Below are 41,828 nucleotides of genomic sequence, written 5' to 3' on the forward strand. Positions count from 1 at the left end.
TACTGGGCAGCCTCCGAACTGCATCTACCCACCCTGGCCGACTCCGGCTACGAAGGCGCCGGCCAGGGCATCCACACCCCGTACAAGCAACCCGCCGACGGCCGTCGCCTCGCGGTCGACAACCGCGCCTACAACGCCGTCCTTCGATCGATGCGGTGCCTCGGAGAACGCGGCTTCGCCATCCTGACCGGCCGCTGGCGCACGCTACGCCACAGCACCGCCAGCCCACGCAGCCTCGGCGACATCGTCCGTGCCGCCCTCCACCTCACCCACTACGAACACCGATACCTACCGAATTCTTGTTGAGATCACGTCAATCTTCCCGGTGTCGTCCTCGTCCGTGACACGAAAGACCGCGACGGCGGCACGCTCGCCTTCAGCCCCGCCCAGTGGCAGGGCTTCGTCGGCCTGGCGAAGGCCGTCGGCCCCGTCGCCTGACCCGTCCCGCGCAAGCGCCCCGGCCCCGGCCCCGGCCGACGCTCGCGAGTTCAGAGATCTTGGTACGAAATGGCCCCTCTGGGGGCCGTTTCGCACCAAGATCTGCCCCGGTCTCCGCTCTGCGGCGTTGTGTGCGGGCTCGTGGCCGCCCGGGGACACGCGCTGTGCTTGTCCCCGCTCACACTGACACCGGCTCGAGGCGGCGGAGGCGGACTTCCGCGCACTACTCGTCGAGGATCTGCTCCCGGAGGATGTCGGCGTGCCCGCAGTGCTGGGCGAGTTCGCGCAGCACGTGCAGATAGACCCACCGCAGCGGCAGCGGGCCCCGCCGGTTGCCACGCAGGACGTCGTCCAGGTCCAGGGACGACGTCGCCCGGCGGGCCGCGTCGCAGGCTTCGCGGTGCGCCTGCTGGACGCTGGCGATCGTGTCACCGTCGTCGAGGAGGAACGAGTCCTCCGAGGCCGCGGGGAGGCCGAGCTCGACGCGCGGCCGGCACGTGATGGCCTCGTCGAACCAGACCCTCTCGACGAAGGTCGCGTGCTTCACCAGGCCCAGCAGCGTGGTCCGGGAGGGCACCAGCGATCGGCGCGCCTGTTCCTCCGTCAGCCCGTCCAGGCAGTGGTTGAGTGCTCTGCGGTGCTCGTCGATGAACGCCTCGAACTGGGCACGGGCCGGCTGTGCGATGACCTGGTCGGCGAAGGTGGGCGGCAGGGAAGGCATGGCCGAAGCATTCCAGATCGTCGCGGCCCCGGGCACGGTGCTGTGCCGCCGCGTACCGGCGCCTGGCCGAACGCGCCCGTCCTGGCAGCCGCCGTCAGGGGTGCCCTGCCTGCCGGCGACTTCGGTCGGGTAGCCGCGTGTCAACCACGGGACGGCGCTGATCCGCGAAGTAGGCGGCGCTTTCCGCATCCGCCGGATAGTAGGACTCGATCGCGATCTCGTCGATCGTGACGTCCATCGGCGGTGATGGTCGAGAACAGCCGCAGCTCCCGCCCGCCGACGCGCAGGATCATCGGAATCACGACGTCGGTGTCGATCCGTTGGCTCGACGCGTCCTCGGGTGCGGTTGCCAGCAGCTCGTCGTAGAGTGCGGTGAGCTCGGGGTCGGGGGCGACGGCGAGCTGGCGGGAGATCCGGGCACGGAACACCGCGCGCACGTCGGCCAGGTTGACGACCATGCGGGCGAACCCGCGCGGGTCCAGCCCCAGCCGCACCAGGTTGACCGGCGGTCGCAGCAGATCGGGAGCCACCTGCGCGAAGAACGGGTCGACGGCGCGGTTGGCCAGCACGATGTTCCACCACGTGGAGCTGGTCCGCGAGGCGGAGGATCATGCCGGCGCTCGGCTTGGACCTGCCCGTCTCGACGAGGCTGACGTGGCGAGCCGAGACGTCGGCGGCGATCGCGAGATCCAGTTGGCTCAGTCCCCGGCGTCGCCGCCACTGCCGCAGGAGATCCCCGACCGTGTGCACGATCGCCAAGCGTACGCGTCGTCGCGTCGGACGCCATGAAATCCGATTTCATCGACAACCGGAGCGACCACGGAAACACTGCGTCCATGACCACACGGAACAACAGTGCGCAGAACAAGAGCATCGTCCAGCGGGCGCTCGCCGGGCTGGTCGAGACGGGCGATGTCGACGCGCTCGCCCAGTTCCTGAGCGACGACTTCGTCCACCACAGACCGGGCTCCGTGAAGTCGACCAGGAGGGAATGGCTCGCCGCCGTCCGCGCCGCGCTGGTGCCGCTCGTCGGCATGCAGGTCGAGATTCATCAGGTGCTCGCCGACGGTGATCACGTCGTGGTGTACTCGCGGCGGTGGCTTCCCGATGCGGGGCCGGAGATCGCGGTCGTCGACATCTGGCGGATCGACGCCGGGCTGATCGCCGAGGGGTGGGAGATCATCGAGCCGACGGCCCAGGCCGCCGCCAATCTGGCGTGGTGGGAGCCCGCCCGGCGGTAGACGACGCACGGCGCGCCGCCGGACGGCGATCCGTCCGGCGGCCTCCGGGGTCAGCCGGCGGCGGCGAGCAGGGCAGCCTCCCGCTGCGGGTCCAGGCCCACCGGCGGGCGCGCCGGGCGGCCGGCGCGCGGCGGCACGCCACCGACCGCGCGCAGCCAGGCCCAGGTGTCGGCGACGGTCTCGGCCACCGGCCGGCAGGTCAGCCCCGTCGCGTGCGCCCGCTGCACGCCGCGCTCCTGCAACCAGCGGTACTCGTGCCCGAGGGGGACCCAGATCGGCAGGTCGTTCCACGGTTCCACCCCGGCGGCGAGGATCGTGTCCGGGTCGGTCCAGCGCAGCCGGGCGGCCGAGCCGGTGGCGGCGACGCAGGCGTCGAGCAGCTCACCCATCGTCGCGTGCCCGGTCCGCGACAGCACGTTGTACGCCCCGCCGTCGCCCGCCACGCCCCGGTCCAGCAGCCACGCCGCCAGGTCGCGGACGTCGACGTACTGCAGGGGCAGGTCGACGGGGCCGGGGGCGAGCACGTCGCCGCCCCGGGCGACCCGGTGCAGCCACCAGGGCAGCCGGCCGATGTCCTCCCCGGGGCCGAGGATCAGCCCGGCGCGAGCCAGCAGCGCCCGGTCGCCGAACACCGCCGCGGCGGCCCGTTCCCCGCCGGCCTTGAACTGCGCGTAGGAGCCGTCGACGGCGTCGGGCTCGGCGGCGACGGTGGGGGCGTCCTCGCCGACGCCGGGCGGAACCGGCCGGGCGTAGACGGAGCCGCTGGAGACGTACCCGAACCAGCCGGCCCGCTCGCGCAGGGCGCGGGCGGCGTCGCGGACCGCGCGGGGCGCGCCGTCCCAGGTGTCGACGACGAGGTCCCACTCGCCGTCGGCCAGCGCGGCGAGGCCGCCGGGCGCGTCCCGGTCCCCCCGCAACCGGTGTACGCCCGCCGGCAGCGCGCCGCTCACCCCCCGGTTGAACACCGTCACCGACCAGCCGCGGCGCACCGCCTCGGCTACCGTCGCCCCGCCCACGAAGCCCGTCCCGCCCAGCACCAGGAGTCTCATCGTCCCACCCTGCCCCGGGCGGCGGCCCGGCCGCGACGGGTGTTCACCCCCAGCGGATCTGCCGACAGCAGAACCCGGGCCGCCCTCCCCTACTCGCTCAGGGCGGCGAGGAGCTGCTCGCCGTAGCGGGCGAGCTTGGCCTCGCCGACGCCGTTGACCCGGGCCAGCTCGTCCAGCGTCGACGGCGGGTCGGCGGCGATCTGGCGCAGCGTGGCGTCGTGGAACACCACGTACGCGGGGACGCCCTGCTCCTTGGCGGTGGCCGCCCGCCAGGCGCGCAGCCGCTCGAACACGGGCTCGGCCCCGGCCGGCAGCTCGACGACGGCCGCCGCCCCGGGGCGGGTCTTCGCCGCCGACCGCGCCTTCGGCGGCCGGACGGTCTCGCGGCGCATCGGCACCTGCCGGCGGCGGCCCAGCACCTCGGCGCTGGCGTCGGTGAGCACGAGGGTGCCGTAGTCGCCCTCGACGGCGAGCAGGCCCTGGGCGAGCAGCTGCCGCACGACGCCCCGCCACTCGGCCTCGCTCAGCTCCTCGCCGATGCCGAACACCGACAGCGTGTCGTGGCGGTGCTGGACGACCTTCTCGGTGCGCCGGCCGAGCAGGATGTCGATGCACTGGCCGGCGCCGAACTTCTGGTTGCGTTCGCGGTGCAGCCGCAGCACGGTCGACAGCAGCTTCTGGGCGGCGATCGTGCCGTCCCACGACTCCGGCGGCTCCAGGCAGGTGTCGCAGTTGCCGCACGGCCCGCTGGCCTGCCCGAAGTAGCTGAGCAGCCGCACCCGCCGGCACTCGACGGTCTCGCAGAGGGCGAGCATGGCGTCGAGGTGGGCGGCGAGCACCCGCCGGTGCGCCGCGTCGCCCTCCGAGGAGTCGATCATCTTACGCTGCTGCACGACGTCCTGCAGCCCGTACGCCAGCCAGGCCGTCGACGGGAGGCCGTCGCGGCCGGCGCGGCCGGTCTCCTGGTAGTAGCCCTCCACGGAGCGGGGCAGGTCGAGGTGGGCGACGAACCGCACGTCGGGCTTGTCGATGCCCATGCCGAACGCGATGGTGGCGACCATGACCAGGCCGTCCTCGCGCAGGAATCGCTTCTGGTGGGCGGCGCGGGTGGCCGCGTCCAGCCCCGCGTGGTAGGGCAGCGCGGCGACGCCGTTGGCGACGAGAAACTCGGCGGTCTTGTCGACGGAGGCGCGGGACAGGCAGTAGACGATGCCGGCGTCGCCGGGGTGCTCGGCGCGGATCAGGTCGAGCAGTTGCTTGCGGGGCTCCCGCTTGGCCACGATCCGGTACTGGATGTTGGGCCGGTCGAAGCTGGCCACGAAGTGCCGGGCCGCCGTGAGGTCCAGCCGGGTGGCGATCTCCCTGGCGGTCTCGGCGGTGGCCGTGGCGGTCAGCGCGATGCGCGGCACGTCGGGCCAGCGCTCGTGCAGCATCGACAGCGCGAGATAGTCGGGGCGGAAGTCGTGACCCCACTGCGCCACGCAGTGCGCCTCGTCGATGGCGAACAGCGCGATGCGGCCCCGGTCGAGCAGCCGCAGCGTGCCCCCGCTGCCCAGGGCCTCGGGGGCGAGATAGAGCAGGTCCAGCTCACCGGCGACGAACTGAGCCTCGACGAGGCGGCGGGCGTCGGGGTCGAGGGTGGAGTTGAGGAAGCCGGCCCGCGCCCCGACGGCGGTGAGCGCGTCCACCTGGTCCTGCATGAGGGCGATCAGCGGGGAGACGACCACCGCGACGCCGTCGCGCACCAGCGCGGGGATCTGGTAGCACAGCGACTTGCCACCGCCGGTGGGCATGAGGACCAGGGCGTCGCCGCCGCCGACCACGTGGTCGATGATCTCCTGCTGCGCGCCCCGGAAGGCGTCGTAGCCGAAGACCCGCCGGAGCACGCCCAGCGGGGTCTCGACCACGGTGTCGGTGGGGGAGGTCATCGCCGGAGTCTACGAGACGTGGCCGACACTCCTCTCCCGACCCGGCGCCCCGCATTTCACCAGGAATGCCGACATCCAAATCTGTCCGCTCCCCGAAAGCCTATCCATTTCGCGCACAAAAATGCTCGCCAAATGACTTCGAATCACCCTTTCAGATAGACATGAAGCCATCGCCCGATGTTATGCATAAACGGTCGAGAAATGGCGATTCCCGAATTCTTGTCGCATTTTTCGGCACCTCTGGAAGAAACGCCCGGCGAGGATCGGCCGGCGGCCACAGCGCCGTGACCGCTGGCCCCGCCACGCTGCGCCCGCACCCAGTCCACCCAGGTCAGACGTCGGGCGCCGGCCGTCCCAGCAGGGCAGCCGGTCGCCCAGGTAGGAGCCTCCATGTCCCTGTCGCACCGCATCCGTCGGCTGGCCGCGCCCGCGGTCGCCCTGACGCTCGCGCTGACGGCCGCCTCCGGCGCGCCGGCCGCCGCCCGCGACCCGGTCCAGCAGGTACGGGCCGCGCCGGCCGCCGCAGCCCCGGCCGCGCAGCCCGTTGCCGGGCCGAAGCCGATCGTCGCCGCGCCGAAGCCGGTCAAGCCGGCCGCCCCGGCGCAACCCAAGGCCGCCAAGAAGGGCACCACCGCCGTGGTGACCTGGAAGGCCCCCAAGGACAACGGCAGCAGGATCACCGGGTACGTCGTCACGCCGTACCGCAACGGCGAGAAGGCGGAGCCGAGGACCTTCGACGCCGGCAAGACCAGCCGGAAGCTGACCCTGCCGAGCGCGAAGGGCACCTGGACGTTCACCGTCGCCGCGCGCAACGCCGCCGGCACCGGCCCGGCCAGCAGGCGCTCCGCCCCGCCCGGGTGCTCGCCCTGCCCAGCGCGCCGACCGTCCGCGCGGTCACCGCCGACGTGACCAACGCCGTGATCAGTTGGAGCCCACCGGCCTCCGACGGCGGCTCGCCGATCATCAACTACATCGTCTTCCCGTACGTCGGTGGGGTGAAGCAGCCGTCGCAGACCGTGGCGGCCACCCCGCTGACCGCCACCGTGGGCGGCCTCCTCGCCGGGGTCACCTACACCTTCACCGTCGCGGCGCTGACCGCGCAGGGGCTCGGGCCGGAGTCGACGCCGTCGCACCCGGTCATCCCCAACGAGTCGCCGTGGGTGTTCTGGACCGGCAACAACGCCGAGGTCGGCGTGGCCTACAGCCAGAACGTCGGCGTGTCCCGTGCGGTGGCCCCGTGGACGTTCTCCATCACCTTCGGCGCCCTGCCACCCGGGCTGACGATCAACCCGAACACCGGCACCATCGCCGGCATCCCCACCACGGCCGGCAGCTTCGCGTTCGTCGTGCGGGCGGTCGGCAGCACCGGCGAGATCGGCAGCCGGCTGATCATCATCACGGTCACCCCGGCCCCGAACATCGTCATCCCGGCCGTCCCGCTGGGCGAGGTCAACGCGCCGTACGCGCTGCGGCCGACGGTGGTCGGCGGGGTCGCCCCGTACAGTTGGGCGATCTCCGCCGGAGTCCTGCCGCCGGGCCTCACGCTGGACCCCACCACCGGCGCGATCACCGGCCGGCCCACCACGGCCATCATCTCCGCGGTCGACCTGCGGGTGACCGACGCGGCCGGGCTCACCGACACCCAACAGATCCGCATCACGATCCAGCCGCAGACCGTGGTCACGCTGACCGCGAGCGCCGCCGCGGTCAACTTCGACAGCCCGGTCACCTTCACCGCCACCCTCGGCCCCGGTGAGATCGAGGGCACGGTGACCATCTTCGACAAGCAGCGCACCGGCGTCACCGTCAACCTGGGCACCGAGCCCGTCTCGTTCAACCGGGCGAGCTTCACCCTGAAGCTGCCCGCGTTCGGCCTGAACCAGGTCTTCATGCAGTACGACTCCACCATCACCAACGGGGAGTCCCTCTCCAACACGGTGCCGGTGCAGGTCAACGGCGTGCCCGGGCAGTTGCTCATCGACCAGTTCCGGCAGTCCGGCCTGGCCAACACGCCCACCCAGTACGACCAGTACGTGGTGCTCTACAACAACACCTCGATCCCGATGCAGCTGCCCGGGATCACGGTGGAGGCCCCCGGCGTGTCCATCGTGATCCCCACCACCGCGACGACCATCGGCCCCCGGGTCGGCTACCTGATCGGGACGGCGAGATACAACGTCAGCTTCCCGACCATCCCGGCCGACCTGCTGGTGCCCACCCTCGGGCCGGTGCCGAACACCGGCGCGACGGGCCTGCGGCTGCGGGTGCCCGACGCCGCCAACACCATCACCGACGCGGCCGGCCGTATCCCCGGCTACTCCACCGGCACCCCGCTGCCCGCGTTCAGCAGCCCGCCGACGGTCCGCAACGCCTGGGTGCGGCTGCGGGTCAGCGGCACGCCGCAGGACACCTTCGACAACCGGGCCGACTTCCGGCTGGTCGCCACCAACCTCGGCCCGATCAACGGGGTCCAGTCGACCCTCGGGTCGCCGTCGCCGCTGCGCCAGTTCGGGCCGTTCGAGCAGAGCAACATCCTGCAGACCACCCTGGCCGACCCGACCAAGGCGTCCAACGAGGCCCCCAACCAGCAGGTCATCGACGCCACCCCGGCCAACCCGAAACGGCTGATCATCCGGCGGGCGGTCACCAACCGGGGCGTCACCCCGGCCACCCTGGTCCGGCTGCGCATCTCCACGCTCAGCCAGGTCAACGGCGCGCCCATCCCGGGCACTCCCACCCCGCCCAACCCGGCCGAGCTGCGGCTGGTCAACCCGACCGTGACGAGCGAGACGATCACCGTCGGCGGGCGCACGGTGACGGTCAACAACCTGAGCATGGACGCCCCGGCGGAGGACCCGCCCGGCGGCGGGCTCTCCACCACGCTCACCGCGCCGCTGCCGCTCGGCGGCCTGGCCCCCGGGCAGACCATCTACGTCTCCCTCTCCTTCGAGGTCGACAAGGGCGGCACGTTCTGGGTCGGCTGGGACGTCGAGGCCATCGGCGGCGGCCCCGTCACTCGGCCCGGCCTCGCGGCCACGGCGGCGGTCACCACCGCCAAGGAGAAGGCAGCCAAGAAGGCCGGCCAGCAGGCGGCGAAGAGCCGCAAGCTGACCAACGTGCGCGGCAGCATCCGCTGACCCGCTGACCGCCGGATCCGACGGGCGTCGGGTGGGGTCCCCTCCCACCCGACGCCCGTCCCCCACCGCCCACCGCCACCTGCGCCCCGCGACGAGGAAGACATGCCGGCACGAACCGCCTACGGGCTGCACATCCGGGGCCTCGACGGCGTCGCCGAACTGCCCGCCGCCGACGATCCGCCCCCGCCGGGCGGCACGCCGGTGACCGTGCGGCAACGGCACGCCCCGCCGCCCGACCCCGCGCCGCTGTGCGCCGACCGGCTCGTGCGGCCCCTCACCGACGGCCGTACCCTGGAACTCGACCGGCACGCCGGCACCGCCACCTTCTACGGCCCGCCGCTCGCGCCCGACGTGCTCGCCCACCCCTACCTCGCCCCGGTGGCCGTCGTGCTCAACCGCTGGGCCGGGCGGGAGACGTTCCACGCCGGGGCGGTTCGTGCACGCCGGCCGCGCCTGGGTCGTCCACGGCGGACGTACCGCCGGCAAGAGCACCCTGCTCGCGGCCCTCGCCACCCGGGGGGGTGCCGGTGCTGGCCGACGACATCGTGGTCGTCGACGGCGGCGACGTGCTCGCCGGCCCGCGCTGCGTCGACCTGCGCGAGCCGGTCCCCGGCCTCGACCTGCCCACCCGGGCGGTCCGCGACGCCACCCGGCTGCGCGTCACCCTCCCCGGCATCGCGCCCCGGCTGCCGCTGGGCGGCTGGCTCTTCCTGCGCTGGGGCGACGGTCCGGCGCTCACCCCCGTCGGCCCCGCCGACCTGCTGGCCCGGCTCGCCGCCCGGCGCTCCCTGCCCGAGCTGCCCTCCGACCCGGCGGCGCTGCTCGCGCTGGCCGGGTTGCCCGGCTACGACCTGACCCGGCCCCGCGACTGGGCCGCCCTCGACGCCACCCACCGGCTGCTCGACGCCGCCCTGTCCACGCCCGCCACGACCACTCCCGCCCCGCCCGCGCCCGCCACGACCACTCCCGCCCCGCCCGTCCCTGCCTCGACCACCGTTGCCCCGATCGCCTCCGCCTCGACCACCGCTGCGCTGATCGACACCGCCGCCACCACCCCCGCCGGAGCCGGGCGATGACCGCGCCCGCCCTGGCGCTGCGCTGCCTCGCCCTCGACGCCGCCGCCGTGGCCGCCGCCGACCTGCTGCGCCGCGCCGGCACCGACAGCGTGCTGATCAAGGGTGCCGGCCTGGCCCGCCGGCTCCGAGCCGACCGGGTCTACGGCGACGTGGACCTGCTGGTCGCGCCCGCCGCGTTCGACGCCGCCCAGGCCGCCCTCGCCGCCGCCGGCTACCGGCCGAGGATCGCCGAGGAGCGGGCCGCCGAGTGGGGGCACTGGCACGAGCGGACGTGGGCCGTCCCCGGCCCGCTGGCGCTCACCGTCGACCTGCACCGGGGCTTCGCCGGGGTCGGCGACGCCCACGAGCTGTGGCGGGCCGTCCGGGCCGGCGCGGAACCGATGCCGCTGGCCGGCGGCACCGTGCTCGTCCCCGACGTGGCGGGCTGCGCCCTGCTGGCCGCCCTGCACGCCGCCAGCCCCGGCGGCTTCACCAAGCCCGCCGACGACCTCGCCCGCGCCCTCGCCGTGCTGCCCGCCGACGCGTGGGCCGACGCCGCCGGCCTCGCCGCCCGGTGCACGGCCGTGCCCGCCTTCGCCGTGGGCCTGCGTCAGGTGCCGGCCGGCCGGGGCCTCGCCGCCCGCCTCGGCCTGCCCGAGCAGTGCCCGCCCGCCCGCTGGCTCACCGCGCACCGGGCCACCCCGGCCGCGGTCGCCGTGGCCCGCCTCGCCGAGCTGTCCGACCCGCACCAGCGACTACGTGGCCTCGCGCGCCTGCTGCTGCCCTGCCCCACCTACCTGCGCCAGACCGACCCGCGCGCCGGCGGTGGGCCGGGCGCGCTGGCGCTGGCGTTCGTGCGGCGCTACCTCCGCAACGCCCGCGCCCTGCCCCGGGCGCTGCGCGACCTGCACGCCGCACGGAGGCAGCACCGTGCCTGACCCCGTACGCGCGCTGCCGGCCCTGGCCCGGGTGGCCCGCCGGCACGGGCCGGCCGGCGTCGCCCTGGTGGCCTGGACGGTGCTCGCCTACCGGCGGGTGCGTCGTCAGCTCGCCCGGGGAGGCTTGGACGCGGTGTGCCTGCCCGCTCCCCCGCCCGGCGGCACCGACGCCCTCGTCCGGCGCGCGCTGCGCCGGGCCGACGGCAACTGCCTCGAGAGCGCCCTGGTGCTGCAACGCTGGTACGCCCGCGGGCGGGTCTGCCGGACCGTGGTGATCGGGGTGAGCGCCCCCGGCGACGACTTCCACGCCCACGCCTGGCTGGACGGCGACGACGACCCGCACCGGCACGAGCTGGCAGAGCTCCTGCGCCGCCCCGCCCCCGCCGCCTGGCTGCCCTGAGTCGCCGTCCCGGCCCCTGCGCCGCGAGGGGTCCGGCGGAACGGTGCGCCGGTCCCGGCGGGATGATCAGAGGCGGTCGAGCAGGTCGGCGGCCTCCAGGTCGGCCAGGAACGCCCGCACGTCGGCGGCGACCCGCCCCGGCTCCACGGGGACGTGCTCGGCCAGGACGGCGGCCAGCTCAGCGGCGGTCGCCCCCGCGACCAGATACGGCCAGAGCAGCGCGGCCGACGAGTCCAGGCCGAAGTAGACGGACTGCCGCACGTCCAGCAGCACCGCCTCGTCCCCGGCCGCCCGCCAGGCCACCCGCTCGGGCCGGACCCGGTACACGGTCGCTGCGTCGGTGTTCATCTGGGTGCCTCCACGGTCGGCTGCTGCGGGACGACGAACGGGGGATGCGGGGGCGGGCGGGTGGCCAGCCAGGCCTGCTGCACCAGCGCGGCGGTGCGCGAGCTGACCGGCCAGCCCGACCATTCCCGGCGCAACGCGTCGACGTCCACCAGCGACCCGTCGACGCCCGAGCCGTCCCATTCGCGGACGAACTCGCGGGTCGCCGCCCGGAAGAACACCTCGTCGAAGGTGGCCTTGTCGCGTCGGGCGAGGATCAGCGGCGGCAGGCCCGTGTCGGGTATCGACGCGAGCAGTTCCCGGCGCGACGGGCAGCGCAGCCGGCCCCGGTGCGCGGCCAGGGCGGCGGCGAACCCGTCATCCAGCAGCGGCGGTACCGCCAGCACATCGTGGTCGGCGGCGACGGCGGCCAGGCTCGCCCGGGTCAGGGTCAGATCGCGGCGGCGCAGGTCCAGGCCACCCGCCCGGCCAGCCGGCGCGGTTCGGCGCGCTGCTCGGCGCGGAACGCGCGGCGCACCTGCCGGGCCACCTCCGGACGCAGCCACGGGAACGGGTCCGGCTCCCGGCGCGGCCACGGCAGCAGGCCCCCCTCGGTGCCGCGCAGGCGGGCCCACAGCCGACCGAGCCGCACCCGCAGCGTACGGGGGCGGCGACGCCAACCGGCCAGGACCTGATCGCCGCCGACCCCGGTGAGCAGCGCGCCACCCCGGGCCAGCTCGACGATCGGCAGGTGCAGGTGCCGGTTCGGCGGGTGCACCTGCCCGTACCGGGCCAGCAGCCGGCCGGCGACCGGCCCCACCAGGTCGAGGTCGTCGCCCGCCTGCAGGATCTGCCAGCCGTCGCCGAGGCCCAGCTCGGCGATCACCCGGTCCTGCCAGTCCGACTCCTCGGCCCGCGGCGCACCGGTGAAGCGCCAGGTCACCGGCACCGGGTCGGGCAGCCCCTCGCGCCGGGCGACCCGGGCGGCGACGGCCAGCACCAGCGAGGAGTCCACCCCGCCGGAGAAGCTCACCAGGCACGGCGGCCGGCACACCGCCGGCAGCACCGCCCGCTCCAGCGCAACCAGCGGGGCCGGCTCCGGGCCCGGCCGGTCGGCCGGTCGGCCGGTGGCGGCGCGGCCGGGTCCAAACCCAGCACGATGCCGCAGGCCACGTCGCGGGCGGTGGGCCGGGGCAGGACGACGTCAGTCACGGGTGAGCACCCCCCTGCGCCGGGCGAGCCACAGCGCGCGGTCGAAGACCCAGGCGGACAACGGCAGCAGTACGGCGGCGACGCCGGCCAGCACCAGCGCCGGGGCGGCCCAGTCGCCGCCGGTCGACGCGTGCCGCAGCCCGTCCAGCGCGACGCGGGTGGGCAGGGCCGCGCTCACCGGACGGAGCACCTCGGGCAGCGCCGAGGCGGGAAAGTACGTGCCGGACAGGAACGACAGGGCCACCACCAGCAGCCGGGCCACCGGGTCGCCGTGCCCGACCGCCACCGTGAGGCCCATCAGCGCGACCCCGAACGGCAGCGTGCACAGCGCGCCCAGCACCAGCAGCACGACCACCCCCGGCCAGTGCCCGCCATCGACCCGCAGGCCGAGGAACGCGGCGAGCAGCACCAGATAGATCCCGGCGCGCACCAGGGCGAAAACGAACGGGTAACCGGCCAGCCCGAGCGCGAGCGCCCAGCCCGGCACCGGCTGGGCGACCAGCGCCTCCAGCGTGCCGCCCCGCTGCTCACCGGCGAGCCGGGAGACGACCTGGACGGTGGCGGCCTGGAGCACCAGCAGGAAGACGATGCCCACCGCGACGAAGTCGAAGTAGCTCGCCGAGCGGGCGAAGTCGACGTGCGCGGCCGGCGTGAGCACCCGGGAGACGAAGAGGAAGACCAGCAGGTTCAGCATCCCGAACGCCAGGTCCAGCAGGAACGGCGGGCCGAGGCCGCGCCGCTCCCCGAGGTCCCGGCGCAGCAGCGCGAGGACCGCCCGCCCGCCGGCCAGCCACGGCGACGGCGGCCGGCCGGCACCGATCCCGGGTACGGCCTCGGTCCCCGCCGGCGCGGGGCGCAGGTCGCTGCTCATCGCGCACCGGCAGGCCCAGCACCCGGTCGCAGCGCCCCCGGTCCTCGCTCAGGTGGGAGGCGAGCACGCAGGTCAGGCCCGGGCGGCGGTCCAGCGCGGCCCAGAGCAGCTCCCGCGCCCCGGTGTCCAGCGAGCGGCCCGGCTCGTCGAGCAGCACCACGGGGGGCTCGCCGAGCAGCGCGCGGGCGACGCTGACCCGGGCACGCATCCCCGCCGAGCAGCGGTGCGCGGGCACATGGGCGTACGCGGTGATGCCGAACCCCTCCTCCAGGCGGGCGACCGCGCCGGCGGCCTGCCGCGCCGGCAGCCGCATCCGGGCGGCCAGCATCAGGTTGTCGTGCCCGGAGAGACTGCCGTAGAGGCACTGCTCCGGGGCGAGGGCGACGCCGACCAGCCGACGGGCCGCCGGTGAACCGACCGGCTCGCCGAAGACCAGCGCGCGACCGCTGCTGAGCGTGAGCGTGCCGGCGAGGCACCGCAGGAGCGTGGTCTTGCCGGACCCGTTGCCTCCGGTCAGCAGCAGCCGCGCCCCGGGCCGGATCTCAAGGTCGACGCCCGAGAAGACGGTGCGTCGCCCGAAGGCACGACCGGCACCGACAAGTCGCAGCACGGCGAGCCGGGCCGGTCGACGGACGTCAGATCGAGCCCAGGACGCCGGACTGGCCGTCGGCGTCGGTGACGCCGGGGAACCCGCCCTGGGTCAGCTCGGCGAGGGTGCCCAGGCGGCGCAGCCGAGGCGGCTGGTAGCCGCGCGGAGCCCGGCCAGCGGCGGGCGAAACGGATGGCTTCTTCATGGATAGCCCCTTACAGTGCGGAATCGGACTATCCGCACAGTAAACACAAAACCGCGCCACGATGGCTAATTGCAGACAAGCCGCCGCGTTTCGCGACGGGAGAAGTGCTCGGAGATGGTGGGCGATACTGGGTTTGAACCAGTGACCTCTTCCGTGTCAAGGAAGCGCGCTCCCACTGCGCCAATCGCCCGCGCTCGCCGGCCCGGCGTGAGAAGCCGACCCCGGCTGCGGTCGGCCCCACGGGGCGGATCGCGAGCGGACGACGGGATTCGAACCCGCGACCCTCACCTTGGCAAGGTGATGCGCTACCAGCTGCGCTACGTCCGCGTGCCCCCGGCGGTGGCCGGCGACGGGGTGAACTGTACCCGATAGCAAGATCGCGGAACAAACTCCCCTCGGGTGCCCCGGCGCGCGCCGCCGATTACCCAGGTCACCGACGGGGTACTTGTCCACCTCGACAGCACACTGCATCCCCCGAAGGAGGCTGTCGTGGGTATCGGTACGAGCATCTTCCTGATCGCGGTCGGCGCGATCCTCACGTTCGCGATGGACGCCACCGTCGGCGGCGTCGACCTCGACGTCGTCGGCTGGATCCTGATGGCCGCCGGCGCGCTCGGCCTCGTCATGACCACCCTGGTCTGGGGCCGCCGCCGCGAGGTGGTCACCACCACCGAGCCGGTCGAGTACCGCCGCGTCGAGGAACGCCGGGACGTCGCCCCGCCCCTGTAGGCGCCCCGTCGTCGAGATCCTGACCCTCGGCGCGGCCCCCTGGACGGCGAAACGGCCCGGCACCTGTGTGGTGCCGGGCCGTTACCCGTGGTGGGCGATACTGGGTTTGAACCAGTGACCTCTTCCGTGTCAAGGAAGCGCGCTCCCACTGCGCCAATCGCCCTCGTCAACTGCCGAGGTGGAGACGGGATTTGAACCCGTGTACACGGCTTTGCAGGCCGTTGCCTCGCCTCTCGGCCACTCCACCGAGGTTGCCCCCGACATGCGTGGCGGCAGATCCGAGCGGACGACGGGATTCGAACCCGCGACCCTCACCTTGGCAAGGTGATGCGCTACCAGCTGCGCTACGTCCGCACGCCCCCGGCGTTTCCCGGTGACGGATGAGAACTTTAGCCGAGCCCGCGAGCGGTTGCCAAATCGGGGTGCCGCCGGGCGCGTCCGCCCAGGCCGCCGCCCCGCCCGACCCGCCCGGTTGCCCGATCCCCTCGCCCGACCCGGCGAGGGGTGAACGCGCCGCCATGTCGGCGACATGGGGCCTTCCCGGCACGGGGTTACCGCCATGTCGGCGACATGGCGACGCGCTCGCGGCATGACGGCGCGCGCGTGGCATGACGGCGGGCTGCGCCACACCCCGCAGGCTTCCTAGGAGACTGGACAGGACGCCCCACGACAGGAGCGGACATGGCCGACAAGGGCGAGGAAAGTGTCCTACTTCCGACTCGGGGGATCGAATCCGCCGGGGCGGTCACTGTTTGTGCACGAACGGATAGGTTACGGTAGCGACGTGACGAGACGTGCCGCCGAGATCCGCCTGGATGCCCTCTTGCGCACGGCCTGTGACGTGATCGCGGAACGGGGCTTGGCCAACACCCGCACGGCCGACGTGGCCCAGGCGGCAGGGGTCAGCCAGGCGCTGGTCTTCTACCACTTCGCCACCAAGGAGCGACTCCTCTCCCAGGCCTTCGCCTATGCGGCGGAGCAGGATCTCGCCCGGCTCGACGCCGTGGTCCGGTCCGCCGCCTCGCCCCTGGTCAAGCTCCGGCGGATGCTCAAGCTCTACGCCCCGACCGGCCGACCGACCTCGTGGTCCATGTGGATCGACGGGTGGTCGGAGTCGCTGCGCGTCCCGGAGCTGGAGAAGGTGTCCCGCCGGCTCGACCTGCGCTGGCGGGAGGATCTCGCCGCGGTGATCGCCGACGGGGTGCGCGAGGGCGTGTTCGAGTGCGCCGACCCGGCGGGCGCGGCGTGGCGGATCAACGCCATGATGGACGGGCTCGCCGTGCAGTTCGCCGTGCACGACCGGGTGATCTCGCGCCGCCAGTTCGCCGAGTGGATCCGCCTGGCCGCCGCCCGCGAGCTCGGCCTGGAGCCGGCCCAGCTCGACTGGTCCGCCCCCGCGCAGGACCGCTCCCGCCGGGCCGCGCAGCCCCAACCCCAGCCCGACGCCGTGAGCTGACCGGCCCGGCGCAGGCCGACACCACGACCCGGATCAGCCGGCCAGCCGGCGCAGGCGGGCCCGCGCCGGCGGGTGGACGTTGGCCAGCTCCAGGTCCCCGCCGTAGTGGGCGAGCACCCGGTGGTCCATCACCCGCCGCCACACGGGCGGCACGAGGGCGGCCACGACCATCGTGGCGTACCCGGCGGGCAGTTGTGGCGAGCAGTCGAAGCTGCGCAGCGTCTGGTAGCGGCGCAGCGGGTTGGCGTGGTGGTCGCTGTGCCGCTGGAGCTGGAACAGGAAGACGTTGGTGACGGTCCGGTCGCTGTTCCAGCTGTGCCGCGCGTCCACCTTCTCGTAGCGGCCGGCGGGGTTGCGCCGCCGGGCCAGCCCGTAGTGCTCCAGGTAGTTGACCACCTCCAGCAGGGAGAAGCCGAACACGGCCTGGAGCAGCAGGAACGGGAGCACCTGCGGCCCGTACGCGGCGGTCAGGGCGGCGAACAGCACCAGCGTCATGGCCCACGCGGTGAGGATCTCGTTGCGGTACGTCCACGGGCTGCGCCCCCGGACGCGGAACCGGCCCGCCTCCAGCCGCCACGCCGAGCGCAGGCTGCCGGCGACGGTGCGCGGCCAGAAGGCGTAGAAGCTCTCGCCGAGCCGGGAGCTGGCCGGGTCGGCCGGGGTGGCGACCCGGACGTGGTGGCCCCGGTTGTGCTCGACGTGGAAGTGCCCGTAGCCGGTCGGCGCGAGGGCCACCTTCGACAGCCAGCGTTCCAGCTTCTCCCGCTTGTGCCCCAGCTCGTGGGCCGTGTTGATGGCGATGCCGTCGACCACGGCGAGGGTGGCGACCAGCCCGGCCGCGCCGAGCGGGCGCAGCCCGCCCGAGGCCCACACGGCGCAGCCGAGCACCAGGCCGGCGTACTGGGCGGGCAGGTAGAGGTAGGTCAGCCAGCGGTAGTAGCCGTCGCGGGCCAGGCGCGGCACCGCCTCCTCCGGCGGGTTGCGCCGGTCGTCGCCGACGAGCAGGTCGACGACCGGGATCACCCCGAAGACCACCACCGGCGCGAGCCACCACGCCCACGAGCCGGCGCCGCCCCGCCAGGCCAGCCACGAGGCGAAGGGCAGCGCCGGCACCAGCAGGGCGAGCGGCCAGAGCGGCCGGCGCGGGTCGCGCCAGGCGGCGGGCGGTGCGGTCGCGGGCGCGCCAGCGGTCATCGCCGGTCTCCGATCTCTCGGGTACGCCCTGACTGTGGCACGCGTCACGGCGTTATACAAGAGTCGAAGTTTTGTAAAGCGAAGCGGCGAAGCCGCGTCAGCGGCGGAGCAGCCCCCACCCCCGTTGCGGCGGGGCGGCCCGCTCGAAGTCCAGCCCGACGGCCGGCTCGGCGGCCTCGGCCGTCTTCGTCAGCTGCCGCAGGCGCAGCAGCAGCCCCACCCCGAGCGACAGCAGCAGCGCGCCGAGCAGGAACGCCGCCTGCACCACCCCGAAGCCGCCCGACGACGACACGGGACGCCCGCCCGACGCGGCCGGCGGCACCTCGGCCACCACCTCCTCGCTCGGCTCGACCTCGTCGTCCACCCCGGCCGGCTCCAGCGGCTCGTCCGTCGGGTCCGCCGACGGCTCGTCCGTCGGCGCCGCGGTCGGGGTCGCCTCGACCTCCGTCCCGATCACCTCCCGGGTCGCCGCCTGCCGCGCCAGCAGCCGCGACTGCGCGTCGTACGCCTCGGCGGCCAGCGTCACCCGGCCCCGGCTGACGTCCTCGGCGAAGGCCACCCGGTAGCGGGCGGTCACCGTGCGGCCCGGGCAGAGCGTGCCCGGGTCGAGCTGCCGGTCGGTCAGCCGGGCCGTGCTGCCCTGCGTCCGGATCTCCAGGGGGAACAGCCCGGTCTCCTCGATCCGGTCCATCTTCACCTGGTCCAGCCGCAGCCCCTGCACGGTGAGCACCATCGACCAGCGGACCTTCACGCAACCGCCGTCGCGGCGCGACACCACCGCCGAGACCGTCTGCACCCCGTCGCCCGCCGTGAACTCCGTCGGCAGGCCGCTCAGCTCGGTGGCGAACCCGGCCGCCGCCGCCCGAGCCGGCGCGGCGACGCCGACCCCCGCTCCGGACAGGCAGGCCAGCACCACCCCGACCCTTAGCGCGTACCGCACCACCGTCACCACCGCCCTCGCCTCCCGTCGGATCCATCCATCCGGCAACGCTATGGGCGAACCGGACAACCGGGTAGACGGGCGTGTTCGCACGTACCGCGAAGCCCGGGGGGTCATCTCACCGACAGTGGTGAACCGGTGACCGTCCACCCGCGACACGCCCGGGATCGCCGGGCAGGGACAATCGGTGGCGTGTCCGATCTCTCCGCGGCCTTCGTGAGGCTGCACGCGCGGCTCGCCCCGGTGGCCTTCGTCCCCGAGGTCCGCCTGCACCAGGCTGACGAGCCGATCGGGTTGTGGGAACTCACCGAGGGCGAGTTCCGCAGCTCGCAGCCGCCGCCGTTCTGGGCGTTCGCCTGGGCCGGCGGGCAGGCGCTCGCCCGGTACGTCACCGACCACCCCGAGGTCGTCGCCGGCCGCCGGGTGCTCGACCTGGCCTCCGGATCCGGCCTGGTCGCCATCGCCGCCGCCCGCGCGGGCGCGGCGGCCGTGCGCGCCGCCGAGGTCGACGAACGCGCGGTGGCGGCGGTCGCGCTCAACGCCGAGGCCAACGGGGTACGCGTCGACGCCGCCCTCGGCGACGTCCTCGACGGCGACGCCGGCGACGCCGAGGTGGTGCTCGCCGGGGACGTCTTCTACAGCGAGGCGATGGCCCGGCGGATGCTGCGCTTCCTGCTGCGGGCCGCCCGCTCCGGCGCGCGGGTGCTGGTCGGCGACCCGGGCCGGGCGTTCCTGCCCCGCGAGCGGTTCCGCGAGCTGGCCGGCTACGACGTGCCGGTGCCCGAGGCCCTGGAGAGCGTCCGGGTGAAGCACACCACCGTGTGGGAACTGGACCCCGCGCCGCCGGGGGCCGCCCGCTAGGTTGACCCGGTGCTGTTCCGGGGCTGGGGCGACGCCGTCGACGGGCCGTGGCCCGACATCGCGACCGTGACCGACCACGTGGGCGCGGCGCACCTGGTGGTGACCCGGCACGCGCTGGTGCGGCGGGTGCTCGCCGACCCGGTGACCTTCCGGCCCGACAACGCCCTCGACGCGGTCACCCCGATCCCGGTGGCCGCCCTGCGGGTGCTCGCCGGGCACCGGTTCCGGCTGCCGCCGACCCTGGCCAACAACGGCGGGGTCAGCCACCCGCAGATCCGGGGCATCGTCGCCGACGCCCTGCACCCGGCCCGGGTCGCCGCCCAGCGGCCCTGGCTCACCGACCTCGTCCGCGACCGGGTCGCCCGGCTGCGGGCGGAGCTGGACGCGGGCGTACCCGTCGATCTGTATGCCGGCCTGGCCGCGGACCTGCCGCTGCTCGTGCTGGCCCGGCTCGTCGAGCTGCCCGACGCGCCGGTCGGCGCGGTGAAGGAGTTCGCCCGCGCGGCCCTGGAGCTGTTCTGGGCCCCGCTCGACGCCGACCGGCAGGCCGCCCTCGCCGCCGAGGTGGGCCGGTTCCACCGGGTGCTGCGGGCGTTCGCCGCCACCGGCGGCGGGCTCGCGGCCCGGCTGCGCGCCGCCGGCCACTCCCCCGACGTGGTCGTCGGCGCGCTGTTCTTCCTGCTCGTCGCCGGCCAGGAGACCACCTCGCAGTTCCTCACCCTGCTGCTGCACCGGCTCACCGCCGAGCCGGCGGTACGCGCCGGGCTGCGCGCCGGCACGATCGACGTCGCCGACGTGGTCGAGGAGGGGCTGCGGCTGGAACCGCCGATCGTCACCTGGCGGCGGGTCGCCGCCGTCGACACCACGCTCGGCGGCACGCCCGTCGCGGCGGGCACCAGCGTCGTGCTGTGGCTGGCCCGCGCCGGCCGCGACCCGCAGGTGGTGGCCGCCCCCGACGCGTTCCGCCCCGGGCAGCCCGGCTCGCGCCGGCACCTCGCGTTCGGGGCGGGCGCGCACCGCTGCGTCGGCGCGCAGCTCGCCCGGCTGGAGGCCGCCGTGGTCGTCGCCGAGGCCGCGCCGCTGCTCGACGGCGTACGCGTGCTCCGGCCGCCGTGGTGCCCGGACAACCTCACCTTCCGGATGCCCGACGCGTTCGTGGTCGCCCGGTAAGGAAGGGCCCCTCGTTAACGCATACGGTATAGAAGGGTCCCCTTCTCTACCCCAGGCGTTAACAAGGGGCCCTTCCTTGCTCGCGGGCGGTCAGCCGGCGTCCTCGGCCCAGGCCCGCCAGTCGTCGAGCACCCCGTACAGGGCGGGGGTGAGCCAGCCCGACGCGGACCGGCGGAAGACCCCCGGGTCCATCGCCCCGGCGCCCGCCGGCAACGCGCCGATCAGGTGCGGCACCAGCTCGGTCAGGTTCGCCCAGTGCACCAGCTCCGGCTCCGCCGGCCACGCGCCGATCACCACGCCGGCCGGCACCGCGCGCCGGTCGAGGGCCTCCAGGGTGAGCGCGGTGTGGTTGAGGGTGCCGAGGCCGGCACGGGCCACCACCACGGCGGGAGCGCCGAGCGACACCGCCAGGTCGGCCAGCGTCCACGCCTCGCCGGAGGGGCGCAGCCCCATCGGCACGAGCAGCCCGCCGGCCCCCTCGACCAGCACGAGGTCGTGCTTGTCGGCCTCCTCGCGGATCGCGTCGACGGCGGCATACAGCTCCAGCGGCTCCAGCTGGGCCACCCGGGCCGCCGCCAGCGGGGCGAGCGGGTCGGGATAGCTGGCCAGGGTGCGGCCGGTGAGCGGGGCGGCCAGCCGGGTCACCGTGTCGACGTCGCCCGGGTCGCCGGTGGCCGTGCCGGTCTGTCCGGGTTTGACCACGGCGACCCGCAGTCCGGCCGCCTGGGCCGCGGCCGTCACCGCCGCGGTCACCACCGTCTTGCCGACCCCCGTGTCGGTGCCGGTGATCAGCACCGGCCCGGTCCACGCCGCGCTCACGGCGTCACCTCCGCCCGTCCGCCCGCGCCCGCGCCGGTCACGGGGCGCATTCCACGATCACGTCGAGGGCCCGCCCGAAGTCCGCCCGGGCAACCCCGGCGTTGACGGTCAGTCGCAGCCGGGACCGGCTGTCCGGCGTCGACGGCGGGCGGAAGCAGCCCACGGCCACCCCCCGGTCGGCGCAGTCGGCGGCCCAGGTGGTGGCCGCCTCGGGGCCCGGCGCGGTCACCGAGACCACGGCGGCGTCCGGCGCGGAGACCGCCAGCCCGGCGGCGCGCAGCCGGCGTACGGCCAGTCCCGTCCGCTCGGCCAGCTCGGCGCGCAGGTCGTCGCCGGCGCGGGCCAGGTCGAGCGCGGCGCGCACCCCGGCGGCGACGGCGGGCGGCAGGGCGGTGTCGAAGATGAAGGTCCGGCCGGTCTCGACCAGGTGCCGGACGAACTCGGCCGGGCCGGCGACCACGCCCCCCGCGCCGCCGAGCGCCTTGGAGAGGGTGGCGGTGACCAGCACGTCCGGCTCGCCGGCCAGCCCGGCGGCGGCCACCCCGCCCGCCCCGGCGGGGCCCAGCACGCCGAGCGCGTGCGCGTCGTCGACGAGCAGCAGCGCGCCGTGCCGGCGGGCCACGGCGTGCAGCTCGGCCAGCGGCGCGAGGTCGCCGTCGACGGAGAAGACCGACTCGGTGACCACCACCGCGGGCCGGCCCGGCGCGGCGGCCAGCGCGGCGGCGACCGCCGCCGGGTCGGCGTGCGGGGTCACCACGGTCTCCGCGCCGGAGATGCGGCAGCCGTCGATCAGCGAGGCGTGGTTGTGCGCGTCGGAGACGAGCAGGGTACGCGGCTGCGTCAGCGCCCGGATCGCGCCGAGGTTGGCCAGGTAGCCGGAGGAGAAGACGAGGCTGCCGTCGACGCCGAGCCAGTCGGCGAGGGCCGCCTCCAGCCCGTGGTGGGCGTCGGTGGAGCCGCGCACCAGCCGGGAACCGGTCGCGCCCAGCCCGTACGCCGAAAGGGCCCGCCCGGCCGCGGCCGTGACCTCGGGGTGGGCGGCCAGGCCGAGGTAGTCGTTGCCGGCCAGGTCGACCACGGCGTCGCCGGCGGCGCGGGGCCGCAGCCGGCGGGTCAGCCCCGCCTTCGCCCGCAGCTCGGCACGGCGGTGCAGCGCCGCCAGCCAGTCCGCCACCGCCACGTTCCCCTCCCCGCCGTCTCCGCCGGGCGAAGTTACCACCAGTCGGCCGCGCCGCGGCGTGGCGCGGGCCGGCGCGCGGTGCCGCCACCGGTCGGGCGCGGGGGGCCGGCCCGCGCTCGGGTGCGAGGGCTCGGGCCGCGCTCGGGCGCGGGGCTCGGGCCGCGCGCTCGGGCGTTTCGTCGCCGCCGGGCGCCTTGTAGGGTACGAGCCATGCCAGAGATCCTCGACCAGGCCCGCAACCAGGTGCTGGAGAACGGCGTCGGCCTCGACCAGGCCGGCGTCCTCGCGGTGCTGAACCTGCCCGACGAGCACCTCCCGGCCGCCCTCCAGCTGGCCCACGAGGTGCGGATGCGCTGGTGCGGGCCGGAGGTCGAGGTCGAGGGCATCGTGTCGCTGAAGACCGGCGGCTGCCCGGAGGACTGCCACTTCTGCTCGCAGTCCGGGCTGTTCGCCTCGCCGGTCCGCTCGGTCTGGCTGGACATCCCCTCCCTGGTGGAGGCGGCGAAGCAGACGGCGGCGACCGGGGCCACCGAGTTCTGCATCGTCGCCGCCGTGCGCGGCCCCGACGCCCGGCTGATGAAGCAGATGCGCGAGGGCGTCGCCGCGATCCGGGCCGAGGTCGACATCCAGGTCGCCGCGTCGCTCGGCATGCTCAGCCAGGAGCAGGTCGACGAGCTGGTCGACATGGGCGTGCACCGCTACAACCACAACCTGGAGACCTGCCGCTCCTACTTCCCCAACGTGGTCACCACGCACTCGTGGGAGGAGCGCTGGGAGACGCTGCGGATGGTCCGCGAGTCCGGCATGGAGGTCTGCTGCGGCGGCATCCTCGGCCTCGGCGAGACCGTGGAGCAGCGGGCCGAGTTCGCGGCGCAGCTGGCCGAGCTGGACCCGCACGAGGTGCCGCTGAACTTCCTCAACCCCCGGCCGGGCACCCCACTGGGCGACCGCCCGGTGGTCGAGGGCAAGGACGCGCTGCGGGCCATCGCCGCGTTCCGGCTGGCCATGCCGCGCACCATCCTCCGGTACGCCGGCGGCCGGGAGATCACCCTCGGCGACCTGGGCACCCGCGACGGCCTGCTCGGCGGCATCAACGCGGTCATCGTCGGCAACTACCTGACCACGCTGGGCCGGCCGGCGACCGACGACCTGGCGCTGCTGACCGAGTTGAAGATGCCGGTCAAGGCGCTCTCCGCGACGCTGTGACGGGGGCCTCGACGATGGCCGTGTGGTGCGACCGGTGCGGGGAGCCGGCCGACGGTGGCGGCCACGCGGCGTGCCGGGCGGCGCGCGAGCTGGAGCCGCCCCGGTTCTGCGCGCGCTGCCGCCGCCGGATGAAGGTGCAGGTGCTGCCGGTGGGCTGGGCGGCGGTCTGCGTCGAGCACGGCGAGCTGCGGGGTTGACGCCGGTGCGGGTGCTGCGGGGCAGGGCGGTCACGCTGCGACCGGTGACGGCCGCCGACGTGCCGGCCCTCGCGGCGATCCGGGCCACCCCGGAGGTGCGCCGCTGGTGGCGCGGCGGCGACGACCTGACCGCCGCCGTCCGCGCCGACCTCGGCGACGACGACCTCACGGTGTACGCCGTCGAGCACGACGGCCGGGTCGTCGGGGCCATCCAGTGGTATGCCGACGACGACCCCGACTACCGGCACGCCAGCCTGGACGTCTTCCTCGACCCCGCGGTACGCGGCGCGGGGCTGGGCGGCGACGCGATCCGCACCCTGGCCCGGCACCTGATCGACGTCCACGGCCACCACCGGCTCACCATCGACCCGGCGGCGGCGAACACCGCGGCGATCCGGGCGTACGCGAAGGTCGGCTTCCGCCCGGTCGGGGTGCTGCGCCGCTACGAGCGCGGCGAGGACGGCCGCTGGCACGACGGTCTGCTGATGGACCTGCTCGCCGAGGACCTGGCGGACTGACCGCACCCCCCGCGCCGGACGAGATCCTGGACCGTTGTCGTTCCGCGCTGACGGCAACTGTCCAAGGTCTGGTCCGAGAGGCACCCCCCACGCAGAGATCTTGGACGGTTACCGTCCACAGGAGACGGTAACCGTCCAAGATTCAGCAGGACGGCGTCAGCCCAGCGTGCAGGCGGAGCCGTTCAGGGTGAAGGCGGTGGGCTTCGGGTTGGCGCCGGTGTGGGTGCCGTTGAAGCCCAGCGTCGTCGACGCGCCCGGCGCGAGCGCCGCGTTGTAGGCGGCGTTCGACGCGGTCACGGCGGTGCCGGTCTGGGTGAAGGTGGCCGACCAGCCCTGGGTGACCTTCTGCCCGGCGTTTCCGAACGTGAACGCGAGGCTCCAGCCGTTGAGCGCCGTCGCGCCGGTGTTGGTGATGGTGATGTTCGCGCTGAAGCCGGTGCTCCAGTCGCTGGTGGTGTACGCGACCTTGCAGGCCCCGGCCGGGGTCGGCGGGGTCGGCGTGGGCGTCGGCGTCGGGGTCGGGTTGGTCCCGGGGAGCGTGCGCACCGAGACGCTGGGCGACACCACCGACGGGTTCCCGGCGGCGTCCACCGCGACGATGTAGAACGGGTACGACGTGTCCGGGGTCAGGCCCGTCACCGTGTGACTGGTGCCGGTGACCGTGGCGACGACGGAGTGCAGCGGCCAGGTGACCTTCCAGACCTGGTAGCCGGCGACGCCGACGTTGTCGGTCGACGGCGACCAGGACAGGGTGACCCCGGTCGAGGTGATGTTGGACGCGGTCGGGGTGCCGGGCGCGGTCGGCCCGGTGGTGTCCGACCCGGTCCCGGCGGGCGTGGCCACCGGCAGCACCGGCGAGGACAACGAGCTGTTGCCGGCGCCGTCGCGGGCGCGTACCCAGAACCGGTAGTTGCGGGCGGCCGTGAGGTTGGCCACGGTCACGCTGTTGGTGGTGGTGCGGTGCAGCATGAGCGCGTCGCTACCGATCATCTCCTGGGTGACCTCGTAGCCGGCCAGGCCGCTGCCCCCGGTGTCGGTGGACGCCGGCCAGGTCAGCGTGACCGAGGTGGGGCTGATCGCGGAGACCGTCGGGGAGCCGGGGACGGTGGGCGGGGTGGTGTCGGTGGGCGTCGAGGTGGGCTCCGCGCCCCAGACGAGGGTGCTGCCGGCGTAGAGCGGCACCTTCTTGTTCGGCCCGGCCGTGGCCTGGTAGGACGGGTCGTTGGTCGGGTCCCAGGTGCCGCCCTCCGGCACGCCGATCTTGAACTGCACCTCCATCCGGTGCTGCGACTGCCCGGCGGGGGCGATGGTGTACCCGGTGCAGTCGACCTCGACGTACCAGATGTCGCCGCTGAGCTGCTTGGCCGCCGACGGCGACGGGCAGCCCTGGGTGTAGCCGGGGGTGACCTGGACGGCGGTGCTGCCCTCGGGGCGGAAGTAGTAGCGGAACTTCCCGTTGGTCAACGCGCGGGCCGGGAACGCGGACTTGCTGTAGACGATCGCCTTGAGGCCGGTGGCGCGGGGCTCGGCCTGCATCACCGTGGTCTCCACGGTCAGCTCGTCGATGTCCGGCGTCTCGGCGGTGGGGAAGCCGGCGAGCGGGGTGCCGCCGTACTCGGAGGAGAGCCGGGCCAGGGCGGAGGTGAAGCCGGCGTTGTAGTCGGTGGCGACCTCGTTCATCACGTAGTCGGACCGGCTGTCGGTGTAGGCGTCGTTGGCCGACGACGGGCCGCCGACGAGCGCGCCGTAGAGCACGTGCCGGGTCTCGGTGGGCACGGTCTGGCTGTCCCACCAGGAGCCGTGCGCCGTGCGGTGGTGCGGATTCTTCGGCGCGTTGGCCCCGAAGCCGATCTGGTAGCTGGACTTGCGCGGGTTGTCGCCGAGCGCGTAGTTGATCTGCCGGACGGCGAAGTCGTGGTAGCGCGTCTTGCGGGTGGCGTCGGTGGTCTTGTCGCTGTAGACCAGCGCGGCGAACGCGGTGTTGGACGCGTAGCGCAGCGCGCCCCACGAGTCGAGCACCGCCATCCCGCCGGGCGAGTAGTTCACCTTCGCGCCGTTGACGCCCACGGTCCAGAAGTCGAGCCACCGGTTGGCGTCGTCGACGTACTTCTGCTTGCCGGTCAGGTTGGCCAGCAGCACGTACGCGCCGAACTGCTTGTTGTCCCAGGCGATCGTCCACTTGTAGGACCGGGTGGTGGACTGCGGCTCGGTGCCGAGCTTGTCGTACTCGCTCTCCGCCTTGGTGAGGTAGGCGGCGTCGCCGGTGGCCCGGTAGAGCCAGATCGCGCCCCAGACCAGCTCGTCCTGCCACCCGCTCCACGACTTGTAGAAGCTCGTCGCGTCGGTGATGCACTCGTGGTAGCTCTTACGCACCGTGTCGGCGAACGTGTAGAGCTGCTTGGCGTGGGTCAGCAGCTTGTCGGCGTAGGCGGCGTCGGTGGGCCGGAACACCATCGACGACGCGGCCATCGCCGCCGCCGTCTCCCCCGCCAGGTCCGCGCCGCCACAGCTCGCATCGATCTTGTACGCGGGACGCGCCATCGGCATCACCTCGGCCGGGCCCCACCACTTGTGGTCGTCGTCGCCCTTGCCGACCTGTCCGTAGAGGACGTTCGGGGCGGGGTGCGCCTTGACGAAGTAGTCGTTGACGAAGCGCAGGTTGTTGAGCAGGTGGGTGAGCTGCCCGGAGGCGACGTACCCGTCGCGGTACTCGACCGCGCCCCAGGCGAGCATGGTGGCGCTGAACGCCATCGGGAAGCCGAACTTGACGTGGTCGCCGGCGTCGTACCAGCCGCCGGTGAGGTCCACTCCGACGTCGGAGCCGTCGGTGAGCGCCGAGTCGCCGCGCCAGGAGACCCGGTTCCAGGCCGGCTTCTTGCCGGACTGCTGCGCCTCGTAGAAGAACAGCGACTTCTGCAACGCCTCGGCGTAGTTGAAGGCGGGCGCGGCGGCGACGGGCGCGGCCTGCGGCGCGACGACGCCCATCGCGAGGCCGCTGGCCAGGGCGGCGCCGGCGGCGAGCAGGCGGCGCAGCCAGGGTCGGCCGCGCGACGGCCGGGACGGCCGGTTCGGGTGACGCATCTGCGAGCTCCTGACGGATGGCGCCCGACGGCCCCGACCGGACGCGGGACGGCGTCTGAGGGGTCGGGGCCGGCGGAGGCGGGTGGTGGGGGTCTCCGGGGAGGCGCGGGAGCGCTCCCATGGATGCTCGACAATGTATCCAGCGGATTGCACACTTGGGAAGACCTTCGCCGCCACGAGCCTGCGCCGCCGCGCCACCCGCCCCGGCGCCGCTCCACCGAGGAACGGGGCGTCGCGCACCCGGAACGGGGCGTCGCGCCGTCCGAAAGCGTTACGCCGACACGCCGCCCCGCGCCGGTAATCCCCTCCGGGAAGGGGGCTTTGGGTCCGCCGTCCGCCCAGCTCAGGCTATTCATCCGATGCCCCCTCCGGTACGCGCCGAGGCGATCATGTGGCGTCCCCTCGACTCCCCTTTCGGAGGAATACCTCATGTCACAGCGTCGGCGCGTGGCGCGCGCGGCCTTCTCCGCGACCGCCGCCACGGCCTGCCTCGCCCTCGCCACCCCGGCGTGGGCATCGGCCACCATCGGCCTCAAGTCGGCCCACCAGGGCAAGAAAGCTGGCTACTTCACCCAGCAGTGCGACGACGAGCGCTTCGCGAACCTGCCGGACGACCACGACGGCTGGCACTTCGTCCTGCCCGGCAAGAACAGCGGCAGCTTCGAGAGCCTGACGCTGACCTTCTCCGACGGCACGAACGACGTCACGGTGAACATCCCGGACGGCGCGGACGCGTACCCGGACTTCTTCTACTCCACCGGCGGCAAGGCCCCCCGGCAGATCCACGCCTACCTGTTCACCCCGGCCGGGTGGAAGCTGGTCGACGGGTCCGCCACGATCAGCGGGACCGGCGACGACTTCAACGTGAGCCACACCTGCAAGGGCACGGTCCCCAAGCCCACGCCCACGCCCACCCCGACCCCCACGCCGTCGGTCTCGGAGTCGCCGGAGCCGTCGGAGTCCCCGTCGGCGTCGGAGTCCCCCGAGCCCTCCGAGTCCCCGTCGGCGTCGGAGTCCCCGTCGGCCTCCGAGTCGCCCACCCCGTCGGACTCGGCGTCGCCGACGACCTCCCCGTCGGGCGGGACCGGCGGCGGCAGTGACCTGCCGCTGACCGGCGTGGCCGTCACCGGCATGGCGCTCACCGGCGTCGCGCTGGTCGGCGGCGGCGTCGCCCTGATGACGCTGCGCCGTCGCCGGGACCGCATCGCCTTCACAGGCTGACCCCGAGTGCGCCCGCCCGCCCCCCTCGGGCAGGCGCCCCGCGACCGGCCGCCGGACCTCCGTCCGGCGGCCGGTCCGCGGCTGCGCGGTAAGGAAGGGCCCCCCGTTAACGCATTCGGTAGAGCAGGGGCCCCCTGTTAACACCCCGGCACGGCGGTACGGTCACCGGATGGCAGTGATCACGCAGGTCTCGCTGGGGGTCTCCGACTGCGGACGGGCCGCCCGGTTCTGGGCCGCCGCCCTGGGCTACGTGCGCCGGCCGCCGCGCTATCCGGGCGACGAATGGATCGTGCTCGCACCGCCGCCCGGGGTGCCCGGCACGGCGCTCGCGATGGACCTCAGCGAGAGCCCGGCCGAGGCGTTCCCCCGGGTGCACCTGGACCTGACCGCCGGGGCGCGGGACCTCGACGACGAGGTGGACCGCCTCGTCGGGCTCGGCGCGCGGCGGGTGGACTGGCCGCACTACCCGGCGCAGCTCGAACCGGGCGCCTCCCCGTACATCGTGCTCGCCGACACCGAGGACAACCGGTTCTGCGTCGCCGGCCGACCGCGCGCCCGCTGATCAACAACGGCCGCCCGGCCGAGCCCCACGCGACCGAACGCCACGCAGCCGAGCCCCGCCCGACCGGGCGCGGGGTCAGCTGCGGCGCACCTGGGCCGGCACCACCGCGGCCGGGGCGGCGGTCACCGGCACGCTGACGGTGACCAGGCAGCCGTCCCGCTCCGTCACCATCGGCCGGGCGAGCCGACGCAGGGTACGCAGCATCGGCGTGTTCTCCGCCTGGACGTGCAGCACCAGACCCGCGAGACCGGCCCGCTCGGCGTGCCGGACCAGCCGGCGCAGCAGGGCGGTGCCGACCCCCCGCCGCTGCCAGCCGTCGCGCACCAGCAGCGCCACCTCGGCCTCGTCGCCCTCGACGAGCAGGTTCGCCATCGCGACGACCGGCTCCGCCGCCCCGCCCGCGTCGATCGCCGCCCCGCCGGAGCCGGTGGCCGTCGCGACGAGGGTGAGGCCCTGGGCCGGCTCCAGCAGCCGCCCCAACCGGGCCGGCGCCGGCAGCGCCGCCCCGCCGAGGTAGCGGCGGTGCAGGGTGCCCGCCGAGCAGGCCCGGTGCAGCTCCAGCACACCGGTCAGGTCGCCGGCCGTCGCCGGGCGGACGACCGCCTCCGCGCCGTCGGGCAGGACGAGGGTCACCTGGTCGGCGTCCCGCCGGCCCACGGCCGCCGCCAGCTCGGCGAGCGCCTGGGCGCGGGCGTACTCGGCCGGGGTGAAGCTCGGCGCGGCCCGGCGCAGCTCGTACGACCCGCCGGTGGGGTCGGGCAGGACCATCGTCGTGCCGGCGATGCCCCCCGCGACGACCGCGGGCCGCCAGGTGACCTCGTCGGCGCCGAGCAGCGTCCGCAGCGCCTCGCCCGCCGCGTCGGGGTCGCGGACCAGCCGGGTGGCCAGGCCGAGCACCCGGGTGGGCTGGTCGGCGAGGCCGCGCGCCTCGCTGCGCGCCACCCAGCAGTCCCGGCCCCGGCCCCGCTCCACGGCGGCGATCAGCTCCGCCTCGTCGAGCGTGTCCGGCGCGTCGACGAGGAAGTCGTCGACCGCGCCGACCTCGGTGGTGTGCACCTGCACGGTGAGGATGTTGACCCCGCGCAACGCGAGGCTCGCCGTGAGGACCGACAGGTAGCCGGGCCGGTCGTCCACGGTGGCTCGGATCCGCCACAGCGCCATGGTTGTCTCCCTTCACCCGCCTACGACGATGCCGGCCGGCTGTTGCGGGCCCGTTGCCCGGTGGTGACGGCGCGGGAACCGCATGCATGACCATCACCACAGGTGGTGACCTCGGCCACGCCGGGCGCAGGAGCAACGCCGGGTGGGAGAACGACAGTGCGGGCCCGGCCGCATCGGCCGGGCCCGCACTGGTGCCGCCGGACGGGCCCCGCACCGGGGCCCGGCTCCGGCCGACGGGCCCCGCACCGGGGCCCGACAGTCTCAGCCGCCGGCCACCACCGGGGGTGCGCCCACCAGGTCCAGCCGGTCGCCGAGAATCACCGCGCTCGCCCGGACCAGCTGGGCGAGCCGGTCCACCTCGGTGGAGTGGAACGCGGCGGGGCTCAGCGCCTCGGTGTGGTCGCGGGACACCACCAGGACCAGCCCGGCCCGGCCGAACGGCGCGATCGCGTAGTGGGTGCCGTCGGCCCCGGTCATCGCGCGGGCCCGCAGCGGGGTGATCTCGGGCAGCAGGGGCGGGACCGGCACCCGCCAGCTCGCGTGGGCCACCGTGGCGTCGCCGCCCCCGCCGCCGGTGCGCGAGGCCCAGTCCAGCGGGACCACCGCCGCCACCGACCAGTCCGCGGCGAGCAGCCCCGGCACCGCGTCGACCAGCGTGGCCAGGCCGTCGGCCGGGTTGCCGGCCACCTGGGCCAGCAGCTCGGCGTCCTGCCCCGTGGTGGTCGGCGCGCCGATCGCCCGCCAGACGCCGTCGACCCGCACGCCGGGGATCGCGGCCAGGCCGGCCAGCAGCCGCTCGACCCGGGAGGCGCCCGGCCACACCACGGTGAAGTCGTCGACCGCCCGCCCGCCGAGCCGTTCCAGGACGACGACCTGGACGATGTCGGCACCGGAGACGCCGAGTGTGCGGGCCACCTGGCCGAGGGTGCCGGGGCGGTCCGGCAGGGTCACCCGAACTCTCAGCAACATGATCGTCCCTCCGCTCGGCAGGCCGGCGCAGGGCGGCCGGCAGGCTGGGCACCAGCCTGCCCGTTGACCATTTCGTCCCTGTTGCCGGGCCGTGTCCCCGGGGAAAATCCCACCTTGACAAGGTGCGTGAGCTGCCATCAACTAGTCGGATGACCGATCCGGCCGTCGTCGACCCGCGCACCGGCCCCGGTGCGGGCGCGGGCGCCCCGAAGGGTCTCGACCTCGACCGGCTCGCCGCCTACCTGGCCGCGCACCGGCCCGAGCTGGCCGCCCCGCCGCTGCGGGCCCGGCTCATCGCCGGCGGCAAGTCCAACCTGACGTACGCCCTGCGGGTCGGCGAGGGCGCGACCGGGCGGCAGATGGTGCTGCGCCGGCCGCCGCTGGGCCACGTGCTCGCCACCGCGCACGACATGGCCCGGGAGCACCGGATCATCTCGGCGCTCGCCCCGACCGCCGTGCCGGTGCCGGCGGCGCTGCTGCTCTGCCCGGACCCCGCCGTGCTCGGCGCGCCGTTCTACCTGATGGAGAAGGTCGACGGCGAGGTGTTCCGCAGCCGGTCGCAGACCGACGCGCTGACCGCCGGGCAGCGCCGCGACCTCGCCATGGCGATGATGGACACCCTCGCCGACCTGCACGCGGTCGACCCGGCCGCCGTCGGGCTGGCCGACTTCGGCCGCCCCGAGGGTTTCCTCGGCCGGCAGGTGCGGCGCTGGGCCGCCCAGCTCGACCAATCCCGCAGCCGCCCGCTGCCCGGCATCGACGAGCTGCGCGCCGCGCTCGCCGGCTCGGTGCCCGAGGGCGCGAACGCCGGGCGGATCGTGCACGGCGACTACCGCCTGGACAACCTGCTCGCCACGGTCGGCGCCGCCCGCTCCGCCGACGGGACCGGCGACACCGGCGGCGCGGTGTCGGTGCGGGCGGTGCTCGACTGGGAGATGGCCACCCTCGGCGACCCGCTGGCCGACCTCGGGCTCCTGTTGACGTACTGGGACGTGCTCGGCGACAGCGACGCCGCCGCCGGCAACCCGGTCGCCGACGGGCTCGGGCCGCGCGCCGGCTTCCCCGCCGGGCGCGAGCTGATCGAGCGGTACGCCGGGCGCGCCGACGTCGACGTCGGGCCGCTGCACTGGCACGTCGCCCTGGGCTGCTTCAAGCTCGCGGTGATCTGCGAGGGGATCCACTACCGGCACACCCTCGGGCAGACGCTCGGCGGGGGCTTCGACCGGATCGGCGACATGGTCGCGCCGCTGGTCGAGCACGGTCTGCGCGCAGTCAGGGAGCAGTGATGGACTTCCAGTTCGACGCCCGCACCGAGAAGCTGCGCGCGCGCCTCGGCACGTTCCTCGAAGAGTGCGTCCACCCGGCGGAGGCGGTGCACGCCGAGCAGGTCGCGGCGGCCGGCGACCCGTGGGCCCGTTCCCCCGTGCTGGAGGAGCTGAAGGCCGAGGCGCGGCGGCGCGGCCTGTGGAACCTCTTCCTCCCCGACCCCCGCTACGGCGCGGGGCTGACCAACCTCCAGTACGCGCCGCTGGCGGAGCTGACCGGCCGCAGCCCGCACCTGGCCCCGGAGGCGGTCAACTGCGCCGCACCGGACACCGGCAACATGGAGCTGCTCGCCGAGTTCGGCTCCGAGGCGCAGCGGGACCGCTGGCTCAAGCCGCTGCTGGAGGGGGAGATCCGCTCGGCGTTCTGCATGACCGAGCCGGAGGTCGCCTCCTCCGACGCCACCAACATCGCCACCCGGATCGTCCGCGACGGCGACTCCTACGTGATCGACGGGCGCAAGTGGTGGTCGTCGGGGGCGATGGACCCGCGCTGCGAGATCTTCATCGTGATGGGCAAGACCGACCCCGGGGCCGACCGGCACCGCCAGCAGAGCATGATCCTGGTCCCCCGGGACACGCCGGGCGTGACCGTGCGGCGCGGGATGACGGTCTTCGGCTACAGCGACGCCCCGCACGGCGGCCACGCGGAGATCGACTTCACGGGCGTCCGGGTGCCGGCGGAGAACCTGGTCGGCGCGGAGGGGGCGGGCTTCGCCATCGCCCAGGCCCGCCTCGGCCCGGGGCGCATCCACCACTGCATGCGGCTGGTGGGCATGGCCGAGCGGGCCCTGGAGCTGCTCTGCCGCCGGGCCAACCAGCGGATCGCGTTCGGTCGTCCCCTGGCCGAGCAGGGTGTGGTGCGGGAGTGGATCGCCGAGTCCCGGGTCCGCATCGAGCAGGCCCGGCTGCTGGTGCTCAAGACCGCCTGGCTGATGGACACCGTCGGCAACAAGGGCGCGCACACCGAGATCCAGGCCATCAAGATCGCCACCCCGGCGATGGCGGAGTGGGTGATCGACAAGGCCATCCAGGGGTACGGCGGCGCGGGCGTCAGCCAGGACACCCCGCTCGCCGGGCTCTGGGCCCAGGCCCGCACCCTGCGCCTCGCCGACGGCCCGGACGAGGTCCACCGGTCGTCGCTGGCCAAGCGGGAGCTGCGCCGCTGGGCCTGACCGGGCGCGTCGGCGCGGGGTCGGTCAGACCGACACCAGGTCGAGCCAGGCGATGTTGTTGTTGTAGCGCACGTTGGTCAGGATGTCGGCGGTCATGATCAGCAGCGGGTCGTTCGCCGACTCCCAGACGGCCAGCAGGGAGAAGTGACCGGGGCCGGGCACGCCGGGCCACGTGACCTGCACCGTCGTCACGCCCGTGGGCACGGTGACGGCCCGCACGGCGACCGGCATCCAGCCCAGCGGCCAGGACAGGCTGCCGCCCGGGTTCGTCCGGTAGAAATGCAGGATCCCGCTGTCGGTGCCCGACCCGTACCGCCCGGGGTTGCGCAGCTTGACGAAGATGTAGCTGGTCGAGCCGGCCACCGGGAACGTGCTGGTCGCGCACTCCACCGGCGTCGGGCAGACCTTGATGTCCGGGCTGGCCCAGACCCTGGTGCCCGAGTACGGCTGGAGGCCGGCGTCGTCGACGGCGTCCCGCATCCAGACGTCCGTGACCGTGGTGCTCCGGGCGGGCTTGCCGGCCGGGCCGGCGGCAGCGGCCGGAGCCGTGGCGGTGGCCAGCAGGCCGGCGAGGACCGGGCCGGCGCACAGGGCCAGGGCCAGGCGGCGGGCGCGGCTTCCGAGGATTGTCATGACAGCGGTCTCCCATCGACGTGACGCCGACGCGGCGACTCCCCGCACCGGCGTGGTCCTGCTGACAGGAGCCGGCGCGCGGCGCGGTGATACCGGCCGGCGGCCCGGGGACTTCCCAGATGACGCCAGGCCGGATCAATCAGACAGCGCGCCCTTCCGTACGCCCGCGGGACCGCTCAGGCGGAGGCGCGGCGGACCATGTGGGTGTCGAGGAGGATGTGGTTGGTCGGGATGTCCTCGCCGCGGATGCGGGACACCAGCAGGTGGGCCATCTGCCGGCCCATCTCCTCGACCGGCTGGAAGACCGTGGTCAGCGGCGGCTCGGCCTGCCGGGCCACCGGCGCGTCGTCGAAGCCGATCACCGCCACGTCGTCCGGCACCCGTCGGCCGGCCTCGCGCAGCGTCCGCAGCGCGCCGAAGGCCATCAGGTCGGAGGCGACGAAGACCGCGTCGAGATCCGGGCAGACCTCCAGCAGCCGACGCATGCAGGCCGCCCCGCTGCCCTCGCTGAAGTCGCCGTACGCGATGAGGTCGGGGTTGAGGCCGGCCCCGGTGGCATGGACGGCCTCCCGGTAGCCGGTCAACCGGGCCAGGCCGGCGCCCATGTCCTGGGTGCCGGCGATGGTGGCGATGCGCCGCCGCCCCCGGGCGAACAGGTATTCCACCGCGTGCCGGGCGCCACCGACGTTGTCGACGTCGACGTAGTAGGCGGGCTGCGCGCCCGGCTGGAGCATCCGGGCCGGCCGGCCGCCCAGCACCGTCGGCAGGCCCCGCTCCTCCAGCAGGGTGGGCAGCGGGTCGGAGTCGTGCAGCGACAGCAGCAGGACGCCGTCGACGTGCTGGTTGGTGAGGTGGTGCTCGACGCGTTCCCGCTCCACCGGCGACTGGGCCATGGCCAGCCAGAGCTGCATCGGGGTCTCCAGCAGGCCCGAGCTGATCCCCCGGACGATGCCGGCGAAGAACGGCTCGGTGAAGACCCGGTCCCCGGACTCGGAGACGACCAGCGCCACCGAGTCGGTCCGCTGGGTCACCAGGGCCCGGGCGGCGCGGTTCGGCACGTACCCCAGCTCGGCGATGGCCTGTTGCACGGCGGCCCGGGCCTCCGGGCTCACCTGGGGTGAGCCGTTGACCACCCGGGAGACCGTGCCGCGCCCGACGCCGGCGCGCGCGGCGACCGCGTCAAGGGTCGGGCGCCCGAGCGACCGGGTGCGCTGCGTTGTCATCGTCTGCTCCTCCGACATGGGTGGCCCGGTGCGCCCCCCGGGTTGGGGGGACGGGCACCGGGACCGCCCGTCACTCGCTGGCCGTGTGCCTTATTGTGCGGCCAGACCGTTGCGTCGGATCACCTCGGCGTACCACCTGGCGCTGGACTTGGGGATGCGGACCTGGCTGTCGTAGTCGACGTACACCATGCCGAAACGCTTGGTGTAACCCCAGGCCCACTCGAAATTATCCATCAGCGACCACGCGAAGTAGCCCCGTAGGGGCACCCCTGCACCGATCGCCGCATGTGCCGCCCGCAGGTGCGAGTCGAAGTAGGCCAACCGGTCGGTGTCGTCGACCTGACCGTCGACCACGGTATCAACAAAAGCGGAACCGTTTTCGGTCACGTAGAGCGGAAGGTCGGTGTAGTCGCGGTGGACCCGTTCCAGGGTCTCGACCAGCCCGGGGGCGTCGATCTCCCAGTCCATGTCGGTCACCGGGACACCCCGGGTGACGAACCGGACGTCCTCGCTGCCCGGCCAGCACGTGGGCGCCCGCCAGTATGCCTCCGGCTGCTCCCCCTCGACGGGGGCGGCGACCACGTGCCGGCTGTAGTAATTGATCCCGACCAGGTCCAGCGGCGTCGAGATGGTCGCCAGGTCGCCGTCGCGCACGTGCCCGAAGTCCGTCACCGACGCCAGGTCCGCCTGGAGGTCCGCCGGGTACGACCCGCGCAGCACCGGGTCGAGGAAGAACCGGTTGGCCAGCGCGTCGATCCGCCGGGCGGCGTCCGCGTCGGCCGGCGAGTCGGTGGCCGGGGTCACCGGGTACAGGTTGACGGTGATGCCGAGCTGGGCGTCCGGCCGGGACGCCCGCAGCGCCTGGACCGCCAGGCCGTGCCCGAGCATCAGGTGGTGCCCGGCCCGGACCGCGTCCGCCCCGTCGGTACGCCCCGGCGCGTGCGCGCCCGAGCCGTACCCGAGGAACGCCGAGCACCACGGCTCGTTGAGCGTGGTCCAGTAGCGCACCCGGTCGCCGAGCGCGTCCGCGACGAGCTGGGCGTAGTCGGCGAACCGGGCGGCGGTGTCCCGGGCCGGCCAGCCACCCGCGTCCTCGAGCGGCTGCGGCAGGTCCCAGTGGTAGAGGGTCAGCCACGGCTCGATGCCGTGGCCCAGCAGCTCGTCGACCAGCCGCTGGTAGAAGTCCAGGCCCTCGGCGTTGGCCGCGCCCGAGCCGCCCGGCTGCACGCGCGGCCAGGACACCGAGAACCGGTAGGACTTCAGGCCCAGCTCCGCCATGAGCCGCACGTCGTCGGGCATCCGGTGGAAGTGGTCGCAGGCCACGTCGCCGGTGTGCCCGCCGACTGTCCGCCCCTCGGTGTGGCTGAAGGTGTCCCAGATCGAGGGGGTACGGCCGCCCGCCGTGGCCGCGCCCTCGATCTGGTACGCCGCGGTCGCGGCACCCCACAGGAAGCCGGGCGGGAAGGTGATGGCCGGGCCCTGGTCGAGGACGCCGACGGCGGGCGGACGGGTCGGATCGCTCACGACTTGACGGCACCTTCCATGATCCCGCCGATGATCTGGCGGCCGAACAGGACGAACACGACGAACAGCGGCAGCGTGGCGACCAGGGTGCCCGCGAAGATCTGCGAGTTGTCGGCGAAGTAGGCCGTGTTGAGGCTGCGCAGCGAGATCTGCACGGTCGGGTTGGCCGGGTCGGCGAGCACCACGAAGGGCCAGAAGAACTGGTTCCACTGCTCCATGAAGGTGAGCAGGCCCAGCACCGCCGCCGCCGGCCGCAGCGCGGGGACGACGACGTGCCAGTAGACGCGCCAGGTGGAGCAGCCGTCCACCCGGGCGGCCTCGATCAGCTCGTTGGGCACGGCCTGCTCGGCGTACTGGCGCATCATGAAGATGCCGAAGCCACCGATGAGGAACGGCACGGTGACCGACGGCATGGTGTTCAGCCACTCGAGCTTGGCCATCAGGATGTAGAGCGGCAGCACGCCGAGCTGGATCGGGACCATCATCGAGGCGAGGATGATCAGCAGCATCGCGTTCTTGCCGCGGAAGCGCAGCTTGGCGAACGCAAAACCGGCCAGCGAGCCGAAGAAGACGGTGGCGACGGTGATCGTCCCGGAGACCAGGAACGAGTTCATCAGCCCCTTGACGATGTTGGCGTCGCCGTTCTCCAGCACCCGCTGGATGTTCTCGCCGAGCTTGCCGCCGGGCAGGAACGGCGGCGGCCAGGAGTTGGCCGCGTCGTTCGTCCGGGACGCGATGACGATCATCCAGTAGAACGGGAACAGCGAGAGGATCACGCCGAAGACCAGGCCGACCCAGGTCAGCGGGGTCGCCTTCCAGATCCGGTCGGCCTTGTGCGCGTCGCGCGGCGGCCTACCGGCCGGGCGCGCGGGTGGGCGGAGCGTCGTGGTCGTCATCTGGCGCAACCCTCACTTGTCGGAACTGATGCGGCGGGCGAGCAGGTAGTTCACCAACGACACCAGCGCGATGAGCAGGAACAGCACGAGGGCGACCGCGCCGGCGTACCCCCAGCGGAACCGCGTGTTCATCACGTCGAGCAGGTACATGGTGATGGTCTGGAACTGCCCCTCCGAGCCGCCGGAGAGCGCCCCCGCGCCGCTGGTGAACATCAGCGGCTCGGTGAAGAGCTGGAGCCCACCGATCGTCGAGACGATCAGCGTGAAGATGATCGTCGGGCGGAGCTGCGGGATGGTGATCGACCAGAACTGCCGGCGCCGCGACGCGCCGTCCAGCGCCGCCGCCTCGTACATGTCCTTGCTGATCGATTGCATGGCGGCCAGATAGATGAGGGCGTTGTAGCCCACCCAGCGCCAGTCGACCATGGTGGAGATGGCGAACCAGGAGGCGAAGCGGTTCGCCCGCCAGTCGATCGGGTCCATGCCGACCAGGTCGAGCAGCCAGTTGGCGAGGCCGAACTCCTTGGCGTAGATCATCGAGAAGATCAGCGCCACCACGGCGGTGGAGGTGATGATCGGCATCGCGATGGCCATCCGGAAGAAGGTCTGCGCCCGCAGCTTCCGGTTCAGCGCGTTGGCCAGCACCAGCGCCAGCATCAGCTGCGGCACGGTGGAGAGCAGGAAGATGCCGAACGTGTTGACGACCGCGTTCCAGAACTGCGGGTCGTCGGTCAGCAGCTCGACGAAGTTGTCCAGGCCGACGAAGCTGATCGTGGCGTTCAGCGGCGACCGGTCGGTGAGCGCGATCCAGACCGTGTAGACGATCGGGTACGCGCTGAAGACCGCGAAGATCACGAAGAACGGCAGCACGTACAGGTACGGGGAGAACTTCAGGTCCAGCTTGGTGAAAGAGGCCGGGCGGCGGTGCGTGGCACGGGCGGGGCGGGCGGGGTCCCCGCCCCCGCCGGGGGGCGCTGTGGTGTGGAGGTCCAGGCTCATCGACGGTCCTTCTCGTCGGTCGGCGCGACCCGTCCGCGCGGGGCGGCGCCGGGGGATTACCGGCCTTCCGCGCGGGCGGCGCCGGGGGGTTACCGGCCCGGCCGCGCGGGCGGCGCCGGGGGATTGCCGGCCCGGCCAACCGGGCGCACCGGGCTTACCGGGCACCGCGGGTGGCGCCGACAGTCGCCTGTCGACGCCACCCGTGGTCGGTTCGGCCGGTCACTTACCGGCGGCCTCGCCGTTCTTCAGCGCTGCTTCCCACTGCTCGGCGGCGGGCTTGCCCTGCTCGACGGCGCGCAGGGTGTTCTCCACGGCGGTACGGACAGCCTGGTTCTTCGGGCCGAGGTAGACCGGCTTCAGGTCGCTCGCACCGGCGGCGAAGATCTTGCCGACCGGGGCGTTGGTGAAGTACTCGTTGGTCGAGTCGGCGACGGCCGGGTCGGTCAGGGCCTGCGGCGACGACGGCAGGTTGCCGACCTTCTTGAACGCCTCGATCTGACCCTTGGCGCTGGTCAGGAACTTCACCAGCTCGGCGGCCTCCTTGGGGTGCTTGCTGGACTTCGGCACGGCCAGGAAGGAACCGCCCCAGTTGCCGCCGTTGCCGGGGGCCTTCGCGACGTCCCACTTGCCGGCGGCGGAGTCACCGGCCTGGCCCTTGATGACACCGGTCATCCAGGCGGGGCAGGCGATGGTGGCGAACGTGCCGTTCTTGAAGCCGGCGTTCCACTCGTTCGAGAACGACTGGAGGTTGTTCGACAGGCCGGCGGCGATCATCTTGGTGGAGAGGTCGTACGCGGTCCGCACGTCCGGGTTCTCGCCGATGACCAGCTTGTTGCTCTTGTCGTAGTAGGTGTAGCCGGTGCCGTTGCCCGCGGTCTGCATCAGCACGACGTTGTAGAAGTTGGTCGCCGAGTCGACGAACTTGTGCTTCTTGTCGGCGGCGACGAACTTCTGGCCGGCGGCGATGAACTGGTCCCAGGTCGGCCAGAGGGCGCCAACCTCTTCGCGGTCCGTCGGCAGGCCGGCGGCCTTGAACAGGTCGCTGCGGTAGCACAGCGCCATCGAGCCGACGTCGGTGCCGAGGCCGAGGACGGTGCCGTCCGGGGTGGTGCCCTGCTCCCACTTCCACGGCAGGAAGTTGCTCTTGAGGTCGTTCGCGCCGTGGTCGGCCAGGTTCACGAACTTGCCGGCCTGGGCGTAGAACTGGACGATCGTGCCCTCTTCGAGGGCCACCACGTCGCCGGCGCCGGCGCCGGCGGTGATCTGCTGGGTGAGGCGGGTGTTGTAGTCACCGAGGCCGAGACCCTTGCCCCGCTGCTCGATCTTGATGTTCGGGTGCTCCGACTCGAACTGCTTGTAGAGCTCGTCGTAGCCGAAGCCCTGGTCGCCGAAGACGTCGACGACGAGCTTGATCGGGTCGTCGCTGCTGCCCGAGCCCTCGTCGTCGCTGCCGCAGGCGGAAGTGGTGGCGATCATCGCGACGGACGCGAGCGCGATGGCCGCGAGCCGCCGGCGACGGATTGGGACGCTCATCCGAGACCCCTCTTTCGGTGGTGAGGCTGTGTCATGTGGTGGGGGGTGCTGTGCAGGCGCTCGCGGCCGGCGGCCAGAGCCCACGGTCGACGGCCGGCGCCGTAGCGGAGAGATCCGCAACACAGCCCCGGGAGCGCTCCCATGAGAGTGGAGGAGAGTCCCCGAGGTGTCAATAAGCCGTTGGGAGCGTTCCCAGATCGTTACCGCCGTGTGTCGGAACTATCGCTGCGGCGCGTCTGAGGCGACGCGACCCGCCGGCGCGTCGGCAGCCACCCCGGAGCGTCATGTCGGGCAGATGGCGGCATCACCGCGCCGGGATACCACCACCTGCCCGACATCCCGTCACCCCTCCGCCGAAATGAGCGGATTGTCCGACCGGCGGGGTGGCGTGGGGCGAGGTGGAGGCGGAGGTGGGCCGGGTCAGGCCGGGCTCGGGGGGTGGTGACCGGCGGCACCTCCGAGCCGGAATCCCGGCCGGGGCGGGGGCGTTACACCTGACGGACGACCGCAGCAGCACCCCGGATCCCCCCGGATCGCCCCGGATCCGGCAGGGCCCGCCCCGCCACCCGTCATCCCCCCGGGGAATGGGGGCCGGTCGCCGGTCGTTACACCTGGACCCGGCGCGGTACCGCACGGCAGCCGCCCCGGCCCTTCCCTCCTTCTCCCCCCCGTTGTTCGTTGTTCGGGCGCCTCGACGTGGTGCTCGCACACCCCCGCCATCCCCCTCCGGCGGATGTGGGACGTGTGCCGACCCCCGGATAGGAGACACCCCCATGAACACGACCATCCTGCGTAAGAGCGTCCTCGGCATCGCCGGACTCGCGTTCGCCGGCGGCCTCGCCGCCGGACCCCTCAACCACAACACCAACACCGGCACCGGCACTGTCGACGCCCGGCCCGTCGCCGCCGTACAGGCCGACACGACCGCCGACGCCGGGAAGCTGATCCCCCACGGTGTGCAGGGCGCGCAGTCGCGCATCGACCTCGACGCCGAGCAGACCGCCAACGCCAAGGCCATCATCGCCGCCACGAAGAAGACCGGCCTCGACGAACGCGCCGCCGTCATCTCCATCGGCACCGCCCTGCAGGAGTCGAAGCTGCACAACCTGGGTCACCTGGGTGACCGCAACGACCACGACTCCCTCGGCCTG

Annotated in this window: 40 protein-coding genes, 5 tRNA genes and 4 pseudogenes; 20 read left to right on the top strand and 29 right to left on the bottom strand. The window is 74.0% G+C overall.

Going from position 1 to position 41,828, the window contains the following annotated elements:
- Positions 1–306 (top strand): transposase family protein (locus tag GA0070558_RS29975; RefSeq protein ID WP_141722367.1); only part of this gene is annotated, 306 nt, incomplete at its 5' end.
- 9 nt (positions 307–315) lie between these two features.
- Positions 316–438, top strand: a pseudogene (locus GA0070558_RS29980) (DUF397 domain-containing protein); the annotation flags it as partial.
- A 223-nt stretch (positions 439–661) separates the two neighbouring features.
- On the opposite strand, the gene GA0070558_RS29985 reads toward GA0070558_RS29980, so the two are convergent.
- The 3 genes and pseudogenes from GA0070558_RS29985 to GA0070558_RS34720 all read right to left on the bottom strand — a co-directional run.
- A complete protein-coding gene (locus tag GA0070558_RS29985; protein WP_091286127.1) occupies positions 662–1,159 on the bottom strand; it encodes a DinB family protein in 498 nt (165 codons plus the stop codon).
- Between the two features lie 140 nt (positions 1,160–1,299).
- Positions 1,300–1,728: an MmyB family transcriptional regulator gene (locus tag GA0070558_RS29990; protein ID WP_256092211.1), complete on the bottom strand. Its 429-nt coding sequence runs from the start codon at positions 1,726–1,728 to the stop codon at positions 1,300–1,302.
- A gap of 70 nt (positions 1,729–1,798) precedes the next feature.
- Positions 1,799–1,909 (bottom strand): annotated as a pseudogene (locus tag GA0070558_RS34720) (helix-turn-helix domain-containing protein); the annotation flags it as partial.
- An 86-nt stretch (positions 1,910–1,995) separates the two neighbouring features.
- On the opposite strand from GA0070558_RS34720, the gene GA0070558_RS29995 reads away from it, so the two are divergent.
- Positions 1,996–2,400, top strand: a complete 405-nt coding sequence (locus GA0070558_RS29995; protein WP_256092212.1) for a nuclear transport factor 2 family protein — start codon at positions 1,996–1,998, stop codon at positions 2,398–2,400.
- A gap of 50 nt (positions 2,401–2,450) precedes the next feature.
- Here GA0070558_RS29995 and GA0070558_RS30000 read toward each other — a convergent pair whose 3' ends face one another.
- The gene (locus GA0070558_RS30000) at positions 2,451–3,449 is read right to left on the bottom strand and encodes an NAD-dependent epimerase/dehydratase family protein (protein ID WP_091286133.1); all 999 of its coding nucleotides are present in this window, start codon (positions 3,447–3,449) and stop codon (positions 2,451–2,453) included.
- An 89-nt stretch (positions 3,450–3,538) separates the two neighbouring features.
- Positions 3,539–5,377: a DNA helicase RecQ gene (gene recQ, locus GA0070558_RS30005; RefSeq protein WP_091286135.1), complete on the bottom strand. Its 1,839-nt coding sequence runs from the start codon at positions 5,375–5,377 to the stop codon at positions 3,539–3,541.
- Positions 5,378–5,767: 390 nt separating this feature from the next.
- On the opposite strand from recQ, the gene GA0070558_RS33685 reads away from it, so the two are divergent.
- The 5 genes from GA0070558_RS33685 to GA0070558_RS30025 all read left to right on the top strand — a co-directional run bounded on the left by GA0070558_RS33685 (position 5,768) and on the right by GA0070558_RS30025 (position 10,907).
- Positions 5,768–6,286 (top strand): fibronectin type III domain-containing protein, encoded by a 519-nt coding sequence (locus tag GA0070558_RS33685; protein ID WP_176734441.1) that lies wholly within the window; start codon positions 5,768–5,770, stop codon positions 6,284–6,286.
- Positions 6,235–8,514, top strand: coding sequence for a putative Ig domain-containing protein (locus tag GA0070558_RS30010; protein ID WP_176734442.1), 2,280 nt, complete (start codon positions 6,235–6,237; stop codon positions 8,512–8,514). Before GA0070558_RS33685 ends, GA0070558_RS30010 begins: the two co-directional genes overlap by 52 nt.
- Positions 8,515–9,041: 527 nt before the next feature.
- A complete protein-coding gene (locus GA0070558_RS30015) occupies positions 9,042–9,590 on the top strand; it encodes a hypothetical protein (RefSeq protein WP_141722368.1) in 549 nt (182 codons plus the stop codon).
- The gene (locus GA0070558_RS30020; RefSeq protein ID WP_091286144.1) at positions 9,587–10,507 is read left to right on the top strand and encodes a nucleotidyltransferase family protein; all 921 of its coding nucleotides are present in this window, start codon (positions 9,587–9,589) and stop codon (positions 10,505–10,507) included. Before GA0070558_RS30015 ends, GA0070558_RS30020 begins: the two co-directional genes overlap by 4 nt.
- Entirely contained in the window at positions 10,500–10,907 is a 408-nt protein-coding gene (locus tag GA0070558_RS30025) for a lasso peptide biosynthesis B2 protein (RefSeq protein WP_141722369.1), read from the top strand. Before GA0070558_RS30020 ends, GA0070558_RS30025 begins: the two co-directional genes overlap by 8 nt.
- A gap of 66 nt (positions 10,908–10,973) precedes the next feature.
- Here GA0070558_RS30025 and GA0070558_RS33690 read toward each other — a convergent pair whose 3' ends face one another.
- The 8 genes and pseudogenes from GA0070558_RS33690 to GA0070558_RS30055 all read right to left on the bottom strand — a co-directional run bounded on the left by GA0070558_RS33690 (position 10,974) and on the right by GA0070558_RS30055 (position 14,435).
- Entirely contained in the window at positions 10,974–11,255 is a 282-nt protein-coding gene (locus GA0070558_RS33690) for a PqqD family protein (protein WP_176734443.1), read from the bottom strand.
- Positions 11,252–11,638, bottom strand: coding sequence for a hypothetical protein (locus GA0070558_RS33695; RefSeq protein WP_176734444.1), 387 nt, complete (start codon positions 11,636–11,638; stop codon positions 11,252–11,254). Before GA0070558_RS33695 ends, GA0070558_RS33690 begins: the two co-directional genes overlap by 4 nt.
- A 44-nt stretch (positions 11,639–11,682) precedes the next feature.
- Positions 11,683–12,297, bottom strand: coding sequence for an asparagine synthase-related protein (locus GA0070558_RS30035; protein ID WP_176734445.1), 615 nt, complete (start codon positions 12,295–12,297; stop codon positions 11,683–11,685).
- 138 nt (positions 12,298–12,435) lie between these two features.
- Positions 12,436–13,314 (bottom strand): ABC transporter permease, encoded by an 879-nt coding sequence (locus GA0070558_RS34725; RefSeq protein ID WP_091286154.1) that lies wholly within the window; start codon positions 13,312–13,314, stop codon positions 12,436–12,438.
- Positions 13,315–13,465: 151 nt separating this feature from the next.
- Positions 13,466–13,924: pseudogene (locus tag GA0070558_RS35085) on the bottom strand (ABC transporter ATP-binding protein); the annotation flags it as partial.
- A gap of 25 nt (positions 13,925–13,949) precedes the next feature.
- Positions 13,950–14,108 (bottom strand): lasso RiPP family leader peptide-containing protein, encoded by a 159-nt coding sequence (locus GA0070558_RS33095; protein ID WP_141722371.1) that lies wholly within the window; start codon positions 14,106–14,108, stop codon positions 13,950–13,952.
- A gap of 115 nt (positions 14,109–14,223) precedes the next feature.
- Positions 14,224–14,298, bottom strand: a tRNA-Val gene (locus GA0070558_RS30050).
- Between the two features lie 64 nt (positions 14,299–14,362).
- Positions 14,363–14,435: transfer RNA gene (locus GA0070558_RS30055), tRNA-Gly, on the bottom strand.
- Between the two features lie 162 nt (positions 14,436–14,597).
- Here GA0070558_RS30055 and GA0070558_RS30060 point away from each other — a divergent pair.
- Positions 14,598–14,837 (top strand): DUF6458 family protein, encoded by a 240-nt coding sequence (locus tag GA0070558_RS30060; RefSeq protein ID WP_043962588.1) that lies wholly within the window; start codon positions 14,598–14,600, stop codon positions 14,835–14,837.
- Positions 14,838–14,925: 88 nt separating this feature from the next.
- Here GA0070558_RS30060 and GA0070558_RS30065 read toward each other — a convergent pair.
- The 3 genes from GA0070558_RS30065 to GA0070558_RS30075 form a co-directional block, all read right to left on the bottom strand.
- Positions 14,926–15,000 (bottom strand) — tRNA-Val (locus tag GA0070558_RS30065).
- Between the two features lie 13 nt (positions 15,001–15,013).
- A tRNA-Cys gene (locus tag GA0070558_RS30070) sits at positions 15,014–15,084 on the bottom strand.
- A 34-nt stretch (positions 15,085–15,118) separates the two neighbouring features.
- Positions 15,119–15,191, bottom strand: a tRNA-Gly gene (locus tag GA0070558_RS30075).
- Positions 15,192–15,621: 430 nt separating this feature from the next.
- On the opposite strand from GA0070558_RS30075, the gene GA0070558_RS30080 reads away from it, so the two are divergent.
- The gene (locus tag GA0070558_RS30080; protein ID WP_091286157.1) at positions 15,622–16,293 is read left to right on the top strand and encodes a TetR/AcrR family transcriptional regulator; all 672 of its coding nucleotides are present in this window, start codon (positions 15,622–15,624) and stop codon (positions 16,291–16,293) included.
- Positions 16,294–16,326: 33 nt separating this feature from the next.
- On the opposite strand, the gene GA0070558_RS30085 is transcribed toward GA0070558_RS30080, so the two are convergent.
- The gene (locus GA0070558_RS30085; RefSeq protein ID WP_077936851.1) at positions 16,327–17,487 is read right to left on the bottom strand and encodes an alkane 1-monooxygenase; all 1,161 of its coding nucleotides are present in this window, start codon (positions 17,485–17,487) and stop codon (positions 16,327–16,329) included.
- 97 nt (positions 17,488–17,584) lie between these two features.
- Positions 17,585–18,439 carry a hypothetical protein gene (locus GA0070558_RS30090; RefSeq protein WP_256092213.1) on the bottom strand — a complete coding sequence of 285 codons (855 nt, stop codon included), beginning with the start codon at positions 18,437–18,439 and terminating at the stop codon, positions 17,585–17,587.
- Positions 18,440–18,619: 180 nt separating this feature from the next.
- Between GA0070558_RS30090 and GA0070558_RS30095 the strand changes: the two genes are divergently transcribed.
- A complete protein-coding gene (locus GA0070558_RS30095; protein WP_043962585.1) occupies positions 18,620–19,288 on the top strand; it encodes a class I SAM-dependent methyltransferase in 669 nt (222 codons plus the stop codon).
- 9 nt (positions 19,289–19,297) lie between these two features.
- On the top strand, positions 19,298–20,458 hold the full coding sequence (locus GA0070558_RS30100) for a cytochrome P450 (protein WP_091286159.1): 1,161 nt from the start codon (positions 19,298–19,300) through the stop codon (positions 20,456–20,458).
- A gap of 90 nt (positions 20,459–20,548) precedes the next feature.
- On the opposite strand, the gene bioD is transcribed toward GA0070558_RS30100, so the two are convergent.
- Both bioD and GA0070558_RS30110 read right to left on the bottom strand, forming a co-directional pair.
- Positions 20,549–21,253: a dethiobiotin synthase gene (bioD, locus tag GA0070558_RS30105; protein WP_043964245.1), complete on the bottom strand. Its 705-nt coding sequence runs from the start codon at positions 21,251–21,253 to the stop codon at positions 20,549–20,551.
- 61 nt (positions 21,254–21,314) lie between these two features.
- Complete coding sequence (locus GA0070558_RS30110) at positions 21,315–22,451, bottom strand: 8-amino-7-oxononanoate synthase (protein WP_091286199.1); 1,137 nt, start codon at positions 22,449–22,451, stop codon at positions 21,315–21,317.
- Positions 22,452–22,667: 216 nt separating this feature from the next.
- On the opposite strand from GA0070558_RS30110, the gene bioB reads away from it, so the two are divergent.
- From bioB to GA0070558_RS30125, 3 genes are read left to right on the top strand one after another with little or no spacing between them, the layout of a single operon-like run.
- Positions 22,668–23,663, top strand: coding sequence for a biotin synthase BioB (gene bioB, locus GA0070558_RS30115; RefSeq protein WP_043962583.1), 996 nt, complete (start codon positions 22,668–22,670; stop codon positions 23,661–23,663).
- Positions 23,660–23,860: a biotin synthase auxiliary protein BsaP gene (bsaP, locus tag GA0070558_RS30120; protein ID WP_439709653.1), complete on the top strand. Its 201-nt coding sequence runs from the start codon at positions 23,660–23,662 to the stop codon at positions 23,858–23,860. The genes bioB and bsaP overlap by 4 nt, the downstream gene beginning before the upstream one ends.
- An 11-nt stretch (positions 23,861–23,871) precedes the next feature.
- On the top strand, positions 23,872–24,378 hold the full coding sequence (locus GA0070558_RS30125) for a GNAT family N-acetyltransferase (protein WP_091286202.1): 507 nt from the start codon (positions 23,872–23,874) through the stop codon (positions 24,376–24,378).
- Positions 24,379–24,534: 156 nt separating this feature from the next.
- On the opposite strand, the gene GA0070558_RS30130 is transcribed toward GA0070558_RS30125, so the two are convergent.
- Positions 24,535–27,459, bottom strand: a complete 2,925-nt coding sequence (locus tag GA0070558_RS30130; RefSeq protein ID WP_091286162.1) for a glycoside hydrolase family 9 protein — start codon at positions 27,457–27,459, stop codon at positions 24,535–24,537.
- 429 nt (positions 27,460–27,888) lie between these two features.
- On the opposite strand from GA0070558_RS30130, the gene GA0070558_RS30135 reads away from it, so the two are divergent.
- Both GA0070558_RS30135 and GA0070558_RS30140 read left to right on the top strand, forming a co-directional pair.
- Complete coding sequence (locus GA0070558_RS30135) at positions 27,889–28,680, top strand: LPXTG cell wall anchor domain-containing protein (protein WP_091286166.1); 792 nt, start codon at positions 27,889–27,891, stop codon at positions 28,678–28,680.
- A 169-nt stretch (positions 28,681–28,849) separates the two neighbouring features.
- The gene (locus GA0070558_RS30140; RefSeq protein ID WP_091286169.1) at positions 28,850–29,242 is read left to right on the top strand and encodes a VOC family protein; all 393 of its coding nucleotides are present in this window, start codon (positions 28,850–28,852) and stop codon (positions 29,240–29,242) included.
- A gap of 75 nt (positions 29,243–29,317) precedes the next feature.
- On the opposite strand, the gene GA0070558_RS30145 is transcribed toward GA0070558_RS30140, so the two are convergent.
- Both GA0070558_RS30145 and GA0070558_RS30150 read right to left on the bottom strand, forming a co-directional pair.
- A complete protein-coding gene (locus GA0070558_RS30145) occupies positions 29,318–30,403 on the bottom strand; it encodes a GNAT family N-acetyltransferase (RefSeq protein WP_091286172.1) in 1,086 nt (361 codons plus the stop codon).
- A 261-nt stretch (positions 30,404–30,664) separates the two neighbouring features.
- Positions 30,665–31,372, bottom strand: a complete 708-nt coding sequence (locus GA0070558_RS30150; RefSeq protein ID WP_043962578.1) for an ACT domain-containing protein — start codon at positions 31,370–31,372, stop codon at positions 30,665–30,667.
- A 149-nt stretch (positions 31,373–31,521) separates the two neighbouring features.
- On the opposite strand from GA0070558_RS30150, the gene GA0070558_RS30155 reads away from it, so the two are divergent.
- Positions 31,522–32,658 carry a phosphotransferase family protein gene (locus GA0070558_RS30155; protein ID WP_091286175.1) on the top strand — a complete coding sequence of 379 codons (1,137 nt, stop codon included), beginning with the start codon at positions 31,522–31,524 and terminating at the stop codon, positions 32,656–32,658.
- The gene (locus GA0070558_RS30160) at positions 32,658–33,869 is read left to right on the top strand and encodes an acyl-CoA dehydrogenase family protein (protein WP_091286179.1); all 1,212 of its coding nucleotides are present in this window, start codon (positions 32,658–32,660) and stop codon (positions 33,867–33,869) included. The genes GA0070558_RS30155 and GA0070558_RS30160 overlap by 1 nt, the downstream gene beginning before the upstream one ends.
- A gap of 24 nt (positions 33,870–33,893) precedes the next feature.
- Here GA0070558_RS30160 and GA0070558_RS30165 read toward each other — a convergent pair whose 3' ends face one another.
- From GA0070558_RS30165 to GA0070558_RS30190, 6 genes are all read right to left on the bottom strand, one after another.
- A complete protein-coding gene (locus GA0070558_RS30165; protein WP_091286183.1) occupies positions 33,894–34,502 on the bottom strand; it encodes a hypothetical protein in 609 nt (202 codons plus the stop codon).
- Between the two features lie 176 nt (positions 34,503–34,678).
- The gene (locus GA0070558_RS30170; protein WP_043962575.1) at positions 34,679–35,725 is read right to left on the bottom strand and encodes a LacI family DNA-binding transcriptional regulator; all 1,047 of its coding nucleotides are present in this window, start codon (positions 35,723–35,725) and stop codon (positions 34,679–34,681) included.
- Between the two features lie 90 nt (positions 35,726–35,815).
- Positions 35,816–37,249: a GH1 family beta-glucosidase gene (locus GA0070558_RS30175; RefSeq protein WP_091286187.1), complete on the bottom strand. Its 1,434-nt coding sequence runs from the start codon at positions 37,247–37,249 to the stop codon at positions 35,816–35,818.
- Positions 37,246–38,145, bottom strand: coding sequence for a carbohydrate ABC transporter permease (locus tag GA0070558_RS30180; protein WP_043962572.1), 900 nt, complete (start codon positions 38,143–38,145; stop codon positions 37,246–37,248). Before GA0070558_RS30180 ends, GA0070558_RS30175 begins: the two co-directional genes overlap by 4 nt.
- Positions 38,146–38,157: 12 nt before the next feature.
- Complete coding sequence (locus tag GA0070558_RS30185) at positions 38,158–39,144, bottom strand: carbohydrate ABC transporter permease (RefSeq protein WP_091286190.1); 987 nt, start codon at positions 39,142–39,144, stop codon at positions 38,158–38,160.
- 219 nt (positions 39,145–39,363) lie between these two features.
- Positions 39,364–40,677 carry an ABC transporter substrate-binding protein gene (locus tag GA0070558_RS30190; protein WP_077936841.1) on the bottom strand — a complete coding sequence of 438 codons (1,314 nt, stop codon included), beginning with the start codon at positions 40,675–40,677 and terminating at the stop codon, positions 39,364–39,366.
- A 773-nt stretch (positions 40,678–41,450) separates the two neighbouring features.
- Here GA0070558_RS30190 and GA0070558_RS30195 point away from each other — a divergent pair.
- Positions 41,451–41,828: pseudogene (locus tag GA0070558_RS30195) on the top strand (hypothetical protein); the annotation flags it as partial.

This window comes from Micromonospora haikouensis (assembly GCF_900091595.1).
GTDB lineage: Bacteria > Actinomycetota > Actinomycetes > Mycobacteriales > Micromonosporaceae > Micromonospora > Micromonospora haikouensis.

Bases quoted from the DNA above. Each gene is read 5' to 3' on its own strand.
- GA0070558_RS30145 (WP_091286172.1), bottom strand. From the start codon at position 30,403: ATGGCGCTGTGGCGGATCCGAGCCACCGTGGACGACCGGCCCGGCTAC.
- GA0070558_RS30180 (WP_043962572.1), bottom strand. From the start codon at position 38,145: ATGACGACCACGACGCTCCGCCCACCCGCGCGCCCGGCCGGTAGGCCG.
- GA0070558_RS33690 (WP_176734443.1), bottom strand. From the start codon at position 11,255: ATGAACACCGACGCAGCGACCGTGTACCGGGTCCGGCCCGAGCGGGTG.
- bioB (WP_043962583.1), top strand. From the start codon at position 22,668: ATGCCAGAGATCCTCGACCAGGCCCGCAACCAGGTGCTGGAGAACGGC.
- GA0070558_RS30155 (WP_091286175.1), top strand. From the start codon at position 31,522: ATGACCGATCCGGCCGTCGTCGACCCGCGCACCGGCCCCGGTGCGGGC.
- GA0070558_RS30165 (WP_091286183.1), bottom strand. From the start codon at position 34,502: ATGACAATCCTCGGAAGCCGCGCCCGCCGCCTGGCCCTGGCCCTGTGC.
- GA0070558_RS33685 (WP_176734441.1), top strand. From the start codon at position 5,768: ATGTCCCTGTCGCACCGCATCCGTCGGCTGGCCGCGCCCGCGGTCGCC.
- GA0070558_RS30160 (WP_091286179.1), top strand. From the start codon at position 32,658: ATGGACTTCCAGTTCGACGCCCGCACCGAGAAGCTGCGCGCGCGCCTC.
- GA0070558_RS30000 (WP_091286133.1), bottom strand. From the start codon at position 3,449: ATGAGACTCCTGGTGCTGGGCGGGACGGGCTTCGTGGGCGGGGCGACG.
- GA0070558_RS30185 (WP_091286190.1), bottom strand. From the start codon at position 39,144: ATGAGCCTGGACCTCCACACCACAGCGCCCCCCGGCGGGGGCGGGGAC.
- GA0070558_RS30130 (WP_091286162.1), bottom strand. From the start codon at position 27,459: ATGCGTCACCCGAACCGGCCGTCCCGGCCGTCGCGCGGCCGACCCTGG.
- GA0070558_RS30170 (WP_043962575.1), bottom strand. From the start codon at position 35,725: ATGACAACGCAGCGCACCCGGTCGCTCGGGCGCCCGACCCTTGACGCG.
- GA0070558_RS30150 (WP_043962578.1), bottom strand. From the start codon at position 31,372: ATGTTGCTGAGAGTTCGGGTGACCCTGCCGGACCGCCCCGGCACCCTC.
- GA0070558_RS33095 (WP_141722371.1), bottom strand. From the start codon at position 14,108: ATGAAGAAGCCATCCGTTTCGCCCGCCGCTGGCCGGGCTCCGCGCGGC.
- recQ (WP_091286135.1), bottom strand. From the start codon at position 5,377: ATGACCTCCCCCACCGACACCGTGGTCGAGACCCCGCTGGGCGTGCTC.
- GA0070558_RS30020 (WP_091286144.1), top strand. From the start codon at position 9,587: ATGACCGCGCCCGCCCTGGCGCTGCGCTGCCTCGCCCTCGACGCCGCC.
- GA0070558_RS29995 (WP_256092212.1), top strand. From the start codon at position 1,996: ATGACCACACGGAACAACAGTGCGCAGAACAAGAGCATCGTCCAGCGG.
- GA0070558_RS29985 (WP_091286127.1), bottom strand. From the start codon at position 1,159: ATGCCTTCCCTGCCGCCCACCTTCGCCGACCAGGTCATCGCACAGCCG.
- GA0070558_RS30140 (WP_091286169.1), top strand. From the start codon at position 28,850: ATGGCAGTGATCACGCAGGTCTCGCTGGGGGTCTCCGACTGCGGACGG.
- GA0070558_RS30190 (WP_077936841.1), bottom strand. From the start codon at position 40,677: ATGAGCGTCCCAATCCGTCGCCGGCGGCTCGCGGCCATCGCGCTCGCG.
- GA0070558_RS30135 (WP_091286166.1), top strand. From the start codon at position 27,889: ATGTCACAGCGTCGGCGCGTGGCGCGCGCGGCCTTCTCCGCGACCGCC.
- GA0070558_RS34725 (WP_091286154.1), bottom strand. From the start codon at position 13,314: ATGAGCAGCGACCTGCGCCCCGCGCCGGCGGGGACCGAGGCCGTACCC.
- GA0070558_RS30085 (WP_077936851.1), bottom strand. From the start codon at position 17,487: ATGACCGCTGGCGCGCCCGCGACCGCACCGCCCGCCGCCTGGCGCGAC.